The organism is Xanthomonas codiaei, from assembly GCF_002939785.1.
In the GTDB taxonomy this organism is placed as follows: domain Bacteria; phylum Pseudomonadota; class Gammaproteobacteria; order Xanthomonadales; family Xanthomonadaceae; genus Xanthomonas; species Xanthomonas codiaei.
Genome location: NZ_MDEC01000033.1, coordinates 1 through 52266, shown reverse-complemented (window position 1 = coordinate 52266; position 52266 = coordinate 1). Strand labels below are relative to the sequence as shown.

The window sequence follows — 52266 nt, the reverse complement described above, 5'->3', positions numbered from 1 at the left end:
AGCGTCACCGAACGTCAGCTGCATGGATGAATCCTCTACATGAGGCGGTAGTGTCGCGCATCTGTGGTGAGTTGATCAGACCTTTCATAGGTGATTTCCTGATAAATAGGTGGCCCATCGGTCGAGTTGGGAAAGCCACTCTTCAGAGCTACTGAATATCGATCCACATCAATGCGCCGCCCATCGCTGAGCCACACCTGCTCCTTCCAGCGCATTGTGTCTTTGTTGCTGCAACCGCTCAACAAGGCGGCAGACATCAGCCCAGCAACTATCGCCCACCTACACACCTTCATCGCGTCGCACCTCGTTGATTACTTCTTTTTGAAATTAGCCAGCACTCAGACCGGTCTAGCGAAGTGCATTCACGCAATGCCCGCTGCATTGCGTGAATGCACTTCATTGGTTACAGCAGCCTGATCAAATCACTTCGCCCCTCCTTATTTACAAGATAAGTTTTTTCTAGCATAGAATTCGGAGACCATGCTTGGCGGCTGGTCGTCAAATTGCCCGGTGAGGTCCGCAACTTCTTTCCATGACAGGTATTGCGCCCCTCCCGCCCAACCATCCTTACGAAGGATCCAATGCGCATTTCCAGAGAGGTTCATCCGCATCTGATCAAGCGGAGCTTCGCTCTGATCGATTTCACGCATTTTCCCATTGCGCCAACGAAAGATATTCAAAAGAAACTCGCCTTTACGTCTTCCCGCACAGAATTGATCTCGGTTTTTTGCGGCCATGGTAATCAGATAGGCGTCGCTACCAACGATATAAAAAGATTCCGGCTCAATCACACCTTCTGCAGTCCAGAGCACTTGCAAGGGCTTATATCTAAACTCTTGATGCAACGTAGCGATTGAAGACGAATTTGGGAAATCTATTTTCCCTACCGCCTGACGCTCCACCTCCACAAATCGCCCCTCACCCAGCCAGACCTGCTCCTTCCATTTCATCTTTTGCTTGCAACCAGACGTAACTGTCATGGCCAACGCCAAACCAACGAGCATTAATAGCTTCATACGCTTTATCTCTCCCCTCAGCGCTTCGGTTTTATTAATTCGCAATGGACTTACGAAATACTTTTTGCATTACGTAAGTGCACTGATCGCAAAGTAACCGGGGCACAAACCCTGTCACCGACATGGAGTGATCGATCTGGGTCCAACCATCTTGAAGCTGAAGGGTATTCAGCTCATTTTTTACACTTGGTTTTTCTCCATATACATTCACCGCCAACAATGCATAACCAAGCTGCACTTTACTAAAATCCATGGCAAATCATCCTTTTAATATTTGGATATTTATTTACAAACCGCGTAATCGCGCTTTTTATAGAAGTCGGCAATCAATTTGGGAGGCCCGGAACTTCCCTGCCCTGTTACGTAAGCGATGTCATCCCAGGAAAGATAAGTCACGGGCCTGTCCGCATGACGAAAGCCCCAATTCCCAGTTCCCGACAGATTTATCCCCATGCGCGAGATGGGTGCCTCATGCTGGTCAATTTTCTGGATTACGCCGTTGCGCCAGCGATAGACATTTATCAAATAGGACCCAGGTACCTTGCCCACACAGAAGTCTTTCGCACCCTCATCTGCATGGACAACCAAATAGGCATCTCCCTGAATGATATCGAAAGTATTCATGGTACTCGCCCCTCTCATTCCAGCGCTCTTGGTCGACCAATACACGCCGAGCGGGGCATACCTGATTTCTTGATAAATAACAGGACCATCGTTGGAATTGGGAAAGCCGCTCTTCAATGCCACTGAATATCGATCCACATCGATACGCCGCCCATCGCTGAGCCACACCTGCTCCTTCCAGCGCATGGTGTCTTTGTTGCTACAACTGCCCAACAAGGCGGCAGACATCAGCCAAGCAGCCATCGCCCACCTACACATCTTAATCGCGTCGCACCTCGTTGATTACTTCTTTTTGAAATTAACCAGCACTCAGACCAGTCCAGCGGAAGTGAATTCACGCAATGTCCGCTGCATTGCGTGAATGCACTTCATTGCGTTACAGAAGCCTGGCGGAAATCACTCAGCACATCCTTAATTACAAGATAAATTTGGTGTTCTAGTATAGAAATCAGAGACCGACCTTGGCGGCTGGTCTTCAAATTGCCCGGTGACTCTTGCAACTTCTTTCCATGAAACGTGTTGCGCCCCCCCCGCCCAGCCATCCTTACGAAGGATCCAGTGCGCGTTCCCGGAAAGATTTATCCGCATCTTATCTAGGGGTGCTTCGTGCTGGTCGATCTCTTGCACTTTCCCATTGCGCCAGCGCAAGACATTCAGCAGAAAATCGCCTTTACTTCTTCCCATGCAGAACTTATCGCGAATTTTCCCGGCAGTTGTAACGAGATATGCATCGCTGCCAGCGATGTAAAAAGACTTTACTTGCGCTGCTCCTTCGTTCTCCCAGAACACTTGCAAAGGGTCGTACCTGAATTCTTGATGGCGCGTGACGATTGACGAAGAATTTGGGAAATCAATCGTTCCTTCTGCTTGACGCTCCACCTCTACAAAGCAGCCCTCATCCAACCAGACCTGCTCCTCCCATTTCATCTTTTGCTTGCAACCAGACATACACATCATGACCAAGGCCAAGCCGACGAGCATCAGCAGTTTCATAACTTCATCTCTCTCTCAAAGATTCCGAGCCATGCATTCGTAAGGGACTCAATAAATAGTCAATCACCCGCCGCTTCCCGGTCTTGACCTCCGCGCTCAAACTCATCCCCGCACTCATCCGCACCTTGACCCCATCGATCTCCAGCGTGCTGCCGTTCAATTTGATGCGTGCGGGGAATACCAAACCGAGTTTTTCGTCCTGTGCGGCATCGTGGGACACGCTGGCGACCGTGCCGGTCAGATAGCCGTAGCGGGTGTAGGGGAAACTGTCGACCTTGACGGTGACCGGTTGACCCGGGCGCATGAAGCCGATGTCCTTGTTCAAGACGGTGACTTCAACCTCCAGTGCCTCTTCGGCTGGCACTACGACCAGTAACGGCTGTGCGGGCGTGACTACACCGCCTACGGTGTGCACGGCCAGCTGCTGGATAGTGCCGTCCACGGGCGCGTGCAGGGCCATCAACTTGTCCCGCTGTCCGGTCTTGGCGACGTCCTGGGTCAGTTGGCCGGCTTGTTCGCTAGCTTGGCGCAGCGCGTCCAGCGCTTGCTGGCGTGTATCGGTGACAAGCACGCGCAATTCCTCTTGCGCTGCGCTGATGGCCGAGCGGATTTCCTGCAGGCGATTGCGTTGCGTGGCGAGCTGGCTTTCTGCGGCGATGCGCTCCTGTTCGCGTAATAGATAGTCGTGACGGCCGACGTATTTGCCTTCGACAAGACGGCCGTAGTCTTCCGCGCGCACTTTGGAGATGCGTGCGGATTCGGCCAGCGGTTCGATCGCGTCCTGGGTAGTCTGCAGTTCGGCCTGACGTTGGGCAATGCTGGCTTGCAAGTTATGCCTGCGGGCCTGGAAGGCATCGAATTGGCTACTGACCAGTTGCTGCTCGTTGGCGACGCGCTCTGCGGGTAGATCCGGTGCCGCGCCCAGCTGCGGTGGCTGCCCGGTGGCGATGGCGGTTGCCAGGGCGGCCTGACGCAGCGCGGCGAGCCGTGCATTGATCAGTGCGTCACCGGCCTGGGCAAATTCGGCGCCGGTGGCGGTGGCATCGAGTTCGACCAGCAGTTGGCCCTTCTTCACCGCTTGTCCGTCGCGCACCAGGATTCTGCGCACGACTGCCGTCTCTGCGGTCTGCACCACCTTGGTTCGCGAATCGACCACGGTCTTTCCGGGTGCCACCGCGACGATGTCGAGCTTGCCCAGGCACGCCCACAGCAGCGCCACACAGAAGAAGCCGATGATGATGCGCATCGTCCAACGTGCGGTGGGCGAGACCGGGGTTTCGGTCAACTCAAGATGTGCGGGCAGGAACGCACGTTCATCGGCGCTGCGCGCGGGCGGGTCGAGCTGGCGGCGCACCGCCCAGGCCGATTTGAAGATCTTGAAATAGCGGAGAAAGAAATCGCGCCATCCCTGGAGCAGGTGCTTCATGGTGTCCCCTGTTGCAGTCTGTACAGATGCGCGTACTGGCCTTCCGGGCGGTCGACCAGCTCGGCGTGCGAGCCGCTCTCGACGATGCGCCCCTTCTCCACCACGACAATGCGATTGGCCTGCCGCACGGTGGACAGGCGATGGGCGATGATCAGCACGGTGCGACCCTTGCAGATCGCGCGCATGTTGCTCATTACCGCGTGCTCGGACTCGTAGTCCAGCGCACTGGTGGCTTCGTCGAGAATCAGGATGCGTGGGTCGCCTATCAAGGCACGTGCGATCGCGATACGCTGGCGCTGCCCACCCGACAAACCGGTGCCGTGCTCGCCAACTTTGGTGTCGTAGCCTTCCGGCAATTCCAGAATGAAGTCGTGGGCACCTGCCAGCTTGGCCGCATGGATCACCCGCTCCAGCGGCATGCCGGGATCGGTCAGGGCGATGTTTTCGCGCACGCTGCGGTTGAACAGGAAGTTTTCCTGCAGCACCACGCCCAGCTGACGACGCAGCCAGGCCGGATCGGCCAGCGCCAGGTCCTGGCCATCGATCAGCACCCGCCCGCGCTCGGGCGTGTAGAGCCGCTGCACCAGCTTGGTCAGCGTGCTCTTGCCGGAGCCGGAACGGCCGACAATGCCGATGATCTCGCCCGGGCGAATATCCAGCTCGATGCCGTTGAGCACTTCTGGTGCGTCCGGCCGATAGCGGAAGGTCACTCGTTCGAACGTCACCTGCCCACGGATCGGCGGCAACGCCAGGCGGCTGCCCGGCACCTCGGTGCGGGTATTGAGGATGTCGCCCAGCCGCTCGACCGAGATACCGACCTGCTGGAAGTCCTGCCATAACTGGGCCAGGCGGATGATCGGTGCGGTGACCTGGCCCGACAGCATGTTGAAGGCAATCAGCTGGCCGATCGACAGCTTGCCTTCCATCACCAGTTTGGCGCCCCAGAACAGCACTGCCACAGCGGTGAGCTTCTGCACCAGTTGCACGCCTTGCTGGCCCAGCGTGGCGATGCGGGTGACGTTGAAGCCGGCGCTGACATAGCCGGCCAGCTGGTTGTCCCAGGTACGGGTCACGCGTGGATCCACAGCCATCGCCTTGACCGTGCCGATGCCGCTGACCGTCTCCACCAGGAACGATTGGTTGTCTGCGCCACGCGCGAACTTGTCGTTCAAACGCTGACGCAGCACCGGGGTGATCAGGCCAGAGATGGTGGCGTACAGCGGCAACGACAGCACCACGATCAAGGTCAGCCAGCCGCTGTACCAGAACATCACCGACAGAAAGACCACCGTAAAGAACAGGTCCAGTACCGAGGTCAGCGCCTGCCCGGTCAGGAAGTTGCGGATGTTTTCCAGCTCGCGGACACGCGCAATGGTGTCGCCAACGCGCCGCGACTCGAAGTACGCCAACGGCAGCGACAACACATGCCGGAACAGTCTCGCGCCCAGCTCCACGTCGATCTTGCTGGTGGTATGCGCAAAGACATAGGTGCGTAGGCCGGACAGCAGCACATCGAACACCGCCATCGAGACCAACCCGATCGCGATCACGTCCAGTGTGGTCAGACCGTTATGCACCAGCACCTTGTCCATCACCACCTGATAGAACAGCGGCGTGATCAGCGCGAACAGCTGGATGAAGAACGAGACGACGAAGACCTCGATCATCAACTTGCGATACTTGACCACCGCAGGGATGAACCAGCTGAAATCGAACTTGGCCAGATCGCCGAGCACCGAGGCGCGCGAGGCGACCTGCAGCAACCGCCCCTGGTAACGCGCCTCGAACTCGGCGGGTGAAATGCAGCGCGGCCGCTTTTCGACCAGATCGTGGATCAGGATCTGGTCCGCTCCGACCTTGGCCACGATGAACGCGTCACCTCCCGGCACCAGTGCCAGAGCCGGCAGTGCAGCCATGCCGATCCGCGCGGCCGGCTGGGCGACCACCTTGGCTTTCAAGCCCAGTTGCTTGGCCGCCAGCAGCAGCGTGGTCTCGTCGAATGGCTCACCCCCACGGCCAAAGCCATGCGCCAACTGCGTCGCATCGGCGGCAATCCCATGAAATTGCGCCAGAAGGACAAGTCCCTGCAGCCCCAGATCCGGCCGATCATGCACCGACGAGCCGCCCTCGACTAACGAGAGCGACGCACTTCCCCCTGACATAACGCGTTCCTTGCTGAGAGCCGACGGGCTCAAGTGATGGAATAGAATCTTGGGATGTTAAGAACCTGTCAATCAGCCAACCCCGTGCTGACGATCTATTTTCTCAATCAGCCGTCTCCCGGGCTGAGACGCAGCCACTGATGCCGGTCGGGTCATTCCCTGATGGCAATACCTACTAATGGTGAGCAGCAAGGGGCGCCACTTGACATCGTTGCCGATGCAAGCATGTCTGCCTGTCATATTTCCGCTACCATGCCAAGCCTCACGCCTACAACCGGCCCGCCGTATGTCCACTGCCCCGCAAAAGCCGCTCGCCATCCGCGAGCGTCTGTCCGAAGTCCGCTACGAAATCCGGGGCGAACTGGCGCGGCGAGCGCGGGAGCTGGAGGCCCAGGGCCGTAAGCTGATCAAGCTCAATATCGGTAATCCGGGCGCATTCGGGTTCCGCGCGCCGGAGCATCTGCAGCGCGCGATCGCCGACGACATGGGCCGCACCGATCCCTACACCCATCAGCAGGGCCTGCCGGAAGCGCGCGAAGCCATCGCCACCGCGTATTCGCGCCGCCAGCACCCCGATGCGCACCCCGACCGGATCTTCGTCGGCAACGGCGTCAGCGAGCTGATCGACCTGTCGCTGCGCGCCCTGCTCAATCCGGGCGACGAAGTGCTGGTGCCCTCGCCCGACTACCCGCTGTGGTCGGCGGCCACCATCCTCAACGACGGCCGCCCGGTGTACTACCGCTGCGCGCCGGAGAACGGCTTCCAGCCGGATCCGGTGGAGATCGAGACGCTGGTGTCCTCGCGTACCCGCGCCATCGTGCTGATCAATCCGAACAACCCCAGCGGCGCCAGCTACTCGCGCGAGTTGCTGGAGCGCATCGTGGCGATCGCGACCAAGCACAACCTGCTGCTGATGGTCGATGAGATCTACGACCAGGTGCTCTATGACGGTGCGGCATTCGTGCCGGTGGCGCCGCTGGCCGGTGCGCATCCGTGCATCACCTTCAGCGGCCTGAGCAAGGTGCACCGCGCCTGCGGCTGGCGGGTGGGCTGGGCGCTGCTGTCCGGCGAGCAATCGCGCATCAACGACCTGCGTAACGCAATGGATCTGCTCGGCGCCTTGCGCCTGTGCGCCAATGTGCCCGGCCAGTACGCCATCGATGCGGCCGTCAACGGGCCGGACACCATTTCGGCGCTGTGCGCGCCGGGTGGCCGTCTATACGAAACCCGCCGCGCGGTGATCGAGGCCTGTGCGGCCAGCGAGCATCTGCAGCTGGTGGCACCGGCCGGTGCGTTGTATGCGTTCCCGGCGGTGGTGGGCGCGGCCGCGCGCAACTTCGACGATCACGCGTTCGCACTCGATCTGATGAACGAGGAAGGCGTGCTGGTGGTGCCCGGCTCCAGCTTCAACGTGCCGTATCGCCACCATTTCCGCGTGACCCTGATGCCGGAAGCCAGCGTGATGCGCGACGTGTTCGCGCGCATCGACCGGGCACTGACACGCCGTGCGGAAGCCGTGACCAAGGTCGTGCCACTCAAGTCGCGCAGCGTCGCCTGATGGCGGCGTCTGCCGCGCCGCTGCGCTATCTGGCGCTCGGCGATTCCTACACCATCGGCGAAGGCGTTGCCCCAGCGCAACGGTGGCCGGTACAGCTGGTCGATGGGTTGCGTGCCTACGGTTGGAACGTGGCGCCGCCGCAGATCATCGCCACCACTGGCTGGACCACCGACGAGCTGCAGGCCGGTCTCGATGCCGCTGCGCCACAGGGTCCGTTCGATCTGGTAAGCCTGTTGATCGGGGTCAACAACCAGTACCGCGAGCGGTCACTGGACGAGTACCGCAGCCAGTTCGATGCGCTGTTGCAGCGCGCGATCGAACTTGCCGGCGGCCACGCCGCACGCGTGCTGGTGCTGTCCATTCCCGATTGGGGGCTGACGCCGTTCGCACGCGCGCAGGGCCGCGATGCCGGCCTGGTTGCGGCGCAGATCGACGCGTTCAACGCTGTGGCGGCGGAGTGCTGTGCCGAGCGCGCAGTCCGCTTCGTCGATATCACACCCACCAGCCGCGACGGCGGCGATGCGGTGGAGATGCTGGTCGACGATGGCCTGCACCCCTCGCCCGCGATGTATGCGCGCTGGGCCGCGGTGGCCTTGCCTGCGGCGCGCGATGCACTGGGCGCAGTCGGTTCGGTGGACTCCATCGGCTCTCTGCCGGTCTAGCCAGCCCCCGCACCCGGCGCTCGCGCGCGAGGCGAAAGACTCATTCGGCCACGGCCCTGCCGCTCTCGCATGCAGCGCGAGACCTGCGTCTGCCCATGTTCTCCAGCGCTGCCGCCAGTACGTCCTGGCTTGTCCAGGCGGGTGGCAAAAACGCCAAACCCGGCCTACCCCAATCGCGCCGCCAGGCCCTAAGCTACCCGCGCAGCACGTCTGATTGCCAAGGAACGACATTGCATAGCCCCGCTACCCAACCGATGAGCCGCGCACAGGCGCTGGCCATTGCACGTGCCTTCCTGCCCCCGCATCCGCTGGGCAACCGCTACGACTACTACTACACCCAGGCCAAGCTGCGCACCGACCCGCTGTATCCGGGCGTGCTGGCGCAACTGCGCAGCACCACCGCGCCAGTGCTGGACCTGGGCTGCGGGCTGGGCCTGCTTGCCCATGCCCTGCGCGCCGATGGCCAGGCGCTGGCGTACTACGGCGTGGATGTGGATGCCTCCAAGATCCGCCGCGCGCAGCACATCGCGCAGCGTTCGGCGCTGGGCGACACCCGATTCGAAGTGGTCGACCTGAGCCTGGCATGGCCGCAGCACCAGGGCAGCGTGACCATCCTGGATGTGCTGCAGTACCTGCAGACGGACATGCAGGCCGGCCTGCTGCGCAGCGTGGCGCAGATGCTGACCCCCGGTGCCAAGCTGGTGATCCGCAGCGCGCTGGGCGACGACAGCCGGCGCGGCCGCACCAGCCGCGTCACCGACGTGCTGGCGCACCTTAGCGGATGGATGCAACGCATGCCGCGCAGCTACCCCACCCGCGACAGCCTGCAGGCGCAGCTGGATGCCGCAGGCCTGCGCGCCACGTTTGCGCCGCTGTACGGCAATACGCCGTTCAACAACTGGCTGATCGTGGCCGAGCCGCGCTGAGCGCGGCGGTCTTGGCAAGACCAGTGCAAGCAGACCCGGTGGCTGCATGCACCGTCTCCATTGCTGACCTGCGCAGCCGACGCGCGCCGCGCTACCCCTTAAAGCAACTCACACAATTCCTGCGCGGCCGCCAGGCGGGTGCGGCCGGCGCTCGGAATCGGTATGTACCGCTCGTACACTCCGGTTCCTCCGCGCCGTCCGCAGCTGCCTGACGATCGCTCGCTGCGGTTTGTCAGCGCTCTTAGAACTTCCAGGACAACGTCAGCTCCACATCGCGCGGGTCGCCGTAGATCAGCTGGCTCTGGTAGACGATGTTGGCGTAGTAGCGGCGATCGAACAGATTGCGCACATTGAGTTGCGCCGACCATGCCTGGGTGATGTCGTAACGCGCCATCGCATTGGCCAGCACCACGCTGCCCTGGCTGAGCCGCTGCGTGGTGCCCAGCGGACCGGCCATCAATTCGTGGATCGGCGATTGCCAGCTCAGCCCGCCACCGAGCCGCCATGGCCCGGTCTGCCAACTGGTAAACAACGTCGCTTCGCGACGCGGGCTGGCCGGGTTGACGTCCACGCCGCTGGCGTCGTTGGCATCGAACTGGGCAAACCCGAACGCGATGCGCCATTGCTCGGACAGCTGCCCATCGAGCTGAAACTCCACGCCCTGGCTGACCGTGCCCTTGGCGGCCAGATAGGCCTGGGTGGTGGTGCCCGGCACCAGCTGCCCCGGGTCGTTGACGGCCAGGTTGTCCTGCTCGATACGGAACAGCGCCAGTGCAGCGTTGAGCTGGCCATCGAAATAGGCGCCCTTGGCGCCGACCTCGTAGCTGTTGCCTTCCAGCGGATCCAGATAGCGCCCGCCGCGGTCGCGATTGTTCTGCGGCTTGAAGATGCCGGTGTAGCTGGCATACAGCGAATGATGCTCATCCACATCGAAGATCAGGCCGGCATACGGCGTGGTGCGGCCTCGGCGCGCGTAGGAATTGGCCGGCTGCAGCTGATCTGTGCTTTTCCAGTCGGTGACGCGCGCGCCCACGATCGCCTTCAGCGCATCGCTCAGCTGGAAGCGCCCGGCCGCATAGGCGGCCACCTGGCGCACCTGGCGCTCTTCGCCCTTGCTCAGCGGCGACCATGCCGGCTGCGCCATGCTGCCGGTCCAGGCGTAGACGCTTTCGGCCACCAGCGGTTGCAATGGCAGGTTGGACCAGCTGCGGATGGTGCGGTTCATCCAGGTGGCGCCGGCCACGATCTCGTGCTCGCGGCCCCACAGCCCCAGCGGCAGGCTGACACAGGCATCCAGACTGTTTTGCGCGCTGAGCGTGGGGTAGCTGCCGCCGAAGGTACTGGCTAGGCCCAGGCCGGTGTCCTTGTCCGGATAATCCAGATAGCCGAACAGCACCGACTTCCAGTCGGTTTCGAAACGCTGGTGCGAATACTCCATGTGCAGCTGCGCGCCGTTGTCGAAGCGATGGGTCAGCCCGGCGAAGGCGTTGGTGGTATCGGCCACGCCACGCGCCCAGCGCGGCGTGAACGCATCCGAGCGAGCGAAGTCGGTGCGGCTGCCATCGCTGAAATACGCCGGCACCCCGCCCCAGGTGGTGCCGCGCCCGTCGTTGCGCTGCTTGTTGACGCCGACATACCCGCTGGTGGACGCGCTGAAATCGGCATCGACAATGCCGTAGAACAACGTGGATTGCTTGCTGTAGTAATCGCGGAACGACTGCTTGTCTTCGTAGCTGGCCACCACGCGGCCGCGCACGTTGCCAGCGGCATTCAGGGGCGACTGCAGATCGGCGGTGCCGCGATAGCGATCCCAGCGACCGGCCGACAGATCCACGCGGCCGGTGGTCACACCGCTGTCGGCGTGCTTGCGCAACAGGTCGATGGAGGCGGCCGGGCTGCCCGCACCGGAGGTCAGGCCGTTGGCGCCGCGGACGATTTCCACCCGGTCGTAGATCGCCATGTTCTGCTGCACATCGCCGCTGTAGTCGGTGGGAATGCCGTCGATGCGGTAGTAGTCCACCTCGAAGCCGCGTGCGGTGATGTAGGTGCGCTCGGTATCCCAGGTCGGCGAATTGAAGCCGGCCACGGTGTCGGTGACGTCCTGCAGCGATTGCAGATTGCGATCGACGATCTGCTGGCGCGTCACCACCACCACCGACTGCGGGGTATCGCGCGGCGACAGCTCCAGCTTGGTCGAACTGCGGGCGATATCGGCAGTATAGGAATCGCGCCCCTCGGTGGCGGCACCGCGATGCGCCTGGACCTGCAGGCCATCCAGATCGACCGGATCGCGCGTGCCCGACTGCGCGGCAACCATCCACGGCCACGCACAGGCCACAGCCAGCAGGCACTGCGTCGGACCGACGCGCGAGAAACGCAAATCCGCACACACGGCGGCGCGCGCGCAGACACTGCGATGAAACATAGGGTCAGCCTCATGATCGAAAACTGCCGTCGACGACGGCCATGGAGGCTGGCGCGGATCGCAGCGCGAAACAGCACGATCCGAAAGCTGGCTGGGGCGCGCATGTTCGATCTGCTTGAAACTGCTGTCAATAGAACCCAGCCGCGCGGAACTGACCCTGCGGACGCACCGGTGTGACCTGACGGCACACCACTCGCATGCGACGCGATGGAAACTTCCGCGTTACACCTCCATACGCGCTGCCGCCTCTGCGTTCGTTGTATTGCCGCGTCTGGCTCCCTGCCCCGGCACCTGGCTGCCGCGCCAGCCCAGCCAAGGCAACATGCAGCGCGCGCACTGATCGGCGACGACCACAGGCGCTACCGGCAGCAGCGGCCTGACCGTGCACGCTGGCGTATCGCCGCACTCCCGATGCAACGTGGCGCACCCACTGCGTCAGCCGCAGGCGCCGACACGCCAAGCTGCGGCGCCGCGTGCGCTGGCAGCGCACACCGCCCGCGCCGATCTCAATCCGGCCGCCGCCCCACCAGCCCGCGCGCCTGCATCGCCTCCAGCACGCCGCGCAGGATGGTGAGGTTATGGCCGTGCGCGGCGCCCTCGTGCAGCAACACGATCGCGCCGGGCTGCAGGTCGCGCACGATGCGCGCCACGGTGGCGTCCGGCTCGCAACGCACGCCGTCGAAGCCGCGCGCGCTCCAGGCCACCCGGGTCAGCCCGTGCGCGCGCAGCGGCGAGGCGACGAAGGGATTGGTCATGCCGACCACCGAGCGGTACAGCCGCGGCGCCTGCCCGGTGATGGCCGCCAGCGTGCGCTGCGCCCGGCCGATCTCCTGCGCCATGCGGCGCGGTCCCAGCGCCCAGAACCAGGCCTGCGGATGGGTATGGCTGTGATTGCCGATGCCATGCCCGCGCCGCACGATCTCGCGCACCAGCTCCGGCCGCTGCTCGGCGCGTGCACCGACCACGAAGAATGTCGCCTGGGCGTCATAGGCGTCGAGCAGATCGAGAATGGCCGGGGTGTCGTCGGAGGGGCCGTCGTCGATGGTCAGCCACACCTGCGGGGCGCGCCCGGGCAGCCGCGCCAGCACCGGCGCGTACAGCCGTGCACGCGGCAGGAACACCGGCACCACGAACAGCGCATGCGACAGCAACAGCGCAGGCAGGCCCCAGGCCCAGCCCAGGTGCCACCACAGCAGCGCCACCGCCGCCTGCGAGAGGGCGAACAGGCCCACCCAGCGGTACGGGCGCGAGGGGGTGCGATACAGCGTTTCCGGCGTGGTCATGCCGCATGATGCCATGCGGCGTAGAATGGACGGTCTCCACGACCCGACCGAAGTGCTGCCATGTCCCTCGATCCCGCCCTGCGTTCCCGTATCGATACGCTGCTGCAATCCAGCCGCGTGGTGCTCTTCATGAAAGGCCAGCCCGGTATGCCGCAGTGCGGTTTTTCGGCCAAGGCGGTCGGCGTGCTGGACGGCCTGGGCATCGACTATGCCCACGTCAACGTGCTGGCCGACCAAGAGATCCGCGAGGGCATCAAGGCCTATGGCGACTGGCCGACCATTCCGCAGCTGTACGTGGACGGCGAGCTGGTCGGCGGCAGCGACATCATCGTGCAGATGGCCGACAGCGGCGAGTTGAGCAGCATGCTCGGCCTGCAGGCGCCGGACCGCAGCCCGCCCAAGATCACCATTACCCCGGCGGCGGTGGACATGCTCAAGGGTGCGCTGGCCGACGCGCCGGATGCTTCGCTGACGCTGGCCATCGACGCCAACTTCCAGCCCAACTTCCAGCTGGCGCCGACCAACCCGAACGCCATCGCGGCCGAATCCAATGGCCTGCGCGTGCAGTTCGACCTGGCCAGCGCGCGCCGCGCCGACGGCATCACCATCGACTGGGTCGACGACATCCGCGGCCGCGGCCTGGCCATCGACAATCCGAATGCGCCCAAGCCGGTGCAGGAACTGTCGGTGCGCGATGCCGACGACCGCCTCAAGGCCGGCAGCCTGACCCTGGTGGACGTGCGCCCGGCCGACGAACGTGCACTGGCCACGGTGGCCGCACCGTTCCGCACCCTGGATGCGCACGAGCGCCAGGCGATCGAACGGTTGCCCAAGGACACCCCGCTGGCGTTCCTGTGCCACCGCGGCGGGCGCAGCCTGCAGGCGGCCGAGCATTTCCGCGGCCTGGGCTTCACCAATGTCTACAACGTCACCGGCGGTATCGACGCGTGGTCGGACGAGGTGGACAACGGCGTGGCCAAGTACTGAGCCTGGCCAGACACCGCTGACCCAAACGGGCGCTCCACGGGGCGCCCGTTTTGGTATGGACCGATGTCAGCCAGCGATCACCTGCAGCAACTGCAGGCGACCGGCTCGCCCGTCGCATGACTGCGGCCGCCGGATGGCATGAACGATGCAACCGCGCACCGGGAGGCGGCCCGGGTCTGGCGATGCCGATGCCGATGCCGATGCCAGCATCAGCCAGCAAACCCGCCATCGTCCAGGAACTGCTGTTCCTCGGCCGTGGTCGTACGCCCCAGCACCGCATTGCGATGCGGAAAGCGGCCAAAGCGCTGGATGATCTGCTGGTGTTCCAGCGCCCATCGCGTGGTTTCCGCATCGTCCAATGCGCCGATCAGCTGCACTGCGCGCGCCTGTTCCTGCAGATCCTCGGCATGCTCGAACGGCAGATAGAAGAACAGCCGCAATTGCGCCGACACCTGTTGATCGAAACCGCGTTCCAGCGCCTGCCGGGCGCACTGCAGTGCCAGTCCATCGGTAGCGTAGGCATGCGCGCTGCCACGAAAGGCATTGCGCGGAAACTGGTCCAGCAGGATCAGCAAGGCCAGCGCGTCTTCGGCACGCTCCATCCAGTGCGCATACTCCCCGCGCGCGGCAGCGAAATGCTGCTCGCTGAAGTGCTGGCGGAAGTTGGCATCGAACGCATCGTTGTGCGTGAACCAACGCGCCGCCCCGGCCAGCTCCCAAAAAGCCAGGACCACATCGGCCTGTTTGTTGCGTTCTGTTTTGGCAATCATCGACGCGCCCCCTGAGGAATACGGCACAGCATGCGCTCTTGCACGTGATGAGGCAGCCGCGACCGCAACCTTCAGCACTTGGCAAGTACCGCGCCGACGGCTAGGTTTGCGGCCTGTGCTTTCGTGTCACCGGGGAAATCCATGCGTTCCATCCTGTTCGCCGCCCTTGGCGCGGCGCTGCTGTGCGGGCCGGCGTCTGCGGCATCGCGTTTCGTGCAAGACCCCTACCCCAGCACCTACCGCGCGCTGGCGTCCGGTCCGGTGCTGATCCAGCACGCCACGGTCCTGACCGGCACCGGCGAGCGGCTGGACGATGCCGACGTGCTGCTGCGCGACGGCAAGGTGGCCGCCGTCGGCCGCGCGCTCGAGGCGCCGGCCGATGCGCGTCGCATCGACGGCACCGGCAAGTGGGTGACGCCCGGCATCATCGACGTGCACTCGCATCTGGGCGTATATCCCAGCCCCGGCATCGGCGCGCACAGCGACGGCAACGAGATGACCGCGCCGGTGACGCCCAACGTGTGGGCCGAACATTCGATCTGGCCGCAGGACCCGGGCTTCGGCACGGCGCTGGCCGGTGGCATCACCTCGCTGCAGATCCTGCCCGGCTCGGCCAACCTGATCGGCGGGCGCGGCGTCACGCTCAAGAACGTGGCCTCCACCACCTACCAGGGCATGAAGTTCCCGGGTGCGCCGTGGGGCCTGAAGATGGCCTGCGGCGAGAACCCCAAGCGCGTGTACGGCGAGAAGGGCGGCCCCGGCACCCGCATGGGCAACGTGGCCGGCTACCGCGCCGCCTTCATCGATGCGGCCGAATACCTGCAGAAGAACGCACCGAAGAAGAACAGCGACAAGAAGCGCCGTTGGTGGAGCCGCGGCGGTGACAACGACAGCAGCGGCGATGCCGGCGGCAAGCGCGACCTCAAGCTCGACACCCTGGCCGGCGCCATCAACGGCGACATCCGCGTGCACATCCACTGCTACCGCGCCGACGAAATGGCCACCATGCTGGACCTGTCCAAGGAATTCGGCTTCCACATCGCCGCCTTCCACCACGGCGTGGAGGCCTACAAACTGGCCGACCGGCTGGCGCAGGACAACGTCTGCGGCGCGCTGTGGGCCGATTGGTGGGGCTTCAAGATGGAAGCCTTCGATGGCATCCAGGAGAACATCGCGCTGGTCGACCGCCCGGCCAATAGCTGCGCCATCGTGCATTCGGATTCGGAAGAAGGCATCCAGCGGCTCAACCAGGAGGCCGCCAAGGTGATCGCCAACGCGCGCCGCAGCGGCATGGAGATTGCGCCCGAACGTGCCATCCGCTGGCTCACCAGCAACGCGGCCAAGGCACTGGGCATCGAACAGCAGACCGGCGCACTGGAGCCGGGCAAGATGGGCGATGTAGTGGTGTGGAACGGCAACCCCTTCAGCTCCTACGCGCTGGCCGAACAGGTGTACATCGACGGTGCGCAGGTCTACGACCGCCACAACCGCGCATTGCAGCCGGTCTCGGACTTCATGCTCGGCCAGGAGGTGGCACGATGAGCCGCACCCGCATTGATCGCCCGCGTTTGCGCGCATTGTCGGCCCTGCTGCTTGCGGCCCTGGCGCTGCCCGCCGCCGCCCAGCAGTTGCTGATCCGCGGCGCCACCGTGCACACCGCCACCGCGCAGGGCACGCTGCGCAACACCGACGTGCTGGTGCAGGGCGGCGTGATCCGCGCCATCGGCAGCAACCTCGCAGCGCCGGCCGATGGCCGCGTGATCGATGCCCGTGGCCGGCCGCTGACCCCTGCCTTGTTCGGCGGCATCACCGAGATCGGCATCGAGGAGATCTCCGGCGAGGAGAGCACCGTGGACAGCGGCGTCAAGCTGGCCGATCAACCGATGCGCCCGGAGTTCGACGTCACCCTGGCCTACAACCCCGAGTCGGTGCTGGTGCCGGTGGCGCGCGTGGAAGGCATCGGCTTCACCGCACTGGGGGCGACCACCAGTGGCGCCTTCATCGCCGGCCAGGGCGGCATCGTGCGGCTGGATGGCAGCCCGGATCCGGTGGGCCCGCATGCCTTGTTCCTGCGCATCGGCGCGGCAGCCTCCGACCTGACCGGCAGCTCGCGCGCTGCGCAGTGGATGCTGCTCGATCAACTGGTGGCCGAAGCGCGCGGCCGCGTGCCGGCCGATTCGCCGCATGCCTTGCTGACCCCGGTCGGGCGCAGCGTGCTGGCCAAGTATCTGGCTGGGCAAGGCCGCATCGTGGTGCAGGTGGAACGCGCCGCCGATATCCGCCAGTTGTTGCGCTGGGCGCAGCGCGAGAAGGTGCGCATCGCCATCGCCGGTGGCGCCGAAGCCTGGAAGCTGGCGCCGCAACTGGCCCAGGCCAGGGTGCCGGTGCTGGTGAATGCCCTGGCGGATCTGCCGGCTACCTTCGACCAGATCGGCGCCACGCTGGAGAACGCCGCACGCCTGCGTGCGGCCGGGGTGGAGGTCAGCTTCAGCCAGAGCGGCGATGCCTCGCACAACGCGCGCAAGCTGCGCCAGCTGGCCGGCAATGCGGTGGCCAACGGCCTGCCGTGGGAATCGGGCCTGGCCGGGCTGACCCGCGTACCGGCGGAGATCTTCGGCGTGGCCGATCGCATCGGCAGCATCGCGGTGGGCAGGCAGGCCGACCTGGTGTTGTGGGAAGGCGACCCGCTGGACGTGGCGCACTACGCCGAGCAGGTGTGGCTGGGCGGGCGCGAAATGCCGATGCGCTCGCGCCAGACCGAGCTGCGCGACCGCTACATGCCGCAGGCCGGCCCGTTGCCGCGTGCCTATCTGAAGTGATTGCCTGTGGCCTGCGGCGTGCCCTGTGCGCGCCGCGCACGCATCGCGCCGATTCCCGTTGTGCTGGCGCAGTGCGTACCGGCGCACTGCCTCACGGCTCCGCTGCCGTTTCAGCGCGATGCGCTCGCCAAGGATTGCTCATGCGCCTGCCACCTGCCCTGCTGTCGTCGCTGTTCGCGTTATCGCTGCCGTTGCTGCCGCTGCCGGCCCTGGCCCAGTCCGGATGGATCAATCGGCACGGCGAGGCGCTTCCCGAATCGCCCAGTCGGAAAACGGTCCAGGGCCTCGGCGCCAGCCTGTTGCTGACCGCCGATGCGGACTGGGCGGCGAAATGGAACACGCCCAGCGACACCACGCCGCACTTCAACGAAGTGGACCATGTCGGCACCGGCGATTCGCTGTTCCTGCTGATCTTTCTCTCCAACCCGGGCCTGGATGCGCAGCATCGCGCCGATGTGGTGTGCAGCATCCGGGTGATCGACCCGGCCGGACATGCCGAGCAGAATGCGATCGATGCGCCCTGCCTGCAGGGAAAGATAAGCGGCGATCCGCGCAGCGTCTTTCTCGCAAACCTCGGCCTGACCATCCGCGCCGAGGCCGGCGACCTGCCGGGCCGGTGGCAGCTGCAGGTCACCCTCACCGACCGCCAGCGTGGCATCAGCATCCCGCTCGGCACCACCTATACGCAGGGCCGCCAACGCAGGCGCGCGACGACACGATGAGCCGCCTGTCGCTGCGCGTACGCGCCCTCTACCTGCTGCTCGCCGGCGCCGTGTTTGCCATCGAAGTCGCGATTGGAGCCGGCAGGCTCGGCGGGCCGTGGGTGCGCGGCAGCCTGGGCGACATGCTGGCGGTGATCCTGGTCTACTGCGGGCTACGCGGCGTGCTGGCGCCCGCACCACGCTGGGCCTGCGTGCTGGCAGTGGCCAGCGGGTGCCTGATCGAAAGCCTGCAGGCGATCCACCTGGCCGACCGCCTGGGGCTGCGCCCTGGCAGCGTCGCCTATATCGCGCTCGGCAATACCGCCACCGCGCACGATCTGCTCATGTACATGATCGGCGGTGGTCTGGCGTACATGGGCGATGTGTTGTCATGGCGTGCTGCCGCCTCCGGCCGGCAGCCTCCACTGCAGTGACGCAGCCCAGCAGGCCTATCGCATGTTTTCGGTTTTACTCCTGGCACCGCTCGACAGCCGTGGCGTCCCGCCCTGGCAGATGCCGTGTTCTCGCATTGCCGCTGCACGACCGTGAGTTCGCTGTTCCAGGGCGGCGGATTGCGTTCGATCGAGCGCGACGTGTTGCGCCAAGCACCCGCCAATCTGCAGTGCGGGATGGAGGCGGTAGGCGGGCGCCTGATCCTCACCGCCGACGCGCTGCTGTTTCAGCCACAGGCCTTCGATGTGCGGACACGGTCGCTGAGCATACCGTTGCGGCAGATCGTGGCGATGCAGCCCTGCTGGACGCGCCTGCTCGGCCTGGTGCCGATCGCGCCCACAGCGTTGGCGGTGCACGTGAGCGATGGAAACGCCTACCGCTTCGTGATCGGCAAGCGCGAGCAATGGATGGCCACGATCGCCTCGGTGCGCGAAGCATTGCGCTGAGCCGTGAATGACGTCGGCGTGTCGTAAGGGCAGCGAACCAATTCAACTGCCCCCATCGCCATGCGCGGCGCTGCTCGGTGCGGCATGTGCCACTCCTGCACTGCCGCGCCCATGCGCCATCGACGCCCATCTGGCAGCGCCTCGCTGCGCATCCTAGCCGCTGCGGCGGCGCGCGCTGCTGCTGCCTGTTGCGCTCGCCCAGCGTGCCGATCGATCGGCGACGCCTGCACTCTGCCAACCACTCCAAAATTCATTACTGGAATATCGAACAGTGCGCACGTTCTGTGCCTCCGGTGCTCGCCGCCGCTGTCGCGCCCGCCTAGGATCGCATGCATGCATCGCAACGATGCCCTGCTTCCGAACGGAGACCAGCATGGCCCGCCATCGTTTGTACACCCTCGCCTGCGCACTGTTGTTGTCCGCCGGCGTCAGCGCACCGGCGATGGCCGCATTCGGCTTCACCCGCAGCGGCGAGCGCGTGGTGGTGGACACCGGCGCGGAGCTGGTGTTTTCGGTCAACGCCGGCAATGGCGATATCGTCTCGATGCGTTATCGCGGCAACGAGCTGCAGACCACCGAATCCAAGGGCTCGCATATCGCTTCCGGGCTGGGCAGCGCCAGCGTGGACGCACGCGTGGTGGGTGGGGCGATCGTGGTGTCGGCCAAGGCCGGCGATCTGATCCAGTACTACATCGTCCGCAAGGGCCGCAATGCGATCTACATGGCCACCTATGCGCCAACCCTGCTACCGGTGGGCGAACTACGCTTCATTGCGCGGCTGAATGTCGGCAAGCTGCCCGCTGCGCAGCAGGAACCGGATTCCAGCGTCGGTACGGTCATCGAAGGCGAAGACGTGTTCCTGCTGCCGGATGGGCGCACCAGCTCCAAGTTCTACTCCGCACGACGGATGATGGACGACCAGGAGCATGGCGTCAGCGGCTCCGGCGTTGCGGTGTTCATGCTGATGGGCAATCGCGAGCACAGTTCGGGCGGACCGTTCTTCAAGGACATCGCCACGCAGAAAACCCACGTGACGCATGAGCTCTACAACTACATGTACTCCGACCATACCCAGACCGAGGCGTTTCGCGGTGGCCTGCATGGCGTCTATGGCCTGCTGTTCACCGATGGCGGTGCGCCGTCCAGCGCACAACGCAGCACCGATTTCATCGATGCCACCCTGGGGCTCAGCGGCTACCTGGCCGGCAGCGGGCGCGGCGGCGTCAGCGGGCGGGTGAGCGGCGTGCCGGCAGGCCAACCGGCGGTGATCGGCCTGCGTAACGCGCAGGCGCAGTACTGGGCTACCGCCAATGGCAGCGGCGATTACCAGATTGCCGGGGTCCGCCCGGGCCGCTACCGCATGACGCTGTATCAACACGAGCTGGAGGTGGCGCAACGCGATGTCGAAGTCTTCGCCAATGCCACCGCACAGGCCGCCTTGCAGGCGACGGTCCTGCCGGGCGCGGTGAAGTGGCAGATCGGCGTTGCCGATGGCACGCCGGGTGGATTCCGGCATGCCGACCTGCTGCCACGCGCGCATCCTTCCGACACGCGCATGCGCTGGGCCCCGCTCACCTATACCGTAGGTTCCAGCAATGCGGGCAGTTTTCCGGCAGTGCAGTGGCGCGGCATCAACACGCCCACCCGTATCGACTTCACGCTGGCAGCCAACGCGGTGCGCGCCTATCGCCTGCGCATCTTCGTGCCGCTGGCACAGGCCGGTGGGCGCCCGCAGGTCAGCGTGAATGCACGCTGGAACGGGCCGGTGCCTGCCGCGCCTACGCAGCCCAGGACGCGTGGCATCACCCGCGGCACCACGCGCGGCAACAACACGCTGTACGAGGTGGACATTCCGGCATCCGCACTGCAGACGGGCACCAACCGCATCGAGATCGGCATTGCCTCGGGATCGCCGGACAACGGCTACCTGAGCCCGGCCTTTGTGCTGGACAGCGTGCAACTGGTGGCGCTGTAGCGCGACCGGCATGTCCTCCACCGCGCGCAGCCGCCGCGGTGGAGGACATGGATTCAACAACAGCGCGGCGCGCGAGCAGGCAGCTATCCGGCCATGCTGCCAGGCAGCTGTGGCTCACCGCGATGCCTGGCCCATGGTTCGAAAGCTTCGTTGACCATGCGCCGCGGTGACCAACGATGCAGCAAGCACCGGATTACTTCGCAGCGAGGGATCCGCTCAACGACACCGTGCCCATCCCGTCGGTGACCTCGAAGCCAGCCTCCACCACCTGCAGGTACAGGTCGCTGCTGTAGCGACCATCGCTGCCACGCAAGGCCTGCAGCCTGGTCAAAAACGCCTTGACGTCCACATTGAGATTGCCCTTGGACGGAAGCGGATTGCTGTTGCCGGCCGTGCCATGCGGAATGAAGGTGTACACGTAATAGCCCGCGGCGGCGTTGTTGCCCTCCCACAGGTCGTAGCTGATGCCACCGGAGGTGATCGCATTGGAGGGGTCGACTCCAATGATGCATGGGAGGAACGCGTCCACGTCCCCGGCAACACGCCGCGCGGTGGGCGAACGAGGGTTGCTTCATGCAGTGCGACAACGGTTCGTCGTGCACCGAACTCCACGCACTCACGGGGCGCGGATGGCGTCTCTATGCAGACCGGTCATCATGGTCTCGTCCGAGATACGCCTGCGCTGCAGGCGTCGCGCACACGACCATGTCATTGCTTCCACGCCGCTGACGTTCGCGGTAGCCACAGCCTGCGCCAACCATCGACGCGGTCTGCTGTTCATCGCGTCCAGCGGACCTGGACCGCCTCGGCGGCGGTCCAGGAACTGTCATCCGTGTTGGGTGTTACTTGGCGTCCAGCGTGGCGCTGACCTTGGCCCAGCCGTTGCCGCGCACCACTTCGAAACCCGCCTCGGCCGCGTGCAGATACATGCTGTTGTTGTAGCGGCCATCCTTGGAGCGGTTGTTCTGCAGCCAGGTCAGGAACGGCTTGGCATCGATATTGAGACTGCCGCTGGTCTTGAGCGTGGGCTGGCCGGCGGTACCGCTCGGGATGAAGGTGTAGACGTAATAACCGGCGCCGGAGTTGAAGCCTTCCCACAGATCGAAGGTGCGCCCGCCGGCGGTGATCACATTGGTCGCGGTCACGGTGCCGATCGGCCAGGAATTGTGGTCGCCCCAGATCATCACTTCCAGCTGCGGGTTGCCTTTGCTGGTATCCCAGCGGAAGAAGATGTCGTAGGCGAAATCGCCCGCCAGGTTGCTGCCGCCGGCGCTGTACTTGAACTTGAAGGGTAACGAAGTGATCGAGGAGACCTGCTTGGGAAACAGCTTGTCGCTGGTCGGATTCCAGTCGTAGTGCCAGCCGCGCACGATCGCCGGGTAACCGTAGAGGTTGTAGTCGGCGAAGTTGAAAGTGACGGTCAGCTCGGGGGTGCTGCCGGTCCCGAAGGTGCCCTGGATGATGTTGTTGGGGTCGTTGAAGTTATTGACCCAGGCATAGTGGTTGCCAAAGATCTTGTAAGGCCCGGCCAGCGCCGCCGGTGCCAGGGCCACCAGGCCGATGGCCAGCGCCGCCTTCCACCAGCGCGAGGCGCGCCGCCGGGGGCTGGGCGTCTGCGCGCCGGTCTGAGCGAGGGAGTTGGATGGGGTGGTGTGCATTGGACTCTCCATTGTGTTCGGCGCGGCGACACCGGTACGGCGTCACCGAGACCTGCCCTGTAGCGGTCGCGACCGACCCTAGCAGCGCCTGCGCGGGAGGAGCTATACCGATTCCGGCAAGGCGGGCGCGCCAAGCGCGATAGCGGGCGCTACCTGCCACCTCGAGCGTGCCCTGGTCCTCAATTCCTGCCCTCTGCGCAGGCAGGGCGTCATGTTCCGCTCAGCTGCCCAGCCCTGCCGGGTGCACCAATGCTGCACAGCCACATGCACCCGTCGTCCGATTGGGGAGGGCCGGGACGGTCCGGGGACAGGGATGCAGCCGGCGCGGAAGCTGGCGCCGCCCCTGCCGCGACGGCAGTGCGGCGACGGCGCGCCAGGTCCGCGATTGCAGGCCCGCCGGCCCAGGCATTCAGTGCATGGGTCTACGCCTGGGACCGGTTTTGCGATAGCGTTCGCACTTGGAGACGACGCAATAGCCGGAGGGGGCGACGATGCGCATCGGAATCGTGGTGGACAGTGCGTGCGACCTGCCGCAGGACTTCATCCAACGCAACAACGTGATCGTGCTGCCGATCAGCGTACGGATCGGCGAAGCCGTGCTGGCCGATCACCGCGACGAGGAAGCCACGCTGAGCTTTTTGCAGGCGCATGTCGCCGAGCGCGGGCACGAGGCCGAGACCACGCCGTTTTCGGTCAACCAGATCCGCGACCTGTTCCTGCAACGGCTGGTGATCGACTACGACCATGTGTTCTGCCTGACCATCTCCAAGCTGCGCAGTCAGATCCACGACAACGCGATGCAGGCCAGCTTCGCGATCCTCAACGACTACAAGCCGATCCGCCAGGCTGCCGGCCATAGCTCGCCGTTTGCGCTGCGTGTGATCGACACGCTCAACCTGTTCGCCGGGCAAGGCATCACCGCGGTGGAAGCGGTACGCCTGCGCGAGCAGGGCCAGGGCGTGGCGGCGATCCGCACACGCCTGGAACAGCTGGCCGAACACACCTATGGGTACATGATTCCGCGCGATCTGTACTACCTGCGCGCGCGCGCGCGCACCAAGGGCGATCGCAGCGTGGGCCTGATCGGCGCCGCGCTGGGCAGTGCGCTGGACATCAAACCGGTGCTGCGCGCCTACCGCGGCGTCACCGAGCCGGTGGCCAAGCTCAAGGGCTTCGAGCCGTCGGCCGAGAAGCTGTTCGGCTTCACTGTGCGCAAGATCCGCGAAGGCCTGATGACGCCCACGGTGTGCGTGGGTTACGGCGGCGAGCTGTCCGAGCTGCATGCGCTGCCCGGCTACACCGCACTGCAGGCTGCCTGCCAGACCCATGGCGTGGAACTGTTCGAAAGCGTGATGAGCCTGACCGGCATGGTCAACGTGGGCAAGGGCGCGCTGGCAGTGGCATTCGCCGCCGAGCCGCACAGCTTCTCCGCCTGACGCAACGGCGCGCGGGCATCTGCGTCCTCGACGGCGTTCTCACCCCGTCTTGGCTAACGTGCCGCCGTCATTCAACGGAAGCCCGCCCATGCCTGTCAGCTACTCGATCAGCCTGCCCGACCCCAAGCTCGCCCGCGGCAGCGCACCGTCGGTGAGCTTCACCGCCAATGGCGCGGAGGCGTTCGCCGAGCAGCTGCAGGCGGCCTTGCGCGACCCGGCCTGGTTCGATCGCTGGCGCCAGCTGCAGGCCGACCCGGACGAGGTGGACCCGGCGCTGGGCATCACCGACCCGGCCGCCACGGTCACCGGCAAACAGCACGATCTACGCGTGGACCTGGTGGCCACCACCAGCATCCCCGGCGATCTGTTCAAGCAGCGCATGCAGGCGCTGGCCGGCGGTCATTGGGAAATGCGCGACGTGCGTTGACGCACCACCATGAAGGCGATGCCGCCACGCTGCCTGCGCGGCGGCGCGCTCACTCTTGATCCAGTGCACGGCGCCGCCAGCGCCATTTCAGGTTGACCGCCAGCGTGCCGACCACGATCAGCACCAGGCCCAGCCACTGCACCGGCACCAGGGCGTGGCCGTACAGCAGATAGTCCAGCAGCAGCGTCACCAGCGGATACACGAACGCCAGCACGGCGATCGTGGCCACGTGCAGATGCCGGTACGCTGAATAGAACAGCACGTACACCACACCGCTGTGTATCACGCCCAAGCCCGCTAGCCAGACCCAGTGCAGGCCCGGCTGCAGCGCGGCGCGGCTGGAAAACCCGGCCAGCAACAGTGCACCGACCCAGCATTGCACCGTCACCACCGCCAACGGCCGCTCACGGCTGATGCGGCGCGACATCAACAGCGAGGCACCGCAAAGCAACGCTGCCAGCAGGGTCAGGGCGATGCCCAGCAGGTAGCCGCGATCGGCGGCCTGCCAGAGCCGCCCCGGATCGGCCGAACACGCCACCCCGACGAACGCCAGCACCGTCCAGCCCAGGTCGACACGGCGGGTGCGCTCGCCCTGCAGCAGCGCCGCCAGTAGCAGCATCACGAACGGAAACACGTGATAGACCATGGTCGCCACGCCGATCGACGAGCGCGCCATGCCCGCGAACAAGGCCACCCAGTTCAGCACCAGCAAGACGCCACTGACGACTGCGTTGCGCAAGAGCACACCCTCACGCCACAGCCCGCGCAGCTGCCCACCGATCAGGCCGCAGACGGTGAGAAACAACGCACCAAACAGGCAGCGATAGAACACCGCCGTCACCGGATCCTGCCCGCTCTCGTGGACGAACACGCCGACCGAGCCGATCAACACCTCTGCAATCAGCAACTGCCAGATCGCACCTCGCGCAGTGCCGGCCGATGTCGCCCGAACAGACAAGGCGATAGTCATAGCGCAATCGTTCCCTGCAGATACTGCACAGCGCTGCCGCGCACATGCACATGCCGCGGCTCGATGCGGCATGCCAGCTCGCCACCACGCGCAGATGCCTGCAGCGCGGTCAACTGCGTCTTGCCCAGCCTGCCCGCCCATAGCGGCGCCAGCGCGGCATGGATCGACCCGGTCACCGGGTCCTCGCTACCGCCATTGGCCGGCCAGAAGTAGCGCGAGACAAAGTCATGCTCGGTCCCTGGCGCGGTGACTGCCACATCGCGCGGCGCCAGCGCCAGCATCCGGCTCAGGTCCGGCACCACCTCCCGCACCTGATTTTCATCCGCGTAGACGGCGATATACGCCTGCGCGTTTGCATAGACAGCCTGTGGGGCGATCGACAACGACGCCAACAAGGCTTGCGGCATCACCGGCAGCAATACCGGCATCTGATTAGGGAAGCGCAGCTCGAAGGTCTGCTCGGCCACCCGCGTCACCGCGATCTCGCCAACGGCCGGCGCACGCAGTCGCAACGGGAATGCAACCTCCTGATGCGTCGCAATCACCAACGCGCTGGCCAGGGTCGCATGCCCACAGAAGCCGACTTCCTTGCGCGGAGAAAACCAGCGAATGTCGAAGACCCCGCTTTCGTCGCGCACGAAAAATGCGGTCTCCGACAGATTGTGCTCGCTGGCAATCGCCTGCATCAGCGATTCCGGCAACCATTCCTGCAGCGGCACGACAGCCGCAGGATTGCCCTTGAAGCGTACCGTGGTGAACGCATCGACGATGAACACAGAAAGCAGCACGGCCAACCTCGCAGAAAAGAACACACCTGGCGCACCCGCCGGGCACAGCCAGTCTGCAATGCGCCACACGACCATGACAGATTCAGATACGCTGCAAATCGACCAATACAGATGGAATGCACCGCCACATGCTTCTGTACGAATCGCTGGCCATGCAGCTGCGACAGCAGATCGAAGCGGGCACCCTGCGTGCCGGCGAGCGCCTGCCCTCGATCCGGCAACTGGCCGCCAATCACGGCATCAGCACCACGACGGCAGTGCAGGCCTACCTGCAGCTGGAGCGCGAAGGACGCGTGCAGGCGCGGCCGCGCTCCGGATACTTCGTGCGCGCCACCGCCTCTGCACCGCCTGTATCGGCTCCCGCCACGCGTCGGCGCAAACCCGGCATGGTCGACAGCCCGGCCTTGCAGCGTGTACTCGACACCCTGGCGCGCAACGACCTGGTGCCGTTGCACACCGCCACTCCCGCGCCGGCGCTATTGCCGGCTGCACAGGTGGCTGCCGCCCTGTCGCGTCAGTTGCGCCGCCAACGCACCGCCGCACTGGACTACGCACCGCCACAAGGTCACCTCGCCCTGCGCCGGCAGATCGCACAACGTTACGCACACTGCGCAACCACCGTGCCATCGGAAGAAGTCGTGATCACCGCCGGGGCGATGGAAGCCATCAGCCTGGCACTGCGCACGCTTGCCGCACCGGGCGATGTGGTGCTGGTGGAAACGCCCACCTACCACGGCATCCTGCAGGCGGTGGCCGCGTTACGGCTCAAGGTGCTGGAAGTTCCCAACCGCGCCGGCCATGGCATCGATGTGGCGCGCCTGGACGCGCTGCTGCAACGCACGCCGGTGCGAGCCGCCGTGTTGGTGCCCAACTTCAACAATCCCAATGGCAGCCTCACGCCCGACAGTGCCAAACGCACGCTACTGGATAGCTGCGCGCGTCACGGCACCGTGGTGATCGAAGACGATATCTACGGCGAACTGGATTGGTCGGGCCAGCGACCACGCCCACTGCGTCACTTCGACACGCATGCCAACGTGATCACCTGCGGCTCGTTCTCCAAGGTACTATCGCCCGGCCTGCGCGTGGGTTGGTTGCTCGGCGGCGACTGGACCGACGCCCTGGTGCGCGCCAAATACTTCTCCACCGTCGGCAGCGCCAGCCTGCCGCAATTGGCCCTGGCCGATTATCTGGCGCAACACGATCTGGAACGGCATCTGCGCAAGCTACGCCGTACCCTGGCCGACAACGGCCAACGCCTGCGCGATGCGATCATGCGCCATTGGCCCGAGGGCACGCGGGTGGGCGACCCGGCCGGCGGACTCTCGCTGTGGCTGCAATTGCCCGATGGTGGCAATGGACAAGCCTTGTTCGAAGCCGCACTGGCCGAAGGTATCGGCACCTCCCCAGGCCATCTGTATTCCAGCCGTGGCGACTACGTTGATCATCTCCGCCTGACCTGTGGCCAGCCGTGGAGCGACATGCTGGAACGCGCGTTGCGTCGATTGGCCAAGCTTGCCGTACAGGTGGTGCGTTAGCTTGTTATCGGCATCCACCTCAAGAGCGGCTAACAAAACGTAGCGAGCGGTCGTCAGGTGGGTGCGGACGGCGCGGAGGAACCGCAGTGTACGAGTGGTACATGCCGATTCCGAGCACCGACCGCGCCCGCCTGGCGGCCGCGCAGTAGTTTTGCTAGCTGCTCTAAAATTGGCAATGACGTCATCACTGGTCGATACCTCTACATCGCGGCGGCCCTGACGTCCCACTGCTGCCGATCGACACCGCGAATCAACAGCCACAGGCAAAACGTCGTCTCGCCCACCAGCACCGGCAACAAGATGCCGGGATTGATCAGCTTGGCGAAGGCAGGCGCCAGCAGCTCGCTGAACGAGGCCACCAGATAGCTGAGTCCAGCCAACAGCATCAATCCGCCGACGAACCTGGGCAAATAGCGCGATCGCCAGATCAGCGTGCCGCTGACCAAGCAGGCAGCGCCGAAGAAGAGCAGCGCGATATTGAAGCCGATGTCATGGCCGAGCAACGCCAGTGCAGCGAGCGAAGAAGCATGCTTCGCTTCGGCCGCAGACACGCCGCCGGAAGCCAGTGGCAGCACCATCAGCTGGAACACCTTGCTCACGGCTTCCACCGCAAGCGATGCGAGATTCAAAAGGACAAACAGCAGCGCCAAGCCTTTTCCCGCAGGCCGCAGCAGCATGTATTCGATCCATAATTGCACCAGCGCGATCAGCGGCACCAGCAGATTTGCAGCCAGCCCCAACGTCCACAACTGCGCATGCTGGACGATGGCGTGGATCGTGGCGTGAGCATCGCCGGGCACAATCAAGGCGTTCGCCACATAGCCCTCTGCCAGACCGCCCAGAACGATGACGGCCAGATACAGCGCGCCAGCGAGGCGCGCATAGAACTGCGGGCGAGCTTGAATGTCGTACGCCATGGAGTGATCCGTCTTTCCAAGTTGTGAGCCAGGCCAGCGCGCAGTCACCGCCAGCGGTCGCCGGGCACGCGGATGAACATCGAAACGACGTAGCGCCATGGAATGACGATCGGAAACACCACGACCAGCAGGCAGGCGGACAGCGTGGACCAGGTGCCGGCGTCCATCCGGTCGTGCAGTAGCCGAGGTGCGGCGACCATCCCGAGCCAGATCAGCTTCCATGCAATCTCGAACAGCAGCAACGGCAGCATTTTCAACGGATGGGCAAGCCCGAGCAGGGCCAGCACGCCCATCGCTCCCAGCATGCACTGCACCACGCCCTCCATCAGTTCCCAGCTGTCGTGCCGCAGCACGATGCCCGGCCAGACCTGCACACCCAGGCCGACCGCAAGCAGCAGATAGCCGGCGCGCAGGCCATAGAGCCGCCAGAGCGGCACCTCGCCTGCAGTGCTCCCCAGTGCGCTGGACTCTGCAGCGCCGCTGGCAGCGATCTCCGGCGCCATCATTCGACATCCTTGAGTATTTTCTCGATGCCGTCGAGGCGAATACGCATGTCGTTCAATGCGGTCTGCGTTTTTTCGGCCAGTTCGCGGTAGGCCTGGTCGTGATCGAGCTGCGCCTTGGCCTGGCGGATCACCGCAAGATAACGCATGCCGAAGATCAACAAGACCGTGCCCAGTGGCAGGCAGATCGTCAAAAGATACAAGTGCTCCGACAAGGCCGTCTCCTATTTTTCCGTCTTGTCGGTCAGCGAGATCGCTGCGTCCGCAATGACCGAAGGTGAAAGTTCCAATCGGAAAGCGCTGACCTCGAAGTAGTTGAGCGCCTTCCCGTCGTGCGATACCTCGAGTTGGCTGGTCACCAGACCTGCGGCCTCGAGCTTGTTCAGATGCAGATGCAATAGCGGACGGCTGATCCCCACTACGCGCGCCAGGCTGCTGATGTAGTTACGCCCACCGGTTTCCAGCGCCGCGATGATCCTCAGCCGATGCGGATTATCGAGCGCCGAAAGAATCTCCAGCAGTCGATCTCCTGCTGTTGCCTCCCCACTTTTCATGCGTAAGAAATATCTGACAGGTGCAGCCATGTCAAGCATTGCAGACGACTTTTTGCAGGATCGCGCTGCTTCAGCGACGGAGCCTGGCTGGCGGTATCAGACAGGCGGCCGGCATCGTCTGGACGCGATAGTTGCTCGACCAACTGTGGCTGACAACACGTTGCGAGCGGTCGTCAGGTGGGTGCGGGCGGCGCGGAGGAACCGCAGTGTAGGTGTGGTACATGCCGCACCGAGCACCGGCCGCGCCCGCCTGGCGGTGGGAGCAGTCGTTTTGTTAGCTGCTCCAGGACACGCGCGCAAGGCGCTGCATCACGTTGCCGTAGCTGCGAGTCAGGTAGTGGCATGGACACGCAGCATGCGTGCGGTACACGCACGCTGCAATGCAGGCCAGTGCCATCGCGCATGACGGCGTTCAATGCGAACGCTCGAGCGCAAGAATGCTGCCCCTCTTCCGCTGAGAGAGGGGCTTGGGTGAGGATACGAGGCGAAACCATCGTCACTTTCAGACTGCACGAGGCTCCGCCAGCAGCTCGCCCGCCCCTGTCGGGCACCTTCCCCAGAGGGAAGAAGAAAAACCAGGTCGCCGCTTTATTCGTGGCAGCAGACCACACCACGCAGCAACGCCACACACACTATCGTGCGCCGCTCCATCGCACATGCTCACCACTCACTCAACCAGCAGCTAGGCACGCAACGGAACAATCAACCACGCAACACCGCAGCATGATGCGCAATATGCTCGCCGATAAAGCTTGAGATGAAGTAATAGCTGTGGTCGTAACCAGGCTGTAGCCGTACTGTCACCGGATAACCCGCAGCCCTGGCCGCTTCTTCAAATAGCGCGGTTTTCAGCTGAGTCTCAAGAAACTCATCTGCGTCACCCTGATCGATCAACAGCGGCAAGCGCTCCTGCGCCTGTGCGATCAATGCGGTGGCGTCATACGCCTTCCAGCTGTCGCGATCCTCGCCCAGATACTGCGCAAACGCTTTTTCGCCCCAGGGCACCTGGCTCGGCGCCACGATCGGCGAAAACGCCGACACGCTGCGATAGCGCCCAGGGTTCTTCAATGCGATGGTCAAGGCGCCATGTCCGCCCATCGAATGACCGCTGATGGCGCGCGCACCGGTGGTGGCGAAATGGGCCTCGATCAGCGCCGGCAATTCATTCACCACGTAGTCGTACATGCGGTAGTGCGCCGCCCACGGCTGCTGCGTGGCATCGACGTAGAAGCCGGCGCCCTTGCCGATGTCGTAGCCTTCCGCATCGGCCACATCGTCGCCGCGCGGGCTGGTATCCGGCGCCACCAGGATCACGCCGTGCTCGGCGGCATAGCGCTGCGCGCCCGCCTTGCTGATGAAATTCTGTTCGGTGCAGGTCAAACCGCTGAGCCAGTACAGCACCGACAATGGGCCATCGGCCGCCTGCGGCGGCAGGTAGACGCCAACCTGCATGCTGCACCCCAGGCTCTGCGACTGATGCCGATATACATCCTGCCAGCCGCCGGAACAGGCGCGATGTTCGATACGTTCCATGAAGATTCCTTACGAAGAGAAGACCCTGCAGCCGGATCGCCGGCCGCAGGGTTGGACCATCAATGCAGCAAACCCTTCCTGCGTGCCACGTGGGCCGACAAGGCATCCATCAACGCCGGCGACAGGCAGTCGTAGGGCGGCAAGCCCAACTCGGTCAAACGTGCGCGCACCCCATCCATCTGCTCCGGCGGCGTGCCGGTTTCGATGATGGACGAGACGAAGGCCGCAAAGCCCGGCGCCGACCACCCCTGCTGCCTGGACAACTCGGTGTGCACGAAATCCAGCCCGTAGAACGCATGCTCCTTGTTCTCGATGCGGCCAAACAGGTGCACACCGCAACCGGTGCAGGCATGGCGCTGGATCGCCGCGCTTTCGTCGACGATCTTCAGCTTTTCTTCGTGCGCGGTCACCTTGACCTTGTCCCGCGGCGCCACCGCGATCACCGAAAAGGTCGCGCCCTCGGGTTTCCAGCATTTACTGCAACCGCATGCATGGTTGTGCGCAGTCTGCGCACCCACTTCCACCGTCACCTTGTCCGTGGCGCAGTGGCACTCCAGGGTTCCCCCCTGAAAGTTCTCTGCACCGCCTTGCGCAACACCACCATCTACCGAAGGATGAATCGACACAGTCGTCATTACGCCCCTCCCGGAGTCTCGGGTACCACGTGCGCGGAAGCGGCCGCGCGCCGCTCCTGGCCATTCGGTCAGAAATGAATCACGGTGCGGATCGACTTGCCTTCATGCATCAGGTCGAAGGCGTGGTTGATCTCGTCCAGCGGCAGGGTGTGGGTGATGAACGGATCCAGGTCGATCTCGCCCTTCATCGACTGCTCCACCATGCCCGGCAATTGCGTGCGGCCCTTGACCCCACCGAATGCGGAGCCGCGCCACACGCGCCCGGTCACCAGCTGGAACGGACGGGTGCTGATTTCCTGGCCGGCACCGGCCACGCCGATGATCACGCTCTCGCCCCACCCCTTGTGGCAGCACTCCAGCGCCGAACGCATCACGTTGACGTTGCCGATGCACTCGAAGCTGAAATCCACCCCGCCATCGGTCAGCTCGACGATCACCTCCTGGATCGGCTTGTCGTAATCCTTCGGGTTGATGCAGTCGGTGGCGCCCATGCTGCGCGCCAGCTCGAACTTGCCCGGGTTGGTGTCGATGGCCAGGATGCGCCCGGCCTTGGCCTGCACCGCGCCCTGGATCACCGCCAGCCCGATACCGCCCAGACCGAATACCGCCACGCTTTCGCCCGGCTTGACCTTGGCGGTGTTGTGCACCGCACCGATGCCGGTGGTAACGCCGCAACCGAGCAGGCACACCTTTTCCAGCGGCGCGTCCGGGTTGACCACCGCCAGCGAGATCTCCGGCACCACGGTGTATTCGCTGAAGGTGCTGCAGCCCATGTAGTGGTAGATCGGCTCGCCGTTATAGGAGAAGCGGGTGGTGCCGTCCGGCATCAGGCCCTTGCCCTGGGTGGCGCGCACCGCCTGGCACAGGTTGGTCTTGCCGGACAGGCAGAACTTGCACTTGCGGCATTCGGCCGTGTACAGCGGAATGACGTGGTCGCCGACCTTGACGCTGGTGACGCCTTCGCCCACCTGCTCGACGATGCCACCGCCTTCGTGGCCGAGCACCGACGGGAAGATGCCTTCCGGGTCGTCACCGGACAGGGTGAAGGCATCGGTGTGGCACACGCCGGTATGGGTGATGCGGACCAGCACTTCGCCGGCCTGCGGCGGTGCGACGTCGATCTCGACGATTTCCAGCGGCTTGCCGGGCCCGAATGCGACTGCTGCACGGGATTTCATGGATTAACGCTCCTGACAGGGATGTTCGGGACGGGCGCGGCGATGCCGGCCCGATGGGAGTTCATTTGAGGTAGGACCGGACCAGACCGAGCAGGTCCTGCACCCGCTCGGCACGTTGCGCATCGGACGCGGCGGCATGGCCGAAGTCTTCACGGATATGCGCTTCGAGTACCTGCGACATCAGCCCATTGACGGCCCCCCGGATCGCGGCGATCTGCTGTAGCACCGGAGCGCAGTCTGCGCCCGACTGCAGCGCGCGCTCAAGCGCGTCGCACTGTCCACGCAAGCGCCGTACCCGCGCCAGTGCGCGTTTCTTTTCCAGCGGCGAATGCGGCATGCCGGCCCTCGATCCAGGATACTGGGGGGCAGTATAGAGAAATCCGGAGAAAAAGCGATGTCGGTGCGTGCAATGTTTCCGTCTGCAGAGATCGAGCGATGAACGGCGATGGCGTTCCCTGCAGCGCCACCTTGCATTGACCCTCCCTGTCGAGGCGCTCCGCTGCTGCATTGCCGCACGCGCCTGCGCAGCGCGTCATGCAGCGAACTCTAGCCATTGAGGAACACCTCGCGCCCCGCTTGAACGGCCTGCAGACATCGCGCAAGCGCTGCAGGTAAGGCAAACAAGTTGGCGCGCTACCACATCGGGAGCAAACGCCGGTCCAGCCGCGGCAGCCCGCACTGCAGGGGCGTCCTCCGGCCAACATTGAGGCTTCGATCTGGCTGTCGCCCTGGACGCTGGGCACTGCTGCCTTGGGCATGCCGTCGATCGGCCGGCATGCCCCCGCCATCTTCGCTGCGCAGGGCCAGGCCGACATCGGAGCCACCGCCGGTGGTCTCGGCGGGATCGGCGCGCTGCCGTTCTGGGGCGCGAGCGCGTGGTGGTGGTGGCTGGCGGTAGTGATCACGACCCGTTGTTTCCGCGCCGAGGTGCCGTTCAATCTCGGCTGGTCGGGCTTTCGGGCGTGCACGCGGCAGCCGGCCTGATACCCGGCACCGCCCGCTAGCTGGCGTTCCCCGACTCCCTCGGCACGGTGCTGGCCGTGGCGATGGCGGCGCTATGGGCGGTTGCGGCGAACAGGACAGCGCCGGGCGCGTCTCGCGGCGACCGGTTCACCTCGCCTTGTCGGGTCGATGCGCAGCGAGATACCGCTGCGCCGTGCGCCATGTCGTTGCCAGTGGCAGGCGATTCGTCGACCCCTGCCCGACGCGTGCAACTGCGATGGCAGACGCTCACCCAGCCGGCTGCCGCGGTCCATCAACGTTCGACGACCACCGGTGCCGCACCGGCCGCCCCCTCGGCGGCGTGCTCGGGTAGCGAGGCCAGAACCGCAGCGCGGAATCGCGCCGGAAAGGCGCCGTCATTGGCCTGGTAGAACGCGCGGGCATTGGCCGACAGCTGATCGAGCGCTGCCTGGGACAGGGCCAGCGCAGCTTCCACGGCGTGCGCAATGCCGGCCCCATCGACGTAGTAATACGACGCCAGACGCCGCTGGCGCACCTCGGCGACCGGGATCAGCACGCCATGCCCGGGGCTGACCAGCTCGTTCATCGGCTCGCCATCGGTGGCCAGGGTGACTGCTCCCACGCTCAAGGCTTCCATCAGGTAATGCCCAAAGCCTTCCGCTTCCGAGGGGCAGATATGGAACAGATGGGCGTTCTGCAACCGGCGCAGTTCGGCGTCGTCCAGGTAACGGACCCGGTGATCGATATTGGGCGCGACCATCGGTTTGCCGGCGGTGCGCGGGTTCTGCACCACGGTCAGCAACGGCCACTCCGGATGCTGCTTCCAGGTCTCCAGCAATACCCGGGTGCCCTTGGCGGTACTGCGCCCGGCCAGATGGAAAAACGCGCGCTGGCGCGGCACTTGCGCATCGAAGCGGTCCGGGCTGGTGAAGCCGATGTAGCGCGTGGCGCAGCCCAGGGTCTGGAAGATCCGCTCGGCGTGGTGGGTCTTGCACAGCACCGCATCGAACTTCGGCAACAACGGCAACCACTTGGGCAGCAGCCATTCCGGGTTGGGCACCAGCAGGTTGCGCTGCCCCAACGGCAGGCAGCGCGCATAGACGCGCTCGGAAAAGATCTGCAGCGGCACCCGACCGAACAGGGCGCGGCTGGCCCACAGCCGCGCCTCGCGTCCGGTGTCCTGCAGCCGCTGGCTGGTGAACCCGACCTCCTGCACCGGCACGCCGCCGGCGCGCAGGGTCTGCGCCATCAGCACCATGTCGCGGGTCAGGCCCACGCCATTGTCGCGGCTGATCACCCGCATCATCGGAAATGCCTTGTCATGCGCACGCTCATCACCGGGATGGCACAGTGCCGAAGCGATGATGTCCTGCGTGATGTCTCGTCCCGTCATGTCGCTTTGCACATGTGCCAATGGTTGACAAATTCGATCATTATGATGGCTGTTCCAGCCATGCCCCTGCGAGCATCATGTATCCGGCAGCCTCAGCCTCCACCCTGCGCGGGCCAGCGTCCGTGCCACCGACGACGACTTCCATGGACCCGCAACAACCCCGTGTTCTCGTGGTCGACGACGACCCCGACCTACGCAAGCTGATCGGCGAGTTTCTGAGCGCCCATGGCTACCAGGTGGACGTGGCCGAGAACGTGGCGGACATGCGCACCAGCATGGCACGGCAGCGCCCGGATCTCATCGTACTCGACGTGATGATGCCTGGAGAAGATGGGCTGAGCGCGGCCCGCGCCCTGGCCAGCGAGCGCGGTTCACCGGCGGTCATCATGCTCAGCGCGCTGGGCAACGACACCGACCGCATCATCGGCCTGGAAGTGGGCGCCGACGACTACCTCGCCAAACCCTGCAATCCGCGCGAATTGCTGGCCCGCGTGCGTGCGCTGCTGCGCCGCAGCCAGGCCAGCAGCGAACAGTCCGATCAATGCGGCAACGTCTACGAATTCGCCGGCTGGCGGCTGGACGTGGTGCGGCGCGACCTGCGCGACCCCACCGGCATCTTCATCAATCTGTCCGACGGCGAATTCGCCCTGCTGCGCACCTTCGTCGAGCACCCGCAGCGGGTACTCAGCCGCGACCAGCTGCTGGACTATGCCCGTGGCCGCGACACCGACGTCTACGACCGCGCCATCGACAGCCAGATCAGCCGTCTGCGCCGCAAGATCAATGAGCGCGTCCATACCGAGTTGATCCGCACCGTACGTAACGAGGGCTATATGCTGCTGCCGAGCGTCTCGCGCCTGTGAGCAAGCCGGCACGGCGCGGGCTGTCGATCTTTGCCCGTACCTTCGTGCTGCTGGCGGTGGCCCTGCTTACCGCCCAGGTCATCGGTATCGCCCTGCTGGTGATGCGGACCCCGGTGTACGAGCCTCCGGTGCATCCGCCGGAGGTGGTGGCGCTGCTGTCCACGCGCATGCCGGCCGGCACCCAGACCCTGAAGGTCCGCGATGGCGCGCAGGCGCCGACACCGCCTGCGGATCAGGTCCGCGACCCGTTCGCGGAAATGCTGCTTGCCCATTGGCTGGATGTCGACAAACGCCACGTGCGGTTCTACCGCAGCGCAGAGGATCGCGACAGCCCGTTCGCCGACGGTGGCCAGCTTCCGCGTATGCCGGCGCCGCACCGCGGCACCGAGGCCGAAAGCCGCGAGAGCGCGCCGTCGATGGCGCCCCGATGGCCCCCCAACCGCGCGGCCGACGCAGCCCCTGTCGGCAACGCGCCGCACCCGGACCAGGCGCCCGAGGACTGGGAAAGCGAACGACTGACCCCCGGCGTACCGCTGCTCGATGGCTTCACCGCCGCCCTGCAGCAGCCCGATGGCCGCTGGCGCACGGTGGAATCGCCGCGCCGGCAGCTGTCGGCCGAGTTCAAGACCCATATCGTGCTGCTGTTCCTTGCCGGCCTGCTCGTCAATGTGCCGCTGGCCTGGTGGTTCTCGCGCGCGTTGTCGGCGCCGATCAAGCGCTTTGCCGAAGCCGCCGACCGGCTGGGCCGCAATCCCCACGCCGCCGCCCTGCAGCGCAGCGGTCCGCCGGAGATCGTGCGTGCGGCCGATTCGTTCAACGCGATGCAGGGCCGCCTGAATCGCCTGATCAACGAGCGCACCCACATGGTCGCGGCGATCGCGCACGACCTGCGCACGCCGCTGGCACGGTTGTCGTTTCGCCTGGACGACCTGCAACCGCCGCTGCGCGACAAGGCGCTGGCCGATATCGACGAGATGAAGGCAATGATTTCCGCGGCGCTGGACTTCATCCAGAACGATCGCCATCGCGGCGAACGCGCACCGCTGGATCTGCGCCTGCTGGTGGAAAGCGTGGTCGACAACGCCGCCGATATCGGCGCCGACGCCGCACTGCTGCCCGGCCCGGCGATCACCCTGGAAGGCGATCCGCTGGCGTTGCGTCGGGCGGTGATGAATCTGCTCGAAAACGCCTTGAAATACGGCAGGAGCGCACGCCTGCAGTTGCAGCGCGACGGCGAGGATGGGGTGCTCTGGATCGACGATGACGGCCCTGGCATCGATCCCACCCAGCGCGAACAACTGCTGCTGCCGTTCGTGCGCGGGGAATCCTCGCGCAACCGCGGCACCGGCGGCATTGGCCTGGGACTGTCGGTGGCGCACAGCATCGTGCTGGCCCATGGCGGCGACCTGCGCCTGGACAATCGCGCCCACGGCGGCCTGCGCGTGACCGTGCGCCTGCCGTGCATGCCGGAGCGGCGCTAACCTCGCCAAGGCCGGTCGCTCACAGGGGCTCAGACCGATCACCTGGGGTGGGCCGTGAGGATCAGCACCCGGCTTCAGCCCTGCCCGCGAGTCGGCAGCCCTTGCGATGACGACTCAGACAGCTGACACACGTGGCGAGCAATCGTCAGATGCGGGGGACGGCGCGCTCGAAACCGGGGCTGACGAAGAGCCCATGCCGATTCCGGACAACGCCCGCGCCCGCCTGGCGGCTGTGCAGCCGCTCTGTTCGCTGTCTTCAGTGGAAACAGTCGCAAGCGCGCTGCGCCGCCCCCGGCGTGTTCCACGTCAAGACCCGGCCAGAGGCGCGGCAATGCCAGCGCGTCCGGCACTGCTGTCTCGATGCTCAGTACGCGAACTCGCGGAACACGCGATCGATATCGCCCTTCCACGCGCCGTGATACAGCGCCAGCTTGCGCTCGGCGGCAGTGACGCCGCTCTCGGCGATCTCGGCGATCACATCCAGAAAGCCGGTCTCGTCCTGGCCATCGCGGTTCAGGCGCGCGCGCCGGCGCAGCCCCTCGCGGGCGATGTTGACCGCCTCCACCGCCAGGTCGCGCACGGTGCCATTACGGAACGGCAGCCCCAGGGCATGCCTGGGCACGCCGTCGCGCAGCGCGTGGCGTTCGGCGGTGCTGAACTCCTTGACCAGGTCCCAGGCCGCATCCAGCGCGGTGTCGTCATACAGCAGGCCCACCCAGAACGCCGACAGCGCGCACAGGCGATTCCATGGGCCAGCGTCTGCGCCGCGCATTTCCAGATATTTCTTCAGGCGAACTTCCGGGAAGGCGGTGGTCATATGGTCGGACCAGTCGCGCAGCGTCGGCAACGCGCCCGGCAGGGCCGGCAGCTTGCCTTGCATGAAGTCGCGGAAGCTCTGCCCGCTGGCATCGTGATAGACGCCATTGCGGTACGAAAAATACATCGGCACATCGAGCAGATAGTCGACGTAACGCTCGTAGCCGAAGCCGTCTTCGAACACGAAATCCAGCATGCCGGTGCGGTCGGCGTCGGTGTCGGTCCAGATATGCGAGCGGTAGCTCAGGTAACCGTTGGGCTTGCCCTCGGTGAACGGCGAATCGGCGAACAGCGCGGTGGCGATCGGCTGCAACGCCAGCGAGACGCGGAACTTCTTGGCCATGTCCGCTTCGGTGGCATAGTCCAGGTTGACCTGCACCGTGCAGGTACGCGTCATCATGTCCAGGCCGAGCGAGCCGACCTTGGGCATGTAGTTCTTCATGATCTGGTAGCGGCCCTTGGGCATCCACGGCATCTGGTCGCGGCGCCATTTCGGCTGGAAGCCCATGCCCAGGAAGCCGAGCTGCAACTCGCCGGCCACTTGCGCCACTTCGTCCAGATGGGTGCCGGTTTCCACGCAGGTGTGGTGCAGCGTTTCCACCGCCGCGCCGGAGAGTTCCAGCTGGCCGGCCGGCTCCAGGGTCACCGAGGCCCCGTCGCGCAGCAATGCGATGGTGCGGCCGTTTTCCTGCACCGGCTCCCAGCCGAAGCGGGTCAGCCCGGTCAGCAAGGCCTCGATGCCACGCGGGCCATCGAACGCTGGCGCACGCAGGTCGTCCAGCTGGAAGCCGAACTTTTCGTGCTCGGTACCGATGCGCCAGTCGGTGCGGGGCTTCTCGCCGGAGGCCAGCACCTGGACCAGTTCCGCGCGTTCGGTGATCGGCGTTTCGGCAACGTGGCTGGGACTCGACAAGGGCAGGCTCGCAAACGAAAGGGGTGGGACGATGTGGGGGTACTCCCCAGCCACCGCAAGGCCCGCACTATACCTGCAGGGCCTGGAACAATTGCCGCTACCGGCCGGGTCTGAGATTTCCATCCATGCGCATGGCGCGCTCCGGCCATGGCCCGCGCGGACCCATCGCAACGGCCGCAGTGGGAACGCGCCACCGACCGCACCGGCGCACAGCGGTCACCGCCAGCAAACGGGGCTCAGGCCATGCGCCCATGCCCGGATGAGGTGGATACAAACGGTGAGAACAACCGGCGAACACCCGCTCGCCGTCGTGCATTGCACCAAAGCGCCGCGGCCAGGACCGCCGCCAGCATCATTCGGTGGCGGGCGCTTCCACGTCCAGGCCCAGCCAGCCGCCGACGATGCCGCGCAGTTCGTCCACGCCCTGGCGCGATTCGCCCGAATAGGTCTGCACGGTCACGCTGTCGCCAAAGCGCGAGGCCACCTCCTTCTTGACCTTCTGCAGGGTCTGCATCTGCTGGCCACGGCCGAGCTTGTCGGCCTTGGTCAGCAGGCCGTGCGCAGGCAGGCCGCGTTCGGCGGCGTAACCGAGCATCTGCAGGTCGTAGTCCTTGAGCGGGTGGCGGATGTCCATCACAACCACCAGCCCCCGCAGCGCCTCGCGGGTGCGGAAATAGCGGTCGATGAAGGCCTGCCAGTGCGCCTGCAGGTCCTGCGGCACCTTGGCATAGCCGTAACCGGGCAGATCCACCAGATAGCGCTCGGGCTGGATCTGGAAGAACACCAGCTGCTGGGTGCGGCCGGGGGTCTTGGACACGCGCGCCAGCGAGTTCTGGCGGGTCAGCGCATTGAGCGCGCTGGATTTTCCGGCATTGGAGCGGCCGGCGAAGGCCACCTCGTGGCCGCCATCGTCGGGCAGTTGCCGGGCGTTGTGGGCGGACAGGTGGTAGCGGGCTTGTTCGATAAGGAGCGACATCCCCCTAGGATCGCACGTTCGGCGTCCGCCGGTTTTGCTGCACTGTTCGTTGACCCTGGCGCAAAGGCGTGTCGATAATCCGGGCACGCCTGCCACTGCCAGTACCCAATGCGCGCGGGCCGGGTCCATACGGAGCTTTAGCTGATGCGCCATGCTCGTGTGCTAGTCCTCGCCGCCCTCGCCGTGCCGGTCATCGCGGCCGTGGCGTTCGCGCAGTCGGCGGTCACGCCGATCCCCGATCCGCCACCCGTGCGCGTTGCGCCGCTGGAGGTGGACCTGGCCAAGACCACCTGGGGCGACGCCAAGGCCGGCCAGACCAAGGCCGCCGCGTGTGCGGCCTGCCATGGGCCGGACGGCAATCCGGCGGTGGCCATGTATCCGCGCATCGCCGGGCAGACCGAGCGCTACGTGGCGCATCAGGTGGCGCTGATCGCCAGCGGCGAGCGCAATACCGGGATGTCGGCGGTGATGGTGCCCTTCGTCAAGGACCTTACCGCGCAGGACATGCGCGACCTGGGCGCCTACTTCGCCACCCAGAAGTCCGCCGCCGGCGTGGCCGACGACGCGATGATCGCCGAGGGCCCGTACCAGGGCATGAAGTTCTACGAGGTCGGCGAAAAGCTCTACCGGAGCGGCGACATTGCGCGTGGCGTGCCGGCCTGCATGGCCTGCCATGGTCCGTCCGGCGGCGGCAATCCGGGCCCGGCCTACCCGCGCCTGGGCGGCCAGCATGCCGACTACGTGGCGCGGCGCCTGAAGGAATACCAGGCCGGCACCACCCAGCAGCGCGATCCGGCGCTGTTCAATATCATGGCGCAGGTGGCGCGCCCGCTCACCGAGCAGGAGATCCAGGCGCTGTCCAGCTACCTGCAAGGCCTGCACGACCGCGCCGACGATGCGGCGGCCGCACAGCTGCCTGCCGCGGCGCCGGCGCGCTCATGAGGCCGGCATGCTCGTGAGCTAGGCTGCGCCACTGCCTTACCGTGTCACGACGCCGGTCCCGCGACCGGCGTCGTCGTTTCCCGCCTTCCCTCGCATCCCCACGGAGCCTGCATGAACCTGTTTTCCCGTTTGTCCCTGCTGTTGTTGATCCTGGCGCCGCTGGCGGCCTGTGCCGCCGACAAGAAGGCGGCGCCGGTCGAAGGCGAGGACTACACCCTGATCGACGGCGGCCAGCCGTATGCGCCACTGGCCGGCAAGGTCGAAGTGGTGGAAGTCTTCGGCTACACCTGCCCGCACTGCGCGCATTTCGAACCGGTGCTGGAAGCCTGGGCGGCCAGGCAGCCGTCCTACGTGCGCTTCACTCCGGTGCCGGCGGCGTTCGGCGGCTTCTGGGATGCGTTCGCGCGCGCCTACTTCACCGCCGACATCCTGGGCGTGGCCAAGCGCAGCCATCGCGCCATGTTCGACGCCATCCACGAAAAACAGAGCGTGCCGACCCAGAACGTCTCCCCGGACGAACTGGCGGTGTTCTATGCCGACTACGGCGTGCCGCAGCAGCGCTTCGTGGACACCTTCAAGAGCGAGGCGGTGGATGCCAGGCTCAAGGCCGCGCGCGAGTTCGCGCTGCGCAGCAAGCTGTCCGGCACCCCGGCGCTCATCGTCAACGGCCGCTACCTGATCGGCGCGCGCAATTACCCGGACATGCTGAAGATTGCCGACTATCTGATCGCCCGCGAGCACGCCGCGCCGGCCAAGCGCTGAACCACGTAACCGTCACCGACGGCCGCCCGTGGCATCATGCGCCCCGCGGCCGCCCGGCCCTTTCCTCGCCCCACGCTGGAGATTCCATCCGATGAAGACCCGCTTCGCCCTGACGCTGATGGCGCTGCTCCCGATCCTGGTCGCCTGCAAGGCCCAGGACGGCTCGTCCGACACCGCACCTGCCGCCACCACGCCTGCGGCCGAGCCGGCCCCCGCTTCAGCCGCTGCGACGCCGGCGGCCGAGCCGGCGGCCACGCCCGCGGCTGGCGACAGCGCCGCCGCCACCCCGGCCGCGCCCGCTGCCGCCCCGCGCGCACCCAATGGCCCGGAGCCGGTCGCCGGCACCGACTACGTGGATATCGAAAATGGCCAGCCTTACCAGCAGGCCGCCGGCAAGATCGAAGTGGCCGAAGTGTTCGGCTATGTCTGCCCTGCCTGCAATGCGTTCCAGCCGCTGATCGGGCCGTGGAAGGCCGGCCTGCCGTCGGACGTGCATTTCGTCTACGTGCCGGCCATGTTCGGCGGCCCGTGGGATGACTACGGCCGCGCCTTCTATGCCGCCGAAACCCTGGGCGTGCAGGAAAAGACCCACGAAGCGCTGTACAAGGCCATCCACGTCGAACAGACCCTCAAGGGCGAGCGCGGCAAGGATTCGGTGCAGGACATCGCCGCGTTCTACGCCAAGTACGGCGTGGACTCCAAGACATTCATCGACACCATGGCCAGCTTCGGTGTGTCGGCCAAGACCAATCGCGCCAAGCAGTTCGCCACCCGCAGCAAGATCACCGGCACGCCGTCGCTGATCGTCAACGGCAAGTACCTGGTCAAGGGCCAGAGCTTCCCGGACATGCTGCGCATCGCCGATCACCTGATCGCGCGCGAACGCGCCACGCTGGCCAAGTGAGCCGGGCGTTCGCCATCCCGTGAACGCACCGGATTCGCGCACCCTGCGGGTGCTGACCGCCAATATCCAGGCCGGCTCCAGCACCCGCCGTTATAGCGATTACGTGACCCGCAGCTGGTCGCATGCCCTGCCGCTGGGCCGCAAGCGCAGCAGCCTGGACAGCATCGCCAAGCTGGCCGGCGACCGCGACATCGTCGGCCTGCAGGAGGCCGACCCGGGAAGCCTGCGCTCGGGCTTCACCAACCAGACTCACTATCTGGCCGAGCGCGCCGGCTTCCATTACTGGAGCCACCAGCCCAACCGCCGCATGGGCGGGGTGGCCTCCAGCGCAAACGGCTTGCTCAGCAAGCTGGAACCGCTGGAAGTGCAGGACCATGCCCTGCCCGGCCGCATCGGCGGGCGCGGCATCCTGCTGGCCAAGTTCGGGCAGGGCCGCGACGGGCTGGCGGTAGCGGTGGCGCATCTGTCGCTCGGCGCCAACTCGCGCATGGCGCAGCTGGCCTTCATCGCCGAACTGTTGTCCGAGCATCCCAACGTGATGTTGATGGGCGACTTCAACTGCGTAGCCGACCGTCCGGAAATGCAGGCACTGTATCGCCACACCCGATTGCAGCCTCCCGGCTGCGTGGTGCACACCTTTCCCAGCTGGCGACCGGATCGCGCCATCGACCACATCCTGGTCAGCGACAGTCTGGTGATCGAACATACCGAGGCCATTCCGGCCGCCTTTTCCGACCACCTGGCGGTCGGCATGGATGTGCGCGTTCCACTGCAGTTGCTGCGCTGACGCACGCAAACTGCCGACCGGGTCGCACCGGCGAACTCGACCGATGACACCCCCTCGACACCGCCCATGCGATAACGCAGGCGGTTTTTGGTGGGAGCACAGCACGTGACACGCAGCGTATGAGTGCGTCGGCATGAGTGCGGTCGAACCGACGTCGTCGCCGGTACGCACGCTGCGGCCGGTGTTCTTGCTGGCGGCAGCCGTCGTCTGCACGTTCGCGTTGCTGGTGTCGCTGTTCCCGCTGCAGGCAGGCAGCGTGCTGCTGGATGCGCAGACCTGGGCCTCGCGCAACGTGGGCTGGTACTACCTGCTGGCGATGACGCTGTATCTGCTGTTCGTACTGGGCACCGCGCTGTCCAGCTACGGCAACATCAAGCTCGGCGCCGACCACGACGAGCCGGAATTCAGCTACCTCTCCTGGGCCGGCATGCTGTTCGCCGCCGGCATCAGCATCACGCTGTTCTTCTTCTGCGTCTCCGAACCGCTGACCCATTATCTGCAGCTGCCGCAGGGCGGCACCGGCAACGGCGAGGCGTCCGCACGCCAGGCGATGCAGCTGCTGTTCCTGCATTGGGGCCTGCATGGCTGGGGCGTGTTCGCGCTGGCGGCGATGGCGCTGGCGTACTTCGCGTTCCGGCACAACCTGCCGCTGGCCCTGCGCTCGGCGCTGTACCCGCTGATCGGCAAGCGCATCAACGGGCCGATCGGTTACACCGTAGACGCGCTGGGCATCGTGGCGACCGTGTTCGGCATCGGTGCGGACATGGGCTTTGGCGTGCTGCATCTCAACGCCGGGCTGAGCACCTTGTTCGAAGTGCCGCATACGCACTGGGTGCAGGTCGCACTGATCGTGGCGATGATGGGCGCGGCGATCGTGGTGGCGGTGTCCGGCGTGGAAAAAGGCGTGCGCTGGATGTCGGACATCAACATGCTGCTGGCGATCGCGCTGCTGTTATTCATGCTGTTCGCCGGCCCCACCCAGTACCTGCTCAACGCCTTGATGCAGAACCTGGGCGACTACCTGGGCAGCGTGGTCGGCAAGAGCTTCGATGTCTATGCCTATGGCGGACGCGCCGACTGGCTGGGCAACTGGACCGTGTTCTATTGGGCGTGGTGGATCGGCTGGGCTCCGTTCGTGGGCCTGTTCATCGCGCGCATCTCGCGCGGGCGCACCATCCGCGAATTCGTGCTGGGCGTGTTGCTGATCCCGCTGGGATTCACCCTGGCCTGGCTGTCGATCTTCGGCAACAGCGCGCTGGACCAGATGCTGCACTACGGCCACGGAGCCTGGGCGCAACAGGCCATCGATGCGCCACAAACCGTGTTGTATTCGCTATTGCAGAGCTACCCGTGGAGCCGCACGGTGATCACCGTGACAGTGGCGATCAGCTTCGTGTTCTTCGTGACCTCGGCCGACTCCGGTACCGTCGTGCTGTCCACGCTGTCCTCGCATGGCGGCGAACCGCACGACGACGGCCCGCGCTGGCTGCGCGTGTTCTGGGGCGTGCTCACCGCCGTGGTTACCGCCGGTCTGCTGCTAGCCGGCAGCATGGACGCATTGAAATCGGCCGTGGTGCTGGCCTCGCTGCCCTTTTCTGCCGTGCTGCTGCTGATGGCCTGGGGTTTGTCGCGTGCGCTCAGCGAGGAATCGCAACGCAAACGCGCGCAGCTGTACAGCCCCAGCCCGTTGATCGGGCAATCGCGTCATCACGGTGGCTGGCGTCAGCGCCTGGGCCAGGCGATGCACTTCCCGGCGCGCGATGAGGTGTATCGCTTCATGCACGACCAGGTGCGCCCGGCCATCGAAGCGGTTGCCGCCCAGCTGCAGGAAGAAGGCTGGAAGGTCAGCAGCCGGATCGACGATGGCGACATGGAGATCAGCGTCGACCACGGCGAGCAGCAAGGCTTCCGTTACCAGGTGGTGATGCGCGGCTATCTCACCCCGTCCTTCGCCGCGCAGCGCTTCCGCAACCAGCGCTACTACCGCGCCGAAGTCTATCTGTACGAAGGCAGCCAGGACTACGACCTGGTCGGCTACAGCCGCGAACAGATCATCAACGACATCATCGATCAATACGAGCGTCACCTGCAGTTCCTGCACCTCACCCGTTGAAGGTGCATCTGCGGCGAGCATTCCACAGGAGGTTTGTCATGCCACGTTTTCCCGACCAGCTGCTGTACATCGGCGGCCGTTACGTTCCCGCCCGCGGCGGCCACACCTTCGAAGTGATCAACCCGGCCACCAGCAAGGTGCTGGCCAATGTGCACAACGCTGGCGCCGACGATCTGGAGGCGGCGGTCGACAGCGCCAAGGCCGGCCAACGGCAATGGGCGGCACTGACCACGGTGGAGCGCTCGCGCATCCTGCTGCGTGCGGTGGCGCTGCTGCGCGAACGCAACGATGCGCTGGCCGAGCTGGAAACGCTCAACACCGGCAAGCCGCTGAGCGAAACCCGCAGCGTGGACGTGGTGACCGGTGCCGACGTGCTGGAGTACTACGCAGGCGTCGCGCAGGCATTGCAGGGCGTGCAGGTCCCGCTGCGCGAAGGCAGCTTCTTCTACACCCGGCACGAGCCGCTGGGGGTGGTGGGCGCGATCGGGGCATGGAACTACCCGATCCAGATCGCATTGTGGAAGGCGGCGCCTGCCTTGGCTGCCGGCAATGCGATGATCTTCAAGCCCAGTGAGGTGACGCCGCTCACCGCGCTCAAACTGGCCGAACTGTTCACCGAAGCCGGCCTGCCCGATGGGGTGTTCAACGTGCTGCCCGGCGACGGCGCCAGCGTGGGCACTGCGCTCACCGAGCACCCGCAGATCGAGAAGATCAGCTTCACCGGCGGCACCGCCACCGGGCGCAAGGTGATGGCCAGCGCATCGAGCTCGTCGCTGAAGGACGTCACCATGGAGCTGGGCGGCAAGTCGCCGTTGATCGTCTGCGCCGATGCGGATCTGGACCTGGCTGCGGACATCGCGATGATGGCCAACTTCTACAGCTCCGGTCAGGTGTGTACCAACGGTACCCGCGTGTTCGTGCCGCGCGCGCTACGTACCGCCTTCGAAGCGCGCCTGCTGGCGCGCGTGCAGCGCATCCATATCGGCGACCCGCTCGATGAACGCACCAGCTTCGGCCCGCTGGTCAGCGCCACGCACATGCAACGCGTGCTGGAGCATATCGAACAGGGCAAGGCCGAGGGCGCGCGCCTGTTGTGTGGCGGGCAGCGGCTGCGCGATGGCGCGCTCGCACAGGGTTATTACGTGGCGCCGACGATCTTCAGCGATTGCACCGATGTCATGACCATCGTGCGCGAAGAAATCTTCGGGCCGGTGCTGAGCCTGCTCACCTACGACGACGAGGACGAGGCGGTGACGCGGGCCAACGCGACCACCTACGGATTGGCCGCCGGCGTGGTCACGCCGGATCTGGCGCGCGCGCACCGGCTGATCCATCGCCTGGAAGCGGGCATCTGCTGGATCAACACCTGGGGCGAATCGCCCGCGCCGATGCCGGTGGGTGGCTACAAGCAATCGGGCGTGGGTCGTGAGAACGGGCTGGCCACCCTGCAGGCCTACACGCGGACCAAATCGATCCAGGTCGAACTGGAACGCTACGCGTCGGTGTTCTGAGCAGCGGCTCGTCGGCGCAGGCAGCCGCCGGATGGACAAACCCGGGCAAGACGACAGCGGCGAGACGATACGCGCCGCCACCTCACCGGGCATCCACTCTTGCACCCCGCCACGCGCCTTGCTGGCCACCGCAACGTCACCGCATCAGGAGAACAGCATGCAACCCGAATACGACTACATCATCATCGGCGCCGGCTCGGCAGGTAACGTGCTGGCCGCGCGCCTGACCGAAGACCCAGGCGTGACCGTGCTCTTGCTGGAAGCGGGCGGGCCGGATTACCGGCTGGATTTCCGCACCCAGATGCCGGCCGCGCTGGCCTACCCGCTGCAGGGGCGCCGCTACAACTGGGCCTACGAAACCGAGCCGGAGCCGTACATGGACAATCGCCGCATGGAATGCGGGCGCGGCAAGGGCCTGGGTGGCTCGTCGCTGATCAATGGCATGTGCTACATCCGCGGGAACGCGCTCGATTTCGACCACTGGGCCAAGCGGCCGGGCCTGGAAGACTGGAGCTACCGCGACGTCCTGCCGTACTTCCGCAAGGCCGAGACGCGCGACATCGGCGCCAACGACTACCACGGCGGCGACGGCCCGGTGAGCGTGGCCACGCCGAAGAACGACAACAACGTGCTGTTCCATGCCATGGTTCAAGCCGGAGTGCAGGCCGGCTACCCGCGCACCGACGATCTCAACGGCTACCAGCAGGAAGGCTTCGGGCCGATGGACCGCACGGTGACGCCGCGCGGGCGCCGCGCCAGCACCGCGCGCGGCTACCTGGACATGGCCAGGCCACGCGATGGCCTGCATATCGTCACCCATGCCACCACCGACCGCATCCTGTTCTCCGGCAAGCGCGCCATTGGCGTGCACTATCTGGTCGGCAACAGTAGCGAAGGCATCGATGCGCATGCACGCCGCGAAGTGCTGGTGTGCGCCGGTGCGATCGCCTCGCCGCAACTGTTGCAACGCTCCGGTGTTGGCGCGCCGGATCTGCTGCGTGCGCTGGATGTGCAACTGGTGCACGACCTGCCCGGCGTTGGCCAGAACCTGCAGGATCATCTCGAGGTCTATATCCAGTACGCCTGCACCAAACCGGTGTCGCTGTATCCGGCCCTGCAGTGGTGGAACCAGCCGGCCATCGGCGCGCAGTGGCTGTTTGCCGGCACCGGCATCGGCGCCAGCAATCAGTTCGAAGCCGGCGGTTTCATCCGCACGCGCGAGGAGTTCGACTGGCCCAACATCCAGTACCACTTCCTGCCGGTGGCGATCAATTACAACGGCAGCAATGCGGTGAAGGAGCATGGCTTTCAGGCGCATGTGGGCTCGATGCGCACGCCCAGCCGCGGCCGCGTGCACGCCAAGTCGCGCGACCCGCGCCAGCATCCGTCGATCCTGTTCAACTACCAGTCCACCGACCAGGACTGGCAGGAATTCCGCGACGCGATCCGCATCACCCGCGAAATCATCGCCCAGCCCGCACTCGACCAATACCGCGGGCGCGAGATCAGCCCCAGCGCCGACTGCAAGACCGACGCCGAGCTGGACGCGTTCGTGCGCTCGCGCGCGGAAACTGCCTACCACCCCTCGTGTTCCTGTGCGATGGGCACCGACGACATGGCGGTGGTGGACGGGCAAGGCCGCGTGCACGGCATGGAAGGCCTGCGTGTCATCGATGCCTCGATCATGCCGCGCATCATCACCGGCAACCTCAATGCCACCACCATCATGATCGCCGAGAAGATCGCCGACCGCATGCGTGGACGCACACCGCTGCCGCGCAGCAGCGCCGATTACTACATCGCCGGCGATGCGCCGGTGCGCCGGTAACGAGGCAGGCCAGCGGATGCGCGACGCACTGACCCGTCGCGCATCCGTCGCAGCCCATCGCAGGGCGCTGCGCCGTATGAGAAAGATGCGCCTTGCCGTTACGCGCCAACCGAACTGTTCCACCGCTCGATAGCCCAGTCGCGCGGCGCCAGCGCCCATACGCGTGGGATATGCTTTGAGCATGAACTCAGACATCCACCCGGAAGCCGCTATCGCGCCCGGTTATCTGGCCAACCATGCCGCGCGCGTCTTCAATCGCAGTGTCGACGCCCGCCTGCGCGAACACGGGCTGACCCTTGCGCTGATTGCGCCGTTGCTGCTGCTGTCGTGGAAAGGCCCGATGCTGCAGCGGGACCTGGTGCGCCACTCCGCAGTGAAACAGCCTGCGATGGCCGCGCTGCTGGACAAGCTCGAAGCGATGGCGCTGATTGCGCGCGAGGCGATGTCCAACGACAAACGCGCCGCCACTGTGCGGCTGACCGACGCTGGCAAGGACGCCGCCGCCGCCGGGCGCAGTGCGCTGCTCCACTTCAATGCAGTCGGCGTCTCGGGATTTTCCAGCGAAGAAGCCAGGCTGCTGACGGTTCTGCTCGGCCGACTGATCGCCAACCTGGAATCCGCCGCAGGCGAATAGCATCACGCGTGATATTTATGTATCATGCGTGATATAAATCGCTAGAGGAGCGGCATCATGTCCCCGCGGATTCTCATCAGTGGCGCAAGCGTTGCCGGGACCACTGCGGCATGGTGGCTCGACGCCTATGGGGTCGACGTCGAGGTCGTCGAACGCGCGCCGGCGTTTCGCGATGGCGGCCAGAACGTCGACGTGCGCGGCAATGCCCGCGAGGTGCTGCGCCGCATGGGATTGGAAGCACGCGCATTCGAACGCAGCACCAGGGAGCTCGGCACCGATTGGGTGGGCGAAGACAATCGCGTCATTGCGCGCTTCAAGGCAGACGACTCCGACACCGACAGTGGGCCCACCGCCGACCTGGAAATCCGTCGCGGCGACCTCGCGCGCATCCTGTACGACGCCACCCGCGAGCGCGTGCCCTATCGCTTCGGCGACAGCATCTGCGAGGTTGCCCAGGATCAGGACTGCGTCGACGTCACCTTTCATAGCGGCCGGTCCGCACGCTACGACGCTGTCGTGATCGCCGAAGGCGTGGGTGCATACACACGTGAGCTGGTGTTCCCCGGCGAGAACGTGCCGTACTGGATGGACATGACCATCGCATACTTCAGCATCCCCCGACTTCCGCACGACAGTGCCTATGCCCGGCAATACAACACGGTGGGTGGGCGTGGCGCGACGTTGAAGCCAGCGCTGGACGGCAAGTTGGGCGCTTATCTGGGCCTGCAGAAGCGGCCCGAGGGCGAGAACGCATGGAGCCTGGAGCGGCAACGGCGCTATATGCAAGCGCAATTTGCCAACGACGGCTGGGAATTTCCACGCATTCTCGAGGCGATGAAGGATGTCGAGGATTTTTACTTCGAGGTGCTGCGGCAGGTGCGCATGCCTCGATGGTCCGCCGGCCGAGTGGTGTTGACCGGCGACGCCGCATGGTGCCCCACATCGCTGTCGGGCATCGGCACGACCCTGGCCATGGTTGGCAGCTACGTACTGGCAGGCGAACTTGCGCAGGCCAGCACATCGACGCAAGCGTTTACGCACTACGAACGGATCATGCGTCCGTTCGTCAAAGAGGGGCAGAACGTGCCCAAGATCGTCCCTCGGCTGCTCTGGCCGCACTCCGCTGTCGGGCTGAGGCTGCTGCGCGGCGCGATGCGCCTGGCAGGTACGCCGCTTTTCCGGCGCGTCATCAACAACGGCTTTGCGCGCGATTCCAACAACATCGCCTTGCCGGACTATCGGCCGGTGGAACCGCGCTGACACCGTCGTTGTCGCCGATCGACGACAACGACTGGACGACAATGCGCCCGCGCTACAGCGCACCAGTGCGATACGCAGGCAACCGGCGGCGGCGCATCCCTTGCCACAGCCATGCCCGATGCGACAACCACACCTGCGCAGCACCGCGGTTACCCAGTCAGCCTGCGTGGTTCTCACTGAAGAACCACGCAGCGTCCGGATGCCCTAGAACTTCAGGTCCGCACGCACATACCAGAAGCGCCCACCGGGAATGTCGTAGGTGGAGGCGTCATAGCCATTGAGCGAGCACGACAGGCAGATCGGCGGGTCCTTGTCGAACACGTTGTTCAACCCCGCGGTGAGCTGCAGGCCTTTGAGCCAATCGAAGCGGTAGCCCACCTGTGCATCGTGGTAGGTGATCGCATCCAGTCGGTTGGTGCCCTCGCTCGGATTGGAGCACACCGCAAACTCCACCGCATCGCCGCACTGCTCGGTGAGCTCGGAGATGTGGCGTGCCGTCCACGATGCGGTCCAGTTGCCCAGCGACCAATCCAGCACCGCATTGCTGGTCCACTCGGGAATGGCACTGTCGACCACTTCGATGCCGGGCCCCTGCGGCTGCCGTTGCCCGGCCGCGCCCAGCGCCTCGTAACGGCCAACGAACGTGTTCTGCCACGACAATTTGAAGCGGCCTAGCTGTGATCTCTCAGTAGGTTGTTCATCCGGGGCCGATCTGGAAGATGGGGGTTACCACACCAACCCAGCCCCCAGGAGCCCC

The 52266-nt window shown here is 65.3% G+C and carries 48 protein-coding genes, 3 other RNA genes and 4 pseudogenes; 28 read left to right on the top strand and 27 right to left on the bottom strand.

Annotated elements, in window-relative coordinates; genetic code table 11:
- Positions 1-171: 171 nt before the first annotated feature.
- Entirely contained in the window at positions 172-417 is a 246-nt protein-coding gene (locus tag XcodCFBP4690_RS22815) for a hypothetical protein (RefSeq protein ID WP_167394705.1), read from the top strand.
- A 20-nt stretch (positions 418-437) separates the two neighbouring features.
- On the opposite strand, the gene XcodCFBP4690_RS18915 is transcribed toward XcodCFBP4690_RS22815, so the two are convergent.
- From XcodCFBP4690_RS18915 to XcodCFBP4690_RS18895, 6 genes are all read right to left on the bottom strand, one after another.
- Positions 438-1016, bottom strand: a complete 579-nt coding sequence (locus XcodCFBP4690_RS18915) for a hypothetical protein (protein ID WP_244183722.1) — start codon at positions 1014-1016, stop codon at positions 438-440.
- Positions 1017-1050: 34 nt separating this feature from the next.
- A complete protein-coding gene (locus XcodCFBP4690_RS22550; RefSeq protein WP_146091968.1) occupies positions 1051-1269 on the bottom strand; it encodes a hypothetical protein in 219 nt (72 codons plus the stop codon).
- 29 nt (positions 1270-1298) lie between these two features.
- Positions 1299-1883 (bottom strand): hypothetical protein, encoded by a 585-nt coding sequence (locus XcodCFBP4690_RS18910; protein ID WP_244183720.1) that lies wholly within the window; start codon positions 1881-1883, stop codon positions 1299-1301.
- A 168-nt stretch (positions 1884-2051) separates the two neighbouring features.
- Positions 2052-2633, bottom strand: coding sequence for a Rossmann-fold NAD(P)-binding domain-containing protein (locus XcodCFBP4690_RS18905; protein ID WP_244183719.1), 582 nt, complete (start codon positions 2631-2633; stop codon positions 2052-2054).
- Positions 2634-2637: 4 nt separating this feature from the next.
- Complete coding sequence (locus XcodCFBP4690_RS18900) at positions 2638-4059, bottom strand: HlyD family type I secretion periplasmic adaptor subunit (protein WP_104543395.1); 1422 nt, start codon at positions 4057-4059, stop codon at positions 2638-2640.
- Positions 4056-6221 carry a type I secretion system permease/ATPase gene (locus tag XcodCFBP4690_RS18895; protein WP_104543393.1) on the bottom strand — a complete coding sequence of 722 codons (2166 nt, stop codon included), beginning with the start codon at positions 6219-6221 and terminating at the stop codon, positions 4056-4058. Before XcodCFBP4690_RS18895 ends, XcodCFBP4690_RS18900 begins: the two co-directional genes overlap by 4 nt.
- A gap of 286 nt (positions 6222-6507) precedes the next feature.
- On the opposite strand from XcodCFBP4690_RS18895, the gene XcodCFBP4690_RS18890 reads away from it, so the two are divergent.
- The 4 genes from XcodCFBP4690_RS18890 to XcodCFBP4690_RS18875 all read left to right on the top strand — a co-directional run bounded on the left by XcodCFBP4690_RS18890 (position 6508) and on the right by XcodCFBP4690_RS18875 (position 9605).
- On the top strand, positions 6508-7779 hold the full coding sequence (locus XcodCFBP4690_RS18890; protein WP_104543391.1) for a pyridoxal phosphate-dependent aminotransferase: 1272 nt from the start codon (positions 6508-6510) through the stop codon (positions 7777-7779).
- Positions 7779-8441 (top strand): SGNH/GDSL hydrolase family protein, encoded by a 663-nt coding sequence (locus tag XcodCFBP4690_RS18885; protein WP_104543389.1) that lies wholly within the window; start codon positions 7779-7781, stop codon positions 8439-8441. Before XcodCFBP4690_RS18890 ends, XcodCFBP4690_RS18885 begins: the two co-directional genes overlap by 1 nt.
- Before the next feature lie 254 nt (positions 8442-8695).
- Complete coding sequence (locus XcodCFBP4690_RS18880; protein ID WP_104543387.1) at positions 8696-9367, top strand: methyltransferase; 672 nt, start codon at positions 8696-8698, stop codon at positions 9365-9367.
- A gap of 162 nt (positions 9368-9529) precedes the next feature.
- A non-coding RNA gene (locus XcodCFBP4690_RS18875) (sX9 sRNA) lies at positions 9530-9605 on the top strand.
- 3 nt (positions 9606-9608) lie between these two features.
- On the opposite strand, the gene XcodCFBP4690_RS18870 is transcribed toward XcodCFBP4690_RS18875, so the two are convergent.
- A complete protein-coding gene (locus tag XcodCFBP4690_RS18870; protein ID WP_244183717.1) occupies positions 9609-11684 on the bottom strand; it encodes a TonB-dependent siderophore receptor in 2076 nt (691 codons plus the stop codon).
- A gap of 614 nt (positions 11685-12298) precedes the next feature.
- On the bottom strand, positions 12299-13090 hold the full coding sequence (locus XcodCFBP4690_RS18865) for a polysaccharide deacetylase family protein (protein WP_208622769.1): 792 nt from the start codon (positions 13088-13090) through the stop codon (positions 12299-12301).
- A 45-nt stretch (positions 13091-13135) separates the two neighbouring features.
- Here XcodCFBP4690_RS18865 and grxD point away from each other — a divergent pair, with 45 nt between their 5' ends.
- The gene (grxD, locus tag XcodCFBP4690_RS18860) at positions 13136-14062 is read left to right on the top strand and encodes a Grx4 family monothiol glutaredoxin (RefSeq protein WP_104543381.1); all 927 of its coding nucleotides are present in this window, start codon (positions 13136-13138) and stop codon (positions 14060-14062) included.
- A gap of 209 nt (positions 14063-14271) precedes the next feature.
- Here the strand turns inward: grxD and XcodCFBP4690_RS18855 are convergent, their stop codons facing one another.
- Positions 14272-14832: a DUF924 family protein gene (locus XcodCFBP4690_RS18855; RefSeq protein WP_104543379.1), complete on the bottom strand. Its 561-nt coding sequence runs from the start codon at positions 14830-14832 to the stop codon at positions 14272-14274.
- Positions 14833-14973: 141 nt separating this feature from the next.
- Here XcodCFBP4690_RS18855 and XcodCFBP4690_RS18850 point away from each other — a divergent pair, with 141 nt between their 5' ends.
- From XcodCFBP4690_RS18850 to XcodCFBP4690_RS18825, 6 genes are all read left to right on the top strand, one after another.
- Positions 14974-16374 (top strand): amidohydrolase, encoded by a 1401-nt coding sequence (locus XcodCFBP4690_RS18850; protein WP_104543377.1) that lies wholly within the window; start codon positions 14974-14976, stop codon positions 16372-16374.
- A complete protein-coding gene (locus XcodCFBP4690_RS18845) occupies positions 16371-17651 on the top strand; it encodes an amidohydrolase family protein (RefSeq protein ID WP_104543375.1) in 1281 nt (426 codons plus the stop codon). The genes XcodCFBP4690_RS18850 and XcodCFBP4690_RS18845 overlap by 4 nt, the downstream gene beginning before the upstream one ends.
- Positions 17652-17791: 140 nt before the next feature.
- Positions 17792-18373 (top strand): hypothetical protein, encoded by a 582-nt coding sequence (locus XcodCFBP4690_RS18840; RefSeq protein ID WP_104543373.1) that lies wholly within the window; start codon positions 17792-17794, stop codon positions 18371-18373.
- On the top strand, positions 18370-18786 hold the full coding sequence (locus tag XcodCFBP4690_RS18835; RefSeq protein ID WP_104543371.1) for a ribosomal maturation YjgA family protein: 417 nt from the start codon (positions 18370-18372) through the stop codon (positions 18784-18786). The genes XcodCFBP4690_RS18840 and XcodCFBP4690_RS18835 overlap by 4 nt, the downstream gene beginning before the upstream one ends.
- Before the next feature lie 138 nt (positions 18787-18924).
- Positions 18925-19251: a hypothetical protein gene (locus XcodCFBP4690_RS18830; RefSeq protein ID WP_104543411.1), complete on the top strand. Its 327-nt coding sequence runs from the start codon at positions 18925-18927 to the stop codon at positions 19249-19251.
- Between the two features lie 373 nt (positions 19252-19624).
- The gene (locus XcodCFBP4690_RS18825; protein WP_104543369.1) at positions 19625-21226 is read left to right on the top strand and encodes a rhamnogalacturonan lyase B N-terminal domain-containing protein; all 1602 of its coding nucleotides are present in this window, start codon (positions 19625-19627) and stop codon (positions 21224-21226) included.
- Positions 21227-21419: 193 nt separating this feature from the next.
- Here XcodCFBP4690_RS18825 and XcodCFBP4690_RS18820 read toward each other — a convergent pair.
- Positions 21420-21716, bottom strand: a pseudogene (locus XcodCFBP4690_RS18820) (cellulase); the annotation flags it as partial.
- A gap of 352 nt (positions 21717-22068) precedes the next feature.
- Positions 22069-22884 (bottom strand): GH12 family glycosyl hydrolase domain-containing protein, encoded by an 816-nt coding sequence (locus XcodCFBP4690_RS18815; protein WP_104543367.1) that lies wholly within the window; start codon positions 22882-22884, stop codon positions 22069-22071.
- A gap of 491 nt (positions 22885-23375) precedes the next feature.
- On the opposite strand from XcodCFBP4690_RS18815, the gene XcodCFBP4690_RS18810 reads away from it, so the two are divergent.
- Together XcodCFBP4690_RS18810 and XcodCFBP4690_RS18805 are read left to right on the top strand one after the other, a co-directional pair.
- Positions 23376-24320 (top strand): DegV family protein, encoded by a 945-nt coding sequence (locus XcodCFBP4690_RS18810; protein ID WP_104543365.1) that lies wholly within the window; start codon positions 23376-23378, stop codon positions 24318-24320.
- Between the two features lie 88 nt (positions 24321-24408).
- On the top strand, positions 24409-24747 hold the full coding sequence (locus XcodCFBP4690_RS18805; protein ID WP_104543363.1) for a hypothetical protein: 339 nt from the start codon (positions 24409-24411) through the stop codon (positions 24745-24747).
- A 49-nt stretch (positions 24748-24796) separates the two neighbouring features.
- Here the strand turns inward: XcodCFBP4690_RS18805 and XcodCFBP4690_RS18800 are convergent, their stop codons facing one another.
- Positions 24797-25717, bottom strand: a complete 921-nt coding sequence (locus XcodCFBP4690_RS18800) for a DMT family transporter (RefSeq protein WP_104543361.1) — start codon at positions 25715-25717, stop codon at positions 24797-24799.
- Positions 25714-26505, bottom strand: a complete 792-nt coding sequence (locus tag XcodCFBP4690_RS18795) for a PhzF family phenazine biosynthesis protein (protein WP_104543409.1) — start codon at positions 26503-26505, stop codon at positions 25714-25716. Before XcodCFBP4690_RS18795 ends, XcodCFBP4690_RS18800 begins: the two co-directional genes overlap by 4 nt.
- 128 nt (positions 26506-26633) lie before the next feature.
- Here XcodCFBP4690_RS18795 and XcodCFBP4690_RS18790 point away from each other — a divergent pair, with 128 nt between their 5' ends.
- Entirely contained in the window at positions 26634-28043 is a 1410-nt protein-coding gene (locus tag XcodCFBP4690_RS18790) for an aminotransferase-like domain-containing protein (RefSeq protein ID WP_104543407.1), read from the top strand.
- A gap of 27 nt (positions 28044-28070) precedes the next feature.
- Here XcodCFBP4690_RS18790 and XcodCFBP4690_RS18785 read toward each other — a convergent pair.
- The 10 genes from XcodCFBP4690_RS18785 to XcodCFBP4690_RS18740 all read right to left on the bottom strand — a co-directional run bounded on the left by XcodCFBP4690_RS18785 (position 28071) and on the right by XcodCFBP4690_RS18740 (position 33700).
- Positions 28071-28146, bottom strand: a non-coding RNA gene (locus XcodCFBP4690_RS18785) — sX9 sRNA.
- 97 nt (positions 28147-28243) lie between these two features.
- Entirely contained in the window at positions 28244-28960 is a 717-nt protein-coding gene (locus XcodCFBP4690_RS18780) for a DUF4386 domain-containing protein (protein WP_104543359.1), read from the bottom strand.
- A gap of 44 nt (positions 28961-29004) precedes the next feature.
- Complete coding sequence (locus XcodCFBP4690_RS18775; protein WP_208622768.1) at positions 29005-29463, bottom strand: hypothetical protein; 459 nt, start codon at positions 29461-29463, stop codon at positions 29005-29007.
- Positions 29463-29678, bottom strand: coding sequence for a hypothetical protein (locus tag XcodCFBP4690_RS18770; protein WP_146091967.1), 216 nt, complete (start codon positions 29676-29678; stop codon positions 29463-29465). Before XcodCFBP4690_RS18770 ends, XcodCFBP4690_RS18775 begins: the two co-directional genes overlap by 1 nt.
- A 9-nt stretch (positions 29679-29687) precedes the next feature.
- Entirely contained in the window at positions 29688-30047 is a 360-nt protein-coding gene (locus XcodCFBP4690_RS18765) for an ArsR/SmtB family transcription factor (protein WP_244183716.1), read from the bottom strand.
- Between the two features lie 117 nt (positions 30048-30164).
- Positions 30165-30240, bottom strand: a non-coding RNA gene (locus XcodCFBP4690_RS18760) — sX9 sRNA.
- A gap of 479 nt (positions 30241-30719) precedes the next feature.
- Entirely contained in the window at positions 30720-31550 is an 831-nt protein-coding gene (gene fghA / locus XcodCFBP4690_RS18755) for an S-formylglutathione hydrolase (RefSeq protein WP_104543353.1), read from the bottom strand.
- A gap of 59 nt (positions 31551-31609) precedes the next feature.
- Positions 31610-32185 carry an S-(hydroxymethyl)glutathione synthase gene (gfa, locus tag XcodCFBP4690_RS18750; RefSeq protein WP_104543351.1) on the bottom strand — a complete coding sequence of 192 codons (576 nt, stop codon included), beginning with the start codon at positions 32183-32185 and terminating at the stop codon, positions 31610-31612.
- A gap of 68 nt (positions 32186-32253) precedes the next feature.
- Complete coding sequence (locus XcodCFBP4690_RS18745; RefSeq protein ID WP_104543349.1) at positions 32254-33363, bottom strand: S-(hydroxymethyl)glutathione dehydrogenase/class III alcohol dehydrogenase; 1110 nt, start codon at positions 33361-33363, stop codon at positions 32254-32256.
- Between the two features lie 61 nt (positions 33364-33424).
- Complete coding sequence (locus XcodCFBP4690_RS18740; RefSeq protein WP_046963271.1) at positions 33425-33700, bottom strand: metal/formaldehyde-sensitive transcriptional repressor; 276 nt, start codon at positions 33698-33700, stop codon at positions 33425-33427.
- Between the two features lie 341 nt (positions 33701-34041).
- Here XcodCFBP4690_RS18740 and XcodCFBP4690_RS18735 point away from each other — a divergent pair, with 341 nt between their 5' ends.
- Positions 34042-34347: an SLAC1 family transporter gene (locus XcodCFBP4690_RS18735; RefSeq protein ID WP_324250789.1), complete on the top strand. Its 306-nt coding sequence runs from the start codon at positions 34042-34044 to the stop codon at positions 34345-34347.
- 271 nt (positions 34348-34618) lie between these two features.
- Here XcodCFBP4690_RS18735 and XcodCFBP4690_RS18730 read toward each other — a convergent pair whose 3' ends face one another.
- A complete protein-coding gene (locus tag XcodCFBP4690_RS18730) occupies positions 34619-35719 on the bottom strand; it encodes a glycosyltransferase (RefSeq protein ID WP_104543345.1) in 1101 nt (366 codons plus the stop codon).
- Between the two features lie 143 nt (positions 35720-35862).
- Here XcodCFBP4690_RS18730 and XcodCFBP4690_RS18725 point away from each other — a divergent pair, with 143 nt between their 5' ends.
- The 3 genes and pseudogenes from XcodCFBP4690_RS18725 to XcodCFBP4690_RS18720 form a co-directional block, all read left to right on the top strand.
- Positions 35863-36582: a response regulator gene (locus tag XcodCFBP4690_RS18725; protein ID WP_104543343.1), complete on the top strand. Its 720-nt coding sequence runs from the start codon at positions 35863-35865 to the stop codon at positions 36580-36582.
- Positions 36579-36917 (top strand): annotated as a pseudogene (locus tag XcodCFBP4690_RS23470) (two-component sensor histidine kinase); the annotation flags it as partial. The gene XcodCFBP4690_RS18725 and the pseudogene XcodCFBP4690_RS23470, both read left to right, overlap by 4 nt.
- Positions 36918-37061: 144 nt before the next feature.
- A pseudogene (locus tag XcodCFBP4690_RS18720) lies at positions 37062-38063 on the top strand (ATP-binding protein); the annotation flags it as partial.
- Positions 38064-38427: 364 nt separating this feature from the next.
- Here XcodCFBP4690_RS18720 and XcodCFBP4690_RS18715 read toward each other — a convergent pair.
- Together XcodCFBP4690_RS18715 and yihA are read right to left on the bottom strand one after the other, a co-directional pair.
- Entirely contained in the window at positions 38428-39792 is a 1365-nt protein-coding gene (locus tag XcodCFBP4690_RS18715) for a glutamate--cysteine ligase (RefSeq protein WP_104543339.1), read from the bottom strand.
- A 352-nt stretch (positions 39793-40144) separates the two neighbouring features.
- Positions 40145-40768 (bottom strand): ribosome biogenesis GTP-binding protein YihA/YsxC, encoded by a 624-nt coding sequence (gene yihA / locus XcodCFBP4690_RS18710; RefSeq protein ID WP_104543337.1) that lies wholly within the window; start codon positions 40766-40768, stop codon positions 40145-40147.
- 144 nt (positions 40769-40912) lie between these two features.
- On the opposite strand from yihA, the gene XcodCFBP4690_RS18705 reads away from it, so the two are divergent.
- From XcodCFBP4690_RS18705 to XcodCFBP4690_RS18665, 9 genes are all read left to right on the top strand, one after another.
- Complete coding sequence (locus XcodCFBP4690_RS18705) at positions 40913-41710, top strand: c-type cytochrome (RefSeq protein WP_167394702.1); 798 nt, start codon at positions 40913-40915, stop codon at positions 41708-41710.
- Positions 41711-41821: 111 nt separating this feature from the next.
- Positions 41822-42472 carry a thiol:disulfide interchange protein DsbA/DsbL gene (locus tag XcodCFBP4690_RS18700; RefSeq protein WP_104543335.1) on the top strand — a complete coding sequence of 217 codons (651 nt, stop codon included), beginning with the start codon at positions 41822-41824 and terminating at the stop codon, positions 42470-42472.
- A gap of 91 nt (positions 42473-42563) precedes the next feature.
- Positions 42564-43376 (top strand): thiol:disulfide interchange protein DsbA/DsbL, encoded by an 813-nt coding sequence (locus tag XcodCFBP4690_RS18695; RefSeq protein ID WP_104543333.1) that lies wholly within the window; start codon positions 42564-42566, stop codon positions 43374-43376.
- Positions 43377-43425: 49 nt separating this feature from the next.
- A complete protein-coding gene (locus tag XcodCFBP4690_RS18690; protein ID WP_104543401.1) occupies positions 43426-44163 on the top strand; it encodes an endonuclease/exonuclease/phosphatase family protein in 738 nt (245 codons plus the stop codon).
- A 133-nt stretch (positions 44164-44296) separates the two neighbouring features.
- Positions 44297-46276, top strand: a complete 1980-nt coding sequence (gene betT, locus XcodCFBP4690_RS18685) for a choline BCCT transporter BetT (protein ID WP_104543331.1) — start codon at positions 44297-44299, stop codon at positions 46274-46276.
- A 38-nt stretch (positions 46277-46314) separates the two neighbouring features.
- Complete coding sequence (gene betB, locus XcodCFBP4690_RS18680; protein WP_104543329.1) at positions 46315-47787, top strand: betaine-aldehyde dehydrogenase; 1473 nt, start codon at positions 46315-46317, stop codon at positions 47785-47787.
- Positions 47788-47944: 157 nt separating this feature from the next.
- Entirely contained in the window at positions 47945-49615 is a 1671-nt protein-coding gene (betA, locus tag XcodCFBP4690_RS18675; protein WP_104543399.1) for a choline dehydrogenase, read from the top strand.
- A gap of 181 nt (positions 49616-49796) precedes the next feature.
- Positions 49797-50249 (top strand): MarR family winged helix-turn-helix transcriptional regulator, encoded by a 453-nt coding sequence (locus XcodCFBP4690_RS18670; RefSeq protein ID WP_104543327.1) that lies wholly within the window; start codon positions 49797-49799, stop codon positions 50247-50249.
- A 57-nt stretch (positions 50250-50306) separates the two neighbouring features.
- The gene (locus XcodCFBP4690_RS18665) at positions 50307-51509 is read left to right on the top strand and encodes an FAD-dependent monooxygenase (protein ID WP_104543325.1); all 1203 of its coding nucleotides are present in this window, start codon (positions 50307-50309) and stop codon (positions 51507-51509) included.
- A 204-nt stretch (positions 51510-51713) separates the two neighbouring features.
- On the opposite strand, the pseudogene XcodCFBP4690_RS18660 reads toward XcodCFBP4690_RS18665, so the two are convergent.
- A pseudogene (locus XcodCFBP4690_RS18660) lies at positions 51714-52193 on the bottom strand (TonB-dependent receptor domain-containing protein); the annotation flags it as partial.
- Positions 52194-52266 lie beyond the last annotated feature (73 nt).

Coding starts and splice junctions, on each gene's coding strand:
- XcodCFBP4690_RS18665 (WP_104543325.1), top strand. CDS start 50,307: ATGTCCCCGCGGATTCTCATCAGTGGCGCAAGCGTTGCCGGGACCACT.
- XcodCFBP4690_RS18725 (WP_104543343.1), top strand. CDS start 35,863: ATGGACCCGCAACAACCCCGTGTTCTCGTGGTCGACGACGACCCCGAC.
- XcodCFBP4690_RS18910 (WP_244183720.1), bottom strand. CDS start 1,883: ATGGCTGCTTGGCTGATGTCTGCCGCCTTGTTGGGCAGTTGTAGCAAC.
- XcodCFBP4690_RS18880 (WP_104543387.1), top strand. CDS start 8,696: ATGAGCCGCGCACAGGCGCTGGCCATTGCACGTGCCTTCCTGCCCCCG.
- yihA (WP_104543337.1), bottom strand. CDS start 40,768: ATGTCGCTCCTTATCGAACAAGCCCGCTACCACCTGTCCGCCCACAAC.
- XcodCFBP4690_RS18850 (WP_104543377.1), top strand. CDS start 14,974: ATGCGTTCCATCCTGTTCGCCGCCCTTGGCGCGGCGCTGCTGTGCGGG.
- XcodCFBP4690_RS18905 (WP_244183719.1), bottom strand. CDS start 2,633: ATGAAACTGCTGATGCTCGTCGGCTTGGCCTTGGTCATGATGTGTATG.
- XcodCFBP4690_RS18865 (WP_208622769.1), bottom strand. CDS start 13,090: ATGGCATCATGCGGCATGACCACGCCGGAAACGCTGTATCGCACCCCC.
- XcodCFBP4690_RS18855 (WP_104543379.1), bottom strand. CDS start 14,832: ATGATTGCCAAAACAGAACGCAACAAACAGGCCGATGTGGTCCTGGCT.
- XcodCFBP4690_RS18895 (WP_104543393.1), bottom strand. CDS start 6,221: ATGTCAGGGGGAAGTGCGTCGCTCTCGTTAGTCGAGGGCGGCTCGTCG.
- XcodCFBP4690_RS18815 (WP_104543367.1), bottom strand. CDS start 22,884: ATGCACACCACCCCATCCAACTCCCTCGCTCAGACCGGCGCGCAGACG.
- betA (WP_104543399.1), top strand. CDS start 47,945: ATGCAACCCGAATACGACTACATCATCATCGGCGCCGGCTCGGCAGGT.
- XcodCFBP4690_RS18845 (WP_104543375.1), top strand. CDS start 16,371: ATGAGCCGCACCCGCATTGATCGCCCGCGTTTGCGCGCATTGTCGGCC.
- XcodCFBP4690_RS18745 (WP_104543349.1), bottom strand. CDS start 33,363: ATGAAATCCCGTGCAGCAGTCGCATTCGGGCCCGGCAAGCCGCTGGAA.
- XcodCFBP4690_RS18825 (WP_104543369.1), top strand. CDS start 19,625: ATGGCCCGCCATCGTTTGTACACCCTCGCCTGCGCACTGTTGTTGTCC.
- XcodCFBP4690_RS18780 (WP_104543359.1), bottom strand. CDS start 28,960: ATGGCGTACGACATTCAAGCTCGCCCGCAGTTCTATGCGCGCCTCGCT.
- XcodCFBP4690_RS18805 (WP_104543363.1), top strand. CDS start 24,409: ATGCCTGTCAGCTACTCGATCAGCCTGCCCGACCCCAAGCTCGCCCGC.
- fghA (WP_104543353.1), bottom strand. CDS start 31,550: ATGGAACGTATCGAACATCGCGCCTGTTCCGGCGGCTGGCAGGATGTA.
- XcodCFBP4690_RS18800 (WP_104543361.1), bottom strand. CDS start 25,717: ATGACTATCGCCTTGTCTGTTCGGGCGACATCGGCCGGCACTGCGCGA.
- XcodCFBP4690_RS18840 (WP_104543373.1), top strand. CDS start 17,792: ATGCGCCTGCCACCTGCCCTGCTGTCGTCGCTGTTCGCGTTATCGCTG.
- XcodCFBP4690_RS18835 (WP_104543371.1), top strand. CDS start 18,370: ATGAGCCGCCTGTCGCTGCGCGTACGCGCCCTCTACCTGCTGCTCGCC.
- XcodCFBP4690_RS18705 (WP_167394702.1), top strand. CDS start 40,913: ATGCGCCATGCTCGTGTGCTAGTCCTCGCCGCCCTCGCCGTGCCGGTC.
- XcodCFBP4690_RS18885 (WP_104543389.1), top strand. CDS start 7,779: ATGGCGGCGTCTGCCGCGCCGCTGCGCTATCTGGCGCTCGGCGATTCC.
- XcodCFBP4690_RS18670 (WP_104543327.1), top strand. CDS start 49,797: ATGAACTCAGACATCCACCCGGAAGCCGCTATCGCGCCCGGTTATCTG.
- betB (WP_104543329.1), top strand. CDS start 46,315: ATGCCACGTTTTCCCGACCAGCTGCTGTACATCGGCGGCCGTTACGTT.
- XcodCFBP4690_RS18695 (WP_104543333.1), top strand. CDS start 42,564: ATGAAGACCCGCTTCGCCCTGACGCTGATGGCGCTGCTCCCGATCCTG.
- XcodCFBP4690_RS18775 (WP_208622768.1), bottom strand. CDS start 29,463: ATGGCGCCGGAGATCGCTGCCAGCGGCGCTGCAGAGTCCAGCGCACTG.
- grxD (WP_104543381.1), top strand. CDS start 13,136: ATGTCCCTCGATCCCGCCCTGCGTTCCCGTATCGATACGCTGCTGCAA.
- betT (WP_104543331.1), top strand. CDS start 44,297: ATGAGTGCGGTCGAACCGACGTCGTCGCCGGTACGCACGCTGCGGCCG.
- XcodCFBP4690_RS18790 (WP_104543407.1), top strand. CDS start 26,634: ATGCTTCTGTACGAATCGCTGGCCATGCAGCTGCGACAGCAGATCGAA.
- XcodCFBP4690_RS18700 (WP_104543335.1), top strand. CDS start 41,822: ATGAACCTGTTTTCCCGTTTGTCCCTGCTGTTGTTGATCCTGGCGCCG.
- XcodCFBP4690_RS18915 (WP_244183722.1), bottom strand. CDS start 1,016: ATGAAGCTATTAATGCTCGTTGGTTTGGCGTTGGCCATGACAGTTACG.
- gfa (WP_104543351.1), bottom strand. CDS start 32,185: ATGACGACTGTGTCGATTCATCCTTCGGTAGATGGTGGTGTTGCGCAA.
- XcodCFBP4690_RS18870 (WP_244183717.1), bottom strand. CDS start 11,684: ATGGTTGCCGCGCAGTCGGGCACGCGCGATCCGGTCGATCTGGATGGC.
- XcodCFBP4690_RS18810 (WP_104543365.1), top strand. CDS start 23,376: ATGCGCATCGGAATCGTGGTGGACAGTGCGTGCGACCTGCCGCAGGAC.
- XcodCFBP4690_RS22815 (WP_167394705.1), top strand. CDS start 172: ATGCGCCGCCCATCGCTGAGCCACACCTGCTCCTTCCAGCGCATTGTG.
- XcodCFBP4690_RS18765 (WP_244183716.1), bottom strand. CDS start 30,047: ATGGCTGCACCTGTCAGATATTTCTTACGCATGAAAAGTGGGGAGGCA.
- XcodCFBP4690_RS22550 (WP_146091968.1), bottom strand. CDS start 1,269: ATGGATTTTAGTAAAGTGCAGCTTGGTTATGCATTGTTGGCGGTGAAT.
- XcodCFBP4690_RS18890 (WP_104543391.1), top strand. CDS start 6,508: ATGTCCACTGCCCCGCAAAAGCCGCTCGCCATCCGCGAGCGTCTGTCC.
- XcodCFBP4690_RS18740 (WP_046963271.1), bottom strand. CDS start 33,700: ATGCCGCATTCGCCGCTGGAAAAGAAACGCGCACTGGCGCGGGTACGG.
- XcodCFBP4690_RS18730 (WP_104543345.1), bottom strand. CDS start 35,719: ATGACGGGACGAGACATCACGCAGGACATCATCGCTTCGGCACTGTGC.
- XcodCFBP4690_RS18900 (WP_104543395.1), bottom strand. CDS start 4,059: ATGAAGCACCTGCTCCAGGGATGGCGCGATTTCTTTCTCCGCTATTTC.